Origin of the sequence: Archangium minus, from assembly GCF_044360475.1 — a bacterium.
In the GTDB taxonomy this organism is placed as follows: Bacteria; Myxococcota; Myxococcia; order Myxococcales; family Myxococcaceae; genus Archangium; species Archangium minus.
The window spans coordinates 169,167-225,157 of the sequence record NZ_CP043494.1 but is presented as its reverse complement, the minus strand read 5'-3'; the positions used below and the strand labels follow the sequence as shown (position 1 = coordinate 225,157).

At 68.2% G+C, this 55,991-nt stretch carries 47 protein-coding genes and 8 tRNA genes (1 of these 55 only partly in view); 22 read left to right on the top strand and 33 right to left on the bottom strand.

The annotated features are described in order from the left end of the window. Nucleotides 1-135: 135 nt before the first annotated feature. Nucleotides 136-1,053, bottom strand: a complete 918-nt coding sequence (locus F0U60_RS01035; protein ID WP_395812956.1) for a LysR family transcriptional regulator — start codon at nt 1,051-1,053, stop codon at nt 136-138. Nucleotides 1,054-1,164: 111 nt separating this feature from the next. Between F0U60_RS01035 and F0U60_RS01030 the strand changes: the two genes are divergently transcribed. From F0U60_RS01030 to F0U60_RS01020, 3 genes are all read left to right on the top strand, one after another. After that, entirely contained in the window at nt 1,165-2,163 is a 999-nt protein-coding gene (locus F0U60_RS01030; RefSeq protein WP_395812954.1) for an MBL fold metallo-hydrolase, read from the top strand. 81 nt (nt 2,164-2,244) lie between these two features. Continuing rightward, nucleotides 2,245-2,781 (top strand): GNAT family N-acetyltransferase, encoded by a 537-nt coding sequence (locus F0U60_RS01025; protein ID WP_395812952.1) that lies wholly within the window; start codon nt 2,245-2,247, stop codon nt 2,779-2,781. 47 nt (nt 2,782-2,828) lie between these two features. Continuing rightward, nucleotides 2,829-3,101 (top strand): DUF2277 domain-containing protein, encoded by a 273-nt coding sequence (locus F0U60_RS01020; protein WP_395812950.1) that lies wholly within the window; start codon nt 2,829-2,831, stop codon nt 3,099-3,101. A gap of 50 nt (nt 3,102-3,151) precedes the next feature. Here F0U60_RS01020 and F0U60_RS01015 read toward each other — a convergent pair whose 3' ends face one another. Next, entirely contained in the window at nt 3,152-3,757 is a 606-nt protein-coding gene (locus F0U60_RS01015; RefSeq protein ID WP_395812948.1) for a hypothetical protein, read from the bottom strand. Nucleotides 3,758-3,899: 142 nt separating this feature from the next. Beyond that, nucleotides 3,900-5,057, bottom strand: a complete 1,158-nt coding sequence (locus tag F0U60_RS01010) for a tetratricopeptide repeat protein (RefSeq protein ID WP_395812946.1) — start codon at nt 5,055-5,057, stop codon at nt 3,900-3,902. 193 nt (nt 5,058-5,250) lie between these two features. Here F0U60_RS01010 and F0U60_RS01005 point away from each other — a divergent pair, with 193 nt between their 5' ends. Beyond that, a complete protein-coding gene (locus F0U60_RS01005) occupies nt 5,251-6,579 on the top strand; it encodes an amidohydrolase family protein (RefSeq protein ID WP_395812944.1) in 1,329 nt (442 codons plus the stop codon). Nucleotides 6,580-6,788: 209 nt separating this feature from the next. Here F0U60_RS01005 and F0U60_RS01000 read toward each other — a convergent pair. From F0U60_RS01000 to F0U60_RS00950, 11 genes are all read right to left on the bottom strand, one after another. Continuing rightward, nucleotides 6,789-6,862: transfer RNA gene (locus F0U60_RS01000), tRNA-Arg, on the bottom strand. Nucleotides 6,863-6,874: 12 nt separating this feature from the next. Then, nucleotides 6,875-6,948: transfer RNA gene (locus F0U60_RS00995), tRNA-Arg, on the bottom strand. A 15-nt stretch (nt 6,949-6,963) separates the two neighbouring features. Continuing rightward, a tRNA-Ala gene (locus F0U60_RS00990) sits at nt 6,964-7,034 on the bottom strand. A gap of 9 nt (nt 7,035-7,043) precedes the next feature. Beyond that, nucleotides 7,044-7,115: transfer RNA gene (locus F0U60_RS00985), tRNA-Gly, on the bottom strand. 21 nt (nt 7,116-7,136) lie between these two features. After that, nucleotides 7,137-7,209: transfer RNA gene (locus tag F0U60_RS00980), tRNA-Thr, on the bottom strand. 1 nt (nt 7,210) lies between these two features. Beyond that, nucleotides 7,211-7,281, bottom strand: a tRNA-Trp gene (locus tag F0U60_RS00975). A gap of 43 nt (nt 7,282-7,324) precedes the next feature. Further along, nucleotides 7,325-7,394, bottom strand: a tRNA-Cys gene (locus tag F0U60_RS00970). Between the two features lie 12 nt (nt 7,395-7,406). Beyond that, a tRNA-Gln gene (locus F0U60_RS00965) sits at nt 7,407-7,479 on the bottom strand. Between the two features lie 330 nt (nt 7,480-7,809). After that, entirely contained in the window at nt 7,810-9,090 is a 1,281-nt protein-coding gene (locus tag F0U60_RS00960; RefSeq protein WP_395812942.1) for a carbamoyl-phosphate synthase, read from the bottom strand. Between the two features lie 31 nt (nt 9,091-9,121). Beyond that, nucleotides 9,122-10,243, bottom strand: a complete 1,122-nt coding sequence (locus F0U60_RS00955) for an acyltransferase family protein (protein ID WP_395812940.1) — start codon at nt 10,241-10,243, stop codon at nt 9,122-9,124. 71 nt (nt 10,244-10,314) lie between these two features. After that, nucleotides 10,315-11,103, bottom strand: coding sequence for a WecB/TagA/CpsF family glycosyltransferase (locus F0U60_RS00950; protein ID WP_395812938.1), 789 nt, complete (start codon nt 11,101-11,103; stop codon nt 10,315-10,317). Nucleotides 11,104-11,350: 247 nt separating this feature from the next. Between F0U60_RS00950 and F0U60_RS00945 the strand changes: the two genes are divergently transcribed. Continuing rightward, nucleotides 11,351-12,802 carry an amidase gene (locus tag F0U60_RS00945; RefSeq protein WP_395812936.1) on the top strand — a complete coding sequence of 484 codons (1,452 nt, stop codon included), beginning with the start codon at nt 11,351-11,353 and terminating at the stop codon, nt 12,800-12,802. Between the two features lie 111 nt (nt 12,803-12,913). Here F0U60_RS00945 and F0U60_RS00940 read toward each other — a convergent pair whose 3' ends face one another. Together F0U60_RS00940 and F0U60_RS00935 are read right to left on the bottom strand one after the other, a co-directional pair. Continuing rightward, nucleotides 12,914-14,377, bottom strand: a complete 1,464-nt coding sequence (locus F0U60_RS00940) for a M20/M25/M40 family metallo-hydrolase (RefSeq protein WP_395812934.1) — start codon at nt 14,375-14,377, stop codon at nt 12,914-12,916. 122 nt (nt 14,378-14,499) lie between these two features. Beyond that, a complete protein-coding gene (locus F0U60_RS00935; protein WP_395812932.1) occupies nt 14,500-14,949 on the bottom strand; it encodes a universal stress protein in 450 nt (149 codons plus the stop codon). 188 nt (nt 14,950-15,137) lie between these two features. Between F0U60_RS00935 and F0U60_RS00930 the strand changes: the two genes are divergently transcribed. After that, on the top strand, nt 15,138-16,022 hold the full coding sequence (locus F0U60_RS00930; RefSeq protein ID WP_395812930.1) for an oxygenase MpaB family protein: 885 nt from the start codon (nt 15,138-15,140) through the stop codon (nt 16,020-16,022). A gap of 46 nt (nt 16,023-16,068) precedes the next feature. After that, on the top strand, nt 16,069-17,211 hold the full coding sequence (locus F0U60_RS00925) for a GDSL-type esterase/lipase family protein (protein ID WP_395812928.1): 1,143 nt from the start codon (nt 16,069-16,071) through the stop codon (nt 17,209-17,211). A 60-nt stretch (nt 17,212-17,271) separates the two neighbouring features. Here the strand turns inward: F0U60_RS00925 and F0U60_RS00920 are convergent, their stop codons facing one another. From F0U60_RS00920 to F0U60_RS00910, 3 genes are all read right to left on the bottom strand, one after another. Then, nucleotides 17,272-18,795 carry a S8 family serine peptidase gene (locus F0U60_RS00920; RefSeq protein WP_395812926.1) on the bottom strand — a complete coding sequence of 508 codons (1,524 nt, stop codon included), beginning with the start codon at nt 18,793-18,795 and terminating at the stop codon, nt 17,272-17,274. 273 nt (nt 18,796-19,068) lie between these two features. Beyond that, nucleotides 19,069-22,392: an amidohydrolase family protein gene (locus tag F0U60_RS00915; protein WP_395812924.1), complete on the bottom strand. Its 3,324-nt coding sequence runs from the start codon at nt 22,390-22,392 to the stop codon at nt 19,069-19,071. 87 nt (nt 22,393-22,479) lie between these two features. Further along, nucleotides 22,480-23,133, bottom strand: coding sequence for a carbonic anhydrase (locus tag F0U60_RS00910; protein ID WP_395812922.1), 654 nt, complete (start codon nt 23,131-23,133; stop codon nt 22,480-22,482). A gap of 112 nt (nt 23,134-23,245) precedes the next feature. Between F0U60_RS00910 and F0U60_RS00905 the strand changes: the two genes are divergently transcribed. After that, nucleotides 23,246-24,211 (top strand): bestrophin family protein, encoded by a 966-nt coding sequence (locus F0U60_RS00905; protein ID WP_395812920.1) that lies wholly within the window; start codon nt 23,246-23,248, stop codon nt 24,209-24,211. Nucleotides 24,212-24,255: 44 nt separating this feature from the next. Here the strand turns inward: F0U60_RS00905 and F0U60_RS00900 are convergent, their stop codons facing one another. Continuing rightward, entirely contained in the window at nt 24,256-24,861 is a 606-nt protein-coding gene (locus F0U60_RS00900; protein WP_395812918.1) for a hypothetical protein, read from the bottom strand. A gap of 112 nt (nt 24,862-24,973) precedes the next feature. Next, nucleotides 24,974-25,615: a hypothetical protein gene (locus F0U60_RS00895; protein WP_395812916.1), complete on the bottom strand. Its 642-nt coding sequence runs from the start codon at nt 25,613-25,615 to the stop codon at nt 24,974-24,976. A 510-nt stretch (nt 25,616-26,125) separates the two neighbouring features. On the opposite strand from F0U60_RS00895, the gene F0U60_RS00890 reads away from it, so the two are divergent. From F0U60_RS00890 to F0U60_RS00870, 5 genes are all read left to right on the top strand, one after another. Next, nucleotides 26,126-29,041 carry a tetratricopeptide repeat protein gene (locus tag F0U60_RS00890; protein ID WP_395812914.1) on the top strand — a complete coding sequence of 972 codons (2,916 nt, stop codon included), beginning with the start codon at nt 26,126-26,128 and terminating at the stop codon, nt 29,039-29,041. Between the two features lie 9 nt (nt 29,042-29,050). Then, nucleotides 29,051-29,770, top strand: coding sequence for a tetratricopeptide repeat protein (locus tag F0U60_RS00885; protein ID WP_395812912.1), 720 nt, complete (start codon nt 29,051-29,053; stop codon nt 29,768-29,770). Between the two features lie 98 nt (nt 29,771-29,868). Continuing rightward, a complete protein-coding gene (locus tag F0U60_RS00880) occupies nt 29,869-31,218 on the top strand; it encodes an ATP-binding protein (RefSeq protein ID WP_395812910.1) in 1,350 nt (449 codons plus the stop codon). Nucleotides 31,219-31,220: 2 nt separating this feature from the next. After that, a complete protein-coding gene (locus F0U60_RS00875) occupies nt 31,221-31,697 on the top strand; it encodes a hypothetical protein (RefSeq protein WP_395812908.1) in 477 nt (158 codons plus the stop codon). 4 nt (nt 31,698-31,701) lie between these two features. After that, nucleotides 31,702-32,634, top strand: coding sequence for a tetratricopeptide repeat protein (locus tag F0U60_RS00870; RefSeq protein ID WP_395812906.1), 933 nt, complete (start codon nt 31,702-31,704; stop codon nt 32,632-32,634). Here F0U60_RS00870 and F0U60_RS00865 read toward each other — a convergent pair. Then, complete coding sequence (locus tag F0U60_RS00865) at nt 32,631-34,061, bottom strand: hypothetical protein (protein WP_395812904.1); 1,431 nt, start codon at nt 34,059-34,061, stop codon at nt 32,631-32,633. The genes F0U60_RS00870 and F0U60_RS00865 overlap by 4 nt on opposite strands. A gap of 336 nt (nt 34,062-34,397) precedes the next feature. Between F0U60_RS00865 and F0U60_RS00860 the strand changes: the two genes are divergently transcribed. The 3 genes from F0U60_RS00860 (at nt 34,398) to F0U60_RS00850 (ending at nt 36,834) form a co-directional block, all read left to right on the top strand. Further along, a complete protein-coding gene (locus F0U60_RS00860) occupies nt 34,398-35,837 on the top strand; it encodes an ArnT family glycosyltransferase (RefSeq protein WP_395812902.1) in 1,440 nt (479 codons plus the stop codon). 85 nt (nt 35,838-35,922) lie between these two features. Next, nucleotides 35,923-36,372: a PaaI family thioesterase gene (locus F0U60_RS00855; RefSeq protein ID WP_395812900.1), complete on the top strand. Its 450-nt coding sequence runs from the start codon at nt 35,923-35,925 to the stop codon at nt 36,370-36,372. A gap of 3 nt (nt 36,373-36,375) precedes the next feature. Further along, nucleotides 36,376-36,834, top strand: a complete 459-nt coding sequence (locus F0U60_RS00850; RefSeq protein WP_395812898.1) for a PaaI family thioesterase — start codon at nt 36,376-36,378, stop codon at nt 36,832-36,834. A gap of 10 nt (nt 36,835-36,844) precedes the next feature. Here the strand turns inward: F0U60_RS00850 and F0U60_RS00845 are convergent, their stop codons facing one another. Together F0U60_RS00845 and F0U60_RS00840 are read right to left on the bottom strand one after the other, a co-directional pair. Further along, the gene (locus tag F0U60_RS00845; protein ID WP_395812896.1) at nt 36,845-37,381 is read right to left on the bottom strand and encodes a DUF2059 domain-containing protein; all 537 of its coding nucleotides are present in this window, start codon (nt 37,379-37,381) and stop codon (nt 36,845-36,847) included. A 205-nt stretch (nt 37,382-37,586) separates the two neighbouring features. Beyond that, entirely contained in the window at nt 37,587-37,961 is a 375-nt protein-coding gene (locus F0U60_RS00840; RefSeq protein WP_395812894.1) for a sigma factor-like helix-turn-helix DNA-binding protein, read from the bottom strand. 279 nt (nt 37,962-38,240) lie between these two features. Between F0U60_RS00840 and F0U60_RS00835 the strand changes: the two genes are divergently transcribed. After that, a complete protein-coding gene (locus F0U60_RS00835; RefSeq protein ID WP_395825918.1) occupies nt 38,241-38,870 on the top strand; it encodes a tetratricopeptide repeat protein in 630 nt (209 codons plus the stop codon). A gap of 3 nt (nt 38,871-38,873) precedes the next feature. Here F0U60_RS00835 and F0U60_RS00830 read toward each other — a convergent pair whose 3' ends face one another. Together F0U60_RS00830 and F0U60_RS00825 are read right to left on the bottom strand one after the other, a co-directional pair. After that, complete coding sequence (locus F0U60_RS00830) at nt 38,874-41,201, bottom strand: PAS domain S-box protein (RefSeq protein WP_395812892.1); 2,328 nt, start codon at nt 41,199-41,201, stop codon at nt 38,874-38,876. A 124-nt stretch (nt 41,202-41,325) separates the two neighbouring features. Next, nucleotides 41,326-41,625 (bottom strand): hypothetical protein, encoded by a 300-nt coding sequence (locus F0U60_RS00825; RefSeq protein WP_395812890.1) that lies wholly within the window; start codon nt 41,623-41,625, stop codon nt 41,326-41,328. 196 nt (nt 41,626-41,821) lie between these two features. On the opposite strand from F0U60_RS00825, the gene F0U60_RS00820 reads away from it, so the two are divergent. Further along, nucleotides 41,822-43,174, top strand: a complete 1,353-nt coding sequence (locus F0U60_RS00820) for an RtcB family protein (RefSeq protein ID WP_395812888.1) — start codon at nt 41,822-41,824, stop codon at nt 43,172-43,174. 86 nt (nt 43,175-43,260) lie between these two features. Further along, on the top strand, nt 43,261-44,190 hold the full coding sequence (locus F0U60_RS00815; protein WP_395812886.1) for a TIGR02266 family protein: 930 nt from the start codon (nt 43,261-43,263) through the stop codon (nt 44,188-44,190). A 7-nt stretch (nt 44,191-44,197) separates the two neighbouring features. Here F0U60_RS00815 and F0U60_RS00810 read toward each other — a convergent pair whose 3' ends face one another. Genes F0U60_RS00810 through F0U60_RS00795 form a run of 4 tightly spaced genes read right to left on the bottom strand, consistent with a single transcriptional unit; the run spans nt 44,198 to nt 46,911 of the window. Further along, on the bottom strand, nt 44,198-44,779 hold the full coding sequence (locus tag F0U60_RS00810) for a Uma2 family endonuclease (RefSeq protein WP_395812884.1): 582 nt from the start codon (nt 44,777-44,779) through the stop codon (nt 44,198-44,200). Between the two features lie 58 nt (nt 44,780-44,837). After that, on the bottom strand, nt 44,838-45,371 hold the full coding sequence (locus F0U60_RS00805) for a hypothetical protein (protein ID WP_395812882.1): 534 nt from the start codon (nt 45,369-45,371) through the stop codon (nt 44,838-44,840). Next, nucleotides 45,368-46,378, bottom strand: a complete 1,011-nt coding sequence (locus tag F0U60_RS00800) for a M28 family peptidase (protein ID WP_395812880.1) — start codon at nt 46,376-46,378, stop codon at nt 45,368-45,370. Before F0U60_RS00800 ends, F0U60_RS00805 begins: the two co-directional genes overlap by 4 nt. Continuing rightward, nucleotides 46,375-46,911 carry a hypothetical protein gene (locus tag F0U60_RS00795; protein WP_395812878.1) on the bottom strand — a complete coding sequence of 179 codons (537 nt, stop codon included), beginning with the start codon at nt 46,909-46,911 and terminating at the stop codon, nt 46,375-46,377. Before F0U60_RS00795 ends, F0U60_RS00800 begins: the two co-directional genes overlap by 4 nt. Nucleotides 46,912-47,263: 352 nt before the next feature. On the opposite strand from F0U60_RS00795, the gene F0U60_RS00790 reads away from it, so the two are divergent. Next, nucleotides 47,264-48,784, top strand: a complete 1,521-nt coding sequence (locus F0U60_RS00790) for a Fic family protein (RefSeq protein WP_395812876.1) — start codon at nt 47,264-47,266, stop codon at nt 48,782-48,784. Here F0U60_RS00790 and F0U60_RS00785 read toward each other — a convergent pair. Further along, on the bottom strand, nt 48,781-49,437 hold the full coding sequence (locus F0U60_RS00785; RefSeq protein ID WP_395812874.1) for a site-2 protease family protein: 657 nt from the start codon (nt 49,435-49,437) through the stop codon (nt 48,781-48,783). The genes F0U60_RS00790 and F0U60_RS00785 overlap by 4 nt on opposite strands. 239 nt (nt 49,438-49,676) lie before the next feature. On the opposite strand from F0U60_RS00785, the gene F0U60_RS00780 reads away from it, so the two are divergent. Beyond that, nucleotides 49,677-50,618, top strand: a complete 942-nt coding sequence (locus tag F0U60_RS00780; RefSeq protein WP_395812872.1) for an MBL fold metallo-hydrolase — start codon at nt 49,677-49,679, stop codon at nt 50,616-50,618. Between the two features lie 10 nt (nt 50,619-50,628). On the opposite strand, the gene F0U60_RS00775 is transcribed toward F0U60_RS00780, so the two are convergent. Both F0U60_RS00775 and F0U60_RS00770 read right to left on the bottom strand, forming a co-directional pair. Beyond that, entirely contained in the window at nt 50,629-51,363 is a 735-nt protein-coding gene (locus F0U60_RS00775) for a hypothetical protein (RefSeq protein ID WP_395812870.1), read from the bottom strand. A gap of 57 nt (nt 51,364-51,420) precedes the next feature. Beyond that, on the bottom strand, nt 51,421-53,700 hold the full coding sequence (locus F0U60_RS00770) for an ATP-binding protein (RefSeq protein ID WP_395812868.1): 2,280 nt from the start codon (nt 53,698-53,700) through the stop codon (nt 51,421-51,423). Nucleotides 53,701-53,941: 241 nt separating this feature from the next. On the opposite strand from F0U60_RS00770, the gene F0U60_RS00765 reads away from it, so the two are divergent. Further along, on the top strand, nt 53,942-55,991 hold the 5' portion of the coding sequence (locus F0U60_RS00765; RefSeq protein ID WP_395812866.1) for a tryptophan synthase alpha chain. 155 nt of this gene lie beyond the right edge of the window; only the first 2,050 of its 2,205 coding nucleotides appear in the window; its start codon is at nt 53,942-53,944; its stop codon lies off the right edge, out of view.

Genomic DNA, 55,991 nt, shown 5'->3' with positions numbered 1-55,991 from the left:
TTTGAACAGCGCCGCACATAAGACACTCCGAACTGCTCGTCTACAATTCTCGAATTCAAGGCTTTCAAGGTTGTTGAACTCACATTATCCCTACCCTCCAAGAGAGTGAGAGGGTAAGAGAAAGCACACGGAAGACTAGGCTGACGTCTGGTGGGTCGCCGCGCGAACGAAGCGCTCCCTCAACCACTGATGCGCGGGATCGTGCTGTGCACGGGCATGCCAACCCATTGCGACATCAAATGATGGCATGGAGAAGGGCAGTTGCAGCAAGTCGAGTCCTGACGCATAGCGTCGCAGAAGCCTGCTGGGGAGTGTGGCGACACAGTCCGTATCGGTGAGGACAAGTGCGACCTGATTATAGTTCGGGACGGTGACGGCGACACGGCGCACCTTGCCATGCCGCGCGAGGGCGTCGTCGACCGCGCTATGAAAGCTACCCCCTTGGGAAACAATGACATGGCTGAGCTGGCAATAGTCTTCGAGCGTTGGAGCCTCTTTGCCTCTTGGATGCGCCTTGCGCTGCGCGAAGCAGAACTCGTCGGAGAGCAGGAGACGACTCTTGAGCGCCTCGGGAATCTTGGATGAAAGACCGACATAGAGGTCGATCTCGCCACGTTCCATTCGGTAGGTCAGGTTCTCCTCGGTCGGCGCAACGAAGCTGAGACGGATGCCGGGGCCGCCAAGCGCAAGGACGTCGCGAGCGACGGCGAGGCCGATGCTCGTGAAGATGTTGTCGTTGAGCGCGATCGTGAAATGACGCTGCGCTTCCTGGGGGTTGAACTCAACGCGGCGCACAACGGCGCTTTGCAGGTCGAGAAGCGCCTGGTGCAAGGCCGGCTGCAACTCGAGCGCCCTCGGCGTGGGGGTCATTCCGCGACCCGCCTCGGACGGAAGGAGCAAGGGATCTTTGAACAGCTCGCGCAAGCGCCCGAGCTGCGCGGAGAGCGCCGGCTGACTCACGTTCAGCCGACGGGCCGCACGTGTCACATTCAGCTCTTCGAGCAACACGTCCAATGAAATGAGCAAGGGCAGGTCCGACCGCCGGATATCCATCCCGTCTATACCTCCTATAAACGCGCCCAACTCACGCTGAGCGCTGCACAACCGTATGTATCCACCACCGTGGTTCGTACGAAACCCCACGGCCTTCCCATGGGAGAAGACATGCGATTCCATCGACTTTTTCTCGGCAGCGTGGTCGCGGCAGCAACCCTGTTCTCCGGCGCCTTTCCGCTCACCACCCAGGCGGCGCCGCCCGCCCACGGAACAAGCGTGGCCCAACGGCGAGCCCAGGTACCGGGGGTTTATCGCTACCGCGTCGGTGACTTCGAGGTGACCGCGCTGTCCGACGGCACCGTGCCGCAGGATCTGCACGCGCTCCTCAGGGGAACATCCCCAGCGGAGGTCGACCAGCTGCTCCACCATGCGTTCTTGAGCAATCCTGTCGAGACCTCCATCACAGCCTTCCTGATCGACACGGGGAGCCGGCTCATCCTGGTCGATACCGGCGCCGGCGGCTTGTTCGGGCCGGGCTATGGCGGCAAGCTCCTCAGCAGCCTCAAGCTGGCGGGATACGCGCCAGAGCAAATCGACGACATCCTGCTGACGCACATCCACACGGATCACAGCGGCGGGCTCGTCAGCGAAGGCAACAGGGTGTTCCCCCATGCCACCGTGCACGTCGGCAAGCCAGACCTGGACTTCTTCCTCAATCCCGCGAACCAGGGCGGCGTCAATGGCTATGACAAGAAGTACTTCGAGGAGGCGGTCAAGACGGTCGGGCCGTACATGAAGGCCGGGAAGGTTCACGCGTTCACCCGGGAGACCTGGCTCTTCCCCGGCATCAAGGCCATCCCGACGCCCGGCCACACCCCGGGGCATGGCTTCTACCGGGTAGAGAGTCGGGGCGAGTCAATCACGTTCATCGGCGACATCGTCCACGTGGCCGCAGTGCAGTTCCCGAAGACGGCGATCACGATTGTTTACGACGTCAGCCCCAGGGACGCCGCGGCTCAGCGGGAGACGCAGTTCGCCACGGCGGCGAGCCACCGCTCCCTGGTCGCAGCGCCGCATCTGCCCTACCCGGGGATTGGCCACATCCGCGAGGAGGAACGGGGTTACACGTTCGTGCCGGTGAACTATCGCGATCGCGATGAGCGCTAAACGCCCGGGCACGTCCCACAGAGTCCCCCATCTCTCCTGTGCGTCATCTACAGTGGCCGTGAACTGCACAGGAGAGAGCCCATGCCCGACATCATCCCCGCCATCGACACCGAGCGCCTCACGCTGCGCGGCCATCGACTCGAAGACTACGAGGACACCTTCGCGCTGTGGAGCAACCCGGAGGTCACCCGGTATATCGGTGGCAAGCCGTCCACCCGGGAGGAGGTGTGGGCCCGTCTGCTGCGCTACGTGGGCCACTGGAACCTGATGGGGTTCGGGTTCTGGGTGGTGCGCGAGAAGAGCACGGGCCGGTTCGTCGGCGAGGTGGGCTTCGCGGACTTCCGGCGTGACATCGAACCGTCACTCGGGGATGCCAAGGAGGCGGGATGGGTGCTGTCACCGTGGTCACACGGAAAGGGGTTCGCCACCGAGGCCGTGCGCGCGGCGCTGAAGTGGGCGGAAGGCCGGTTCGGTCCGGAGCGGATGGTGTGCATCATCGACCCGCCGAACGAGGCGTCCCTCAAGGTCGCGCACAAGTGCGGGTTCCACGAGTTCGCACGCGGCACGTACAAAGGCGGGCCCATGCTGATGCTCGAGAGGCTCCCGGACGTCAGGTGAGCAGCCAGGCGTGGATCTCCTGGAGTCGGGAAGGTTAACCTCCAGGCATGTGCCGAAGCATCAAACCCCTGTTCAACTTCGAGCCGCCCGCCACCGACGAGGACATCCGCGCGGCGGCGCTGCAGTTCGTCCGGAAGATCGCCGGCACGCGCAAGCCGTCGAAGCAGAACGCCGACGCCTTCGAGGTCGCCGTCGAGGAGATCTTCCAGAGCTCCAAGCGCATGCTTGAGGGGCTCGTGGCGACAACCCCTCCTCGGAGTCGAGCGCGCTTCGAGGAGATGAAGAAGCTGCGCTTCAAGAAGGCCGAGCCACGGGGCTGAGGTTCACCCCCTGCTCCCATGACCCGGCCACTGCGCTCGCCGGAGAAGCCCTACTTCGACTTCTCCTGCTCTCCCTGCGTGCCGGAGCCACCGACCGCGGTGGGCGGCATGTCGCCCCAGCCGGCCTCGAAGAACGCCTTCCACTTCCATTGGCCATCGCGCTTCACGAGGAGCCCGGCGTTCCTGCCGGAGTACTTCTGGCCACCCATGGTCATCGTGTAGTCATCCGTGAAGTTGACGAGCGAGTCGGATAGCACGGTGATGCCGAGCTTGTGGTTCACCTGCATGTCCGTGGGCATCTGCTCGAACATGGGCTTCATCATCTCCACGTATTTCTGACGGTCGTACGTCTCGGCCTTCGGGACGCCCTTGCTGTCATCGGTCGCCATGTAGACCGGGAAGTCGGCCCGAGCGAGCTCTGCCTCGAAGTCTCGCCGCTTCATGAGGGCATCGCCTTCCTTGACCCAGGCTTCAATCTCCTTTCGGGTCTTCGCTTCGTTGGTGGGCTTACGGCTCCACGGCCCCATCTTGGACATGTCCATGGGCGTGCCCGAGCCACCCGTGGCGGGAGGGGAGTGCTGGTGCTCCTGGTCCTGGGCCCAGGCAGGCGAGGTGAGCACGAGCGAGACAAGAGCGACTGCGATTCGACGCATCATGAGCAAGCGACCTCCTTCTCGCCCGAAGGTGGTGGCGCTCCAATTCAAGGACAAATCGGCCCGCTGAAGCCGCCCTGACCCGAAGGACGAGCCAGGTAGCCGAGCGGGCGCTCCCGGGTGTTGAACACCCGCCTCCCACCGCTCAGCGGGAGACAGTCTCGGAGCCGCTCCCGGCCTCGAGCGGAATCACGTAGCGCAGCACGTACTGGTGCAGCTTCTCGCGGTCCTTGGGCTCGAGGGTGAGCGCCACGTGGGGCGCCTGCCGTGCGAGCACCTCGTAGAGGATGAGCTCCGAACCGTAGCCCGCCTCCACGATGCTCAGGAAACGATCCAGGGCCGGGTCCCGCATCTTTCCTTCCTCGCGGAACTGTTCGTAGACGGCGCCGAGCAGGCTCAGGCACTCGAGCTCCTCGATGTTGGTGGGGTGGTATGTGCGCTCGCCCGTCATTTCCTCTCGGTGGCCTTCCTCTCCGAGCCAGAACGCCTTGCACAGCCCATAGACGAACCAGGCGGACTCTGCGTCCACATGAACGGAGACCCCATCGCTCTCTTGCCGCGCGAGGGCTCGGGGCCGCAGCACGCGGGGTTGTAGCTGGACGCCCAGCGTGTCGGCATTCGCGGTGATGGCCTCCGTCACGTACGGATGCTCGGGACGGAGCGTGAGGGCCCAGGCATACATGTCACGTGCCTCGCCGAACCGGCCCAGATGCCCGAGCGCCGTGGCCCGGAAGAAGTAGCTGCGATGGTCGTCGGGGTTGATGCGAGTGGCCTGCTCGTAGCGCGTGAGCGCCGTCTTTGGGTCACCCGTGAAGAGCGCCACGTCTCCCAGATTGAGTGTCGCGAGGTAGTTGTCCGGCTCCTTCGCGAGCGCCTGCACATATAGCTTCTCCGCCTCCGCGTAGCGTTTGGCTCGGTAGTGCGGCTCGGCTTGAGAGATGAGCGCCAACGCGCGGGGATCGAACTCCGCCGACCTCACGACCCGCGTGCCGTCCGCGGCCAGCGCGACCCTCGGAAAATCGAGAGGCTCGGGACCATGGGGCCAAACGAAGTCCACAAGTTGTTCGGGGGCAATGCCCTTCAGGGTCTCGAGCTCATGGATGCGGTACTGAACCGGAGAAGCCTCTATCCGCTTCATCAATTCCGAGGGCGAGAGGAAGCGGAGTGCTCGGGTATCCGGCACGGAGCGCACGTTCTGCGCGACGGCCTTGCCGGACCCCTCCCCGGACGCGGGTCTGGGCGAGGTGGCACAGGCAGACATGAGCAGCAGGACAGCACTCCAGCGGAAGTGACGACGCGACATGACTCCCCCCTTTCTGGGCAACAGCAGATGCCGGACGCTACCACTCTGGACAGAGTCGTGTTGTCCAGGGGGAAGACCCTCACCCTCGCCCACTCCCAGAGGGAGAGGGAATCTCCACGGGCTCTCGGACTCTGTCCAAGAGCTCTTACTTGTCGTGAGCTACGCTGCACCACGTTCCCTACCGGAGGTCTTCGTGCAGCGGCTTACCCGTGCGTTGTTCCTGCTCACATTCATCCTCATCGGCACCTCGGCCAGGGCCCAACCCGCCGCGCCCACCGCTACGCCCCGCCAGGTGGCCGTGCGTGCCGCGCGGATGCTCGATGTGAAGAGCGGCAAGTACGTGAGTCAGCCGGTCATCCTCATCGAGGGCGAGCGCATCGTGAAGGTGGGCCCCGGGCTCGAGATTCCAAAGGACACGGAGGTGGTGGACCTGGGGACGGCCACGGTGCTGCCGGGCCTCATCGACTGCCATACGCACCTGATGGCACGTCAGTCACAGGGGCCGAACAGCTACGAGATGGCCCTGCTCACCAAGTCCCAGGCCACCCGCGCACTGGAGGGCGCGGCCAATGCTCGGGCCGTGCTGCGCGCGGGCATCACCACCGTGCGCGACGTGGAGAACGAGGGCAGCGGCTTCGCCGACGTGGCCCTCCGCGATGCTATCCGACAGCGATTGGTCGAGGGACCCCGCATGCTGGTGGCGACCCGGGGCATTGCCGCCGTGGGTGCCTACCATCCCTTCGGCACCTCGCCCGATGTGAAGGACTTGCCCACTGGCGCGCAATTCATCAGCGGCGAGGAGGAGGCCCGCCGTGCCGCGCGCGAGCAACTGGGACAGGGCGCGGACCTGCTCAAAATCTACGCGGACTGGGACACCCCCACGCTGACCGTCGACGAGCTGCGAATCATTATCGAGGAGGCGCACAAGGCCCGCCGCAAGGCCGCCGTCCACGCCATGTCGAGCGAGGGCATCCGCAACGCGCTCGCGGCAGGCGCGGACTCCATCGAACATGGCCACAACGCGGACCGCGCCGCGCTGGAGCTCATTCAGAAGAAGGGCGCCTTCCTGGTGCCCACCGTCGGCGTCCTCGAAGTGCTGGCGGAGCATGCGCCCAACGAGGCCGCACGCCGTAACTTCGAGGAACGGCTCGCCAAGACACGAAAGATGGTGGCACTTGCCCACCAGCTCGGCGTGAAGATCGCCAGCGGCTCCGATGGGAGTACGGCCGGGGAGCACGGACGCAACGCACTGGAGATCGCCGCCCTCCACCGCGCCGGCCTGCCGCCCATCGAGGCCATCCGCTCGGCCACCTCGCGGGCCGCGGAGCTGTTGGGGCTCCAGCAACACGTTGGCACGCTGGAGCCGGGACGCTACGGCGACCTGGTGGCCGTCTCCGGAGACCCGCTGGCCGACCCCGGCGAGCTGCTTCGCGTCCGGTTCGTCATGAAGGGGGGAGAGGTCATCCTGAACACGTTGACCCCGACGGCCGGAAAGCCTCCGGAAGCACCCGCCGCGAAGTGAGCCATCGGAGTCATTCCAGCTCGAAGTGCACGCCCTGGGGATCGAACCCAGCGAAATCGGTGTGTGGAACCGACGCCGTCTCCAGCTGGCTCGGCGTGCATGAGAAGTTGCGGAGCAGGGAGTTGAACCCTGTCGCTCAGGCGTATGAGACCCGGTGGGGCATCCGGCCCCTCTCCGCAATAGACAGTACAACGACAGAAAACATCGAGTGCCTCTGGCAGGAATTGAACCTGCGGCCTCACGGTTCGGAGCCATGCGCTCTCATCCACTGAGCTACAGAGGCAGAAAGAAGAAGTGGTTCCGGCAGGACTCGAACCTGCGACCCCACGGTTCGCAACCGTGTGCTCTCATCCGCTGAGCTACGGAACCCGAAAGACAAAGGAGTGGACCCGCCGGGATTCGAACCCGGGTCTCTCGGGTGCAAACCGAGAATTCTCCCGCTGAACTACGAGCCCAAAAACAGAAGCTGTCGGCGGGACTCGAACCCGCATCGTCCTGAGTGGCGCTCAGGTGCCTCACCTCTCGGCCACGGCAGCAACACCCTGCTGTACTGCGAGAGCCCTTGGTCGGGTTCGAACCGACGGCCTCCGGTTTACGAAACCGGCGCTCCTCCAGCTGAGCTACAAGGGCATGGCAGGCCGCCAAGGAGTTGAACCCTGCACGCTCGGATTTGGAGTCCAAGCTGCTCCCGGAGCGCGGCCTATAAACACAGACAAACAACAACAGACACCAAGTGCGACGTGAGAGGCCCATGCAGGAGTCGAACCCGCCCCACGCGGTGTTGCAAACCGCTGCCGCCCCAGGCGGAACGGGCCATGTCCTGCGTGCACCGGGAGCAGGCTTCGAACCTGCACCTGCGGGGTCAGAGCCCGCCATCCTCGCCAGTTAGACGATCCCGGTATGAGAGAAGGTGAAGCGTGAAAACACGAGAGGCCGGGTTCCCCTTCGGGAGCCCGGCCTCTGGTCGACAGCGCCTCGGGAGGAGGCGTTGACGGTCAGAAACCGGGTGGATGGCCGCGAAACTGCCAGGGCCGGGCACAGAAAACCGGAGCGGCGACCACGTGGGTGCGCGGGAGCGAATCGATGCAACCGGCAAAGTTCTCAGTGTGCTTGGGGTTCATCGCGCTCTGCTTCGCCACCGTTGTCATGGTCACCGCTCCTTTCAGAGAGAAAAGACGCGGCCAGAAATCCTTCCTGACAAGCCGCGGATTTTCCTCCGGCGATGCGCCTCTACCGGTCCAACACCATGGTGCGGATGAACATCTTCGGGTAGCGCACGTACGTGCGCAGGTGCATGGCCGTGTCCACCATCCACGGCACCCAGTCTCCCGTGTCGATGACCGCGTCCACCGCACGCTCCCGGTTGCGCGCGTACCACTCGCGCCAGTGCTTCACCTCGTCCGAGGACAACTTCCCCGACAGGCTCTGCGCTCTCAGCAGCAGCTCGAAGATGCCCCGGTGGCAGTAGATGTACTGCCCGCCTCCCTTCCAGCCGAGCGCCTCCTTCGCCACCTCGCCCAGCCGCTCCTCGTGCCCGCACGCCGCCTCGTAGACGAACAGCGGCAGCGGGCTCCCCCGCGCGATGTCGAAGCCCATCTGGCTGTAGAAGCGCGGGTTGAAGTCGATGAGCAGCTGCTTGCCTCCCGCCCGGATGAACTCGACCTCGAACGTGCCGTGGTAGCCCAGCTTCTTGCACAGCGCTCGCACCTTCTCCGCGAGCCCTGCGTCCACTGGCACCTCTTCAAAGCACAGGCCGATGCCCAGCTTGCGCGGACGCTGCAACACCTTCACCGCCCCACGTGCCACGAACAGCTCGCCCGTCCGGTCCACGAAGCCGCTCAGGCTGAAGATGTTCTGCGCCGCCTCCGTGTAGAAGGACTGCACCATCGGCCGGTTCGCCCGCGCGTCGTAGTCCAGCAGCTTGCGCCCGTACTTGTTGCGCTCCAGGAACTCGCGGTAGCGCGGCAGCAGCTCGCTCGCGCGCTCCACCTGCGCGCCCTTCACGTGGCTCTCGAACAGAATCTGCGTCTGCGGCTTGAGCAGCACCGGGAAGCGCGCCTCGGCCGCCACCTTCTCCAGGTCCGCCTCGCCCTCCGGGAACCACGTGTCCGGCACGTCCAGCCCCACTTCCTTGCACAGGTCGTGGAGCTTCTTCTTGTTCAAGAGCCCGTAGATGACGTCCACGTCCGGCTGGTACATGAGGAAGTGCTTCGAGAGCTCCTCCCGGCGCAGGGCGAACAGCCACGCCATGTCATCGCTCGTGGGGTACAGCACGTGCCCCGGCTCGGCCTCACCGAAGCGCAGCAGCCACTCCAGGAAGGCCTCCGAGTCGCCTACGTCCGGGCACTCCACCCGCCGCGTCACGTACCGGCTCCAGCGCGCGGGCGCCAGCAGCTTGGACTCGGCCATGGTGATGGGAATGCCCAGCCGACCCAGGCACCGCACCGCGGCGAGCGTGCCGTAGTAGTCGGCCATCGTCAGCAGGATGGGAGGACGGGCCTGCGTGTTCATGTGTCGAATCCTCGTGGCTCTCCAGCCAGGGCTAGCTCGGGCTGACCGGGGTGCTCGCCACCGGCTCGGCGGCCGGCTGCGGCTTCTTGTCGCGCCAATCGAAGCGGTTCTTCAGCTTCAGGAAGGGCTTCTCGAAGTAGCGGTAGCTCAGCGTCGCCAGGCCGACGCTCAGCAGCATCGTCAGCACGTAGTAGAGAATCAGGTTGTGCGGCACCACCCGGCGCACGATGTTCAGTGAGATCATGTGCATCAGGTAGATGCCGTAGGTGATGGAGCCCACGTAGCGCAGCCACTTGTGGTCCACCAGCGGCGCGAGCACGTGGTTGGGCCGGATGCACATCGCAATCACCATCGCAGTGAGCAGCAGCGAGGAGATCCACAGCGGCGTGTTGTGGTTGTAGATGGCGAAGAACACCATCACGACAATCACCGGCACGCTCCACACCTGCCCCAGCACCTTCCACGTCCACTCGAAGGTCTTGGAGAAGTGCGTCAGGTATGCCGCCAGACAGCCCATGCAGACAGACACGGAGATGCTGGCGAGGATGCGCACCCACAGGAGTCGGGTGTCGAGGAAGCCCGTCTTCGTGGCCCAGTCCATGAAGATGGCCACCGCGAGCATGCCCGACATGAAGACCACCGGCCCCCACGTGGTCTTGAAGTAGCGCACCACGAAAGGCCACATCAGATAGAACTGCTCCTCGGTGGCCATGGACCACGCGAAGTAGAAGATGATGCGGCCCTCTTCCAGCTTGATGAACCAGTTCGACGTGTACGTGAGGTAGTACTTCAGGTTGTCGAAGAACGCTCCACGCACCACCATGTCGTGCTCGAAGAAGAACACGAGCACGATGTAGAGGAACGTCACCGCGTAATAGAGCGGGAAGATGCGCAGCGAGCGCCGGGCGTAGAAGCCCTTGAGGGAGATGGAGCCCGTCGTCGCGCGCTCGCGCAAGAGCAGCGTGGTGATGAGGAAGCCGCTGATGGCGAAGAAGAGCGAGACGCTCAGGTAGAAGCGCCCCACGAGCCCCTCTCGCGCCTCCAGCACGTGGTAGAGCACCACGGCGAAGATGGCGAGGGCTCGAAGCCCGTCGAGGGCTCCGAAGGTCTTGGTGCGAAGAAAGGCCTGATGGGCGGCTTGGGCGGATTCCATGTCCGCCCATTAGGAACGCAGAATTCCCGACGACTCACAAGAGGCCCAGGCCCGACCTCCGAGCAGACACGCTAGCGCACCGCCCGCCCGCCCGTCTGGTCCGCGCCGCCGCCGGACATGCGGACCTCCGCCACGTGCGAGAAATAGATGGGAATGCCAAGCACGTAACGGCTGAACAACCGCCGGGGCTCCACCGCCAGACGGAACAGCCACTCCATCCCCACCTTGCGCATGACGAGCGGCGCCCGCGGAACCTTGCCGCCGATGTAGTCCAGGATGGCGCCCCCATTCACGATGAGCACCGGGTGCGAGAGCGCCTCGCGCAGCTGCACCGAGACCGCCTCCTGCTTGGGCATGCCCATCGCCATGATGATGAGGTCCGGCTTCGTCTCGGTGGCCAGCCGGACGTACGTCTCCGGCGGGTCGAAGCCATCGTGGCAAGCCACGATGCTCAGCCCCCACTCCTCCAGCGTGCGCCGCGCGTTGTCCAACCACGGCGAGCGCGTGCCAAAGAGCGCCACCCGCCGGCCCTTGTACGCACGGGCGAGCTTGGGGATGAAGTCCGTGCCATTCATGTTCAGCCCATACGGCCGGCTGAATGCCTTCATGCCCAGCTTCACCCCAATGCCGTCGCGCAACAGCATGTCCGAGCGCAGCAGCCCGTCCAGCATTCCTGGCTGATTCCACCCCAGGTTCACCGCGTGCGCGTTGACGAAGGAGAGGATGAAGGGCTTCCCGGGTCGGGTGAGCTCGTCGAGCAGCGCCCGCTCCGCCGCCTCGTCGTCGATGACACGGATACGGTCCATCAACGCCATGAAGTTACGCGACCGCTCGGACTTCGTCTCCCCCGGGGTAGCCATGTGTCCTTCTCCTCCCGGCGTGGAAGATAGCGGAAACCGGACCGCCCGGGAGGGACTCGCGGAAGCCCGGAGGGGCGCGCGCCCTTCCCCTCCGGAATGTCCACCGCCGACATACCTCGCGGGCGCTCCGCTCGCTGGTGAACGCATGGGGGAGACTCCAGGACACTGGATGCCGGAGCCACCGTGGCCCGTGCCTAGTTTTTGGTGTCCACGACGCAGCGCACATCGCACGAAGGGCGGCGCTCTCATGCAGGAGCTCAACTTCCTTCCGGCCCACCGGCTCGCGGCCCTGGTACGCACCCACGAGGTGTCCGCCCGCGAACTGTTGGAAGCGCATCTGGCGCAGATCTCCCGACACAACTCCCGCCTCAACGCCATCGTCACGCTCGACGAGGAGCGGGCCCGCACCCGAGCCCGTGAGGCCGATGAGGCGCTCGCCCGCGGAGTGTCCTGGGGCCCGCTGCACGGGGTGCCCTTCACCATCAAGGACTCCTTCATGACGGCCGGGGTGCGCACCACCAGCAGCTACAAGCGGCTGAGCGCCTACGTGCCCACGCACGACGCGACCGTGGTGGCGCGGATGAAGCAGGCGGGAGCCATCCTCCTCGGCAAGACGAACCTGCCCACGCTCACGTTGGATCTCCAGACGAGCGGCCACCTCTTCGGGCGGGCCAGCAACCCCTGGGATGAGTCGCGCACCCCCGGGGGCAGCACCGGCGGAGGCGCCGCGGCGGTGGCCTCGGGGATGACGCCCCTCGAGGTGGGCAGCGACCTGGCCGGCTCCATCCGCGTCCCCTCCCACTACTGCGGCATCTTCGGCCTCAAGCCCACCGAGCACCGCGTCCCCATCTCCGGTCACATCCCCCCGCTCCCCGGCCGCCCCCGGGGGGTGCGCTACGAGGGCGCCGCCGGGCCGCTCGCGCGCTGCGTGGAGGATTTGAAGCTCGGACTCAAGCTGCTCGCGGGCCCGGATGATGAGGACTGGGATGTGCCGCCCGTGCCCATCCGCGACGTCCCGCCTCGCGAGCTGCGCTCCTACCGCGTCGCCTGGACGGATGACTTCGGCGGCCTGCCCGTGACCCGCGAGACGCGCAACGCGATGGACAAGCTGGCGCGCACCCTGGAAGCCCAGGGCTGCCACGTGGAGCGTTGTGGGCCCAAGGGGCTGGACTTCGAGGAGGTGTGGGAGGTGTGGGGCCGCGTGCTCGGCGCGGAGCTCGGCTCGGAGATGCAGGCCCTGGCACGCTTCATCTTCAGCATCCGCTTCAACGCCATGCCCGGCGACGCCATCCTCAACCGCGGCATCGTGCGCGGCGTGCAGAGCAGCATGTCCGATTATGCCGAGGCACTCGCCATCCACGACCGCATCACCGGGCAGGTGGAGGCGTTCCTATCCGACTGGGATGCCTGGCTGTGTCCCGTCACCGTGAGCCAGGCCTTCACCCACCGGCGCAGCGGTGAGTGGATCAACGTGGAGGGGAAGCAGGTGCCGTACATCACCGCCACCTGCGGCTTCACCACCCTGTTCAACCTCACGGGACACCCCGTGGTCGTGGTGCCCCTCCCGAAGCTGGCGGACTCGCCCCTGCCGCTGGGCGTCCAGCTCGTCGGCCGGCGGTGGCGCGATGAGGAGCTGCTCGCCTTCTCCGAGTCCCTCGTGGCGCTCACGGGCGACTTCCGCAAGCCGCCTGGGTATTGACGGCCCTCCAGGGGCCAACACATTGCGGGCCACGGGTTAGAAAAACGGGTTCGGATACCCTCACCCCAACCCTCTCCCAAGGGGAGAGGGAGCGTACTTCTCTGAAGGGGATTAAGGGGCCGATGGCTTCGGAGCTCCCACCGGCGCGGCAGGAGCCTTCGGGGCCTCGGCCGGCGGAGCCTCGGGGCGCGGCAGCACGCCCGGCACCTCGGCCAGCACGTAGCTCACCCACGCCAGCGCCGCCGTGCTCTGTGCCAGATCCTTTGGGTCCACCTTGTCCAGCGTGTCCGCGTGCGAGTGGTGCACGTCGAAGTAGCGGCTGCTGTCCACCCGCACGCCCACGAAGGGCACTCGCGCCGGAATCAGCGGCGAGATGTCCGCGCCTCCCGCCTCCCCCGGAAGCATCTTGCCCGCTCCCAGCGCCTCGAGCGGTCGCAGCCATGGACGCACCAGCTCCTCGCCTCCAGGGCCCGCCCGCAGCGCCACACCCAGCGGCTTGCCGCCGCCCGAGTCCATCTCCAATGCCGCCACGTGGTTGGCCAGCTCCGCCGCGTGCGCCTCGGCGTAGGCCTTGCCCCCGCGCAGGCCGTTCTCCTCGTTCATGAAGAGCACCACGCGCACCGTGCGCCTCGGCGCCGGCTTCAGCTTCGCGAGCAGCCGCGCCGTCTCCATCACCATCGTCACGCCCGCGCCATCATCGTGCGCGCCCGTGCCCACGTCCCACGAGTCCAGGTGCGCCCCCAGCAGCACCACCTCCTGCGGCTTCTCGCGGCCCTTCACCTCGGCCACCACATTGAAGGAGTCCGCGTCCGGCAGCGTCTTGCAGCCCAGCTTCAGCTCCACCTTCACCGGCCCGCCCGCCAGCAGCCGGTGCAGCAGCTCCGCGTCCTCCACCGACACCGACGCGGACGGCACCTGTGCCACGCCGTCCTCGTAGCGCATGGCCCCCGTGTGCGGCGAGCGCAGCGACGCCGTGGCCAGCGAGCGCACCAACACCCCCACCGCCCCCGCCTTCGCCGCCACCGACGCACCCCGCGTGCGCAGCCCGGCGTACTTGCCGTAGTCCGCGGCCTCCGCCATGGCGTGGTTGAAGAAGACAATCTTCCCCTTCACCTTGTCACCGAGCGACGCCACCTCATCCAGCGAGCGCACCTCAATGACCTCAGCGGTGAGGCCCCCCGCGGGCGTCCCCACGCTGCCGCCCAACGCCATGATGGACAGCGGGTGCTCGCGGAACCGGCCCGCCGAGGCGAGCACCCGGGCACTCTCCTCTCCTCGCACCCAGCGCGGCACCTTCACCGGCTCCAGCCACACCTTCACGCCGTCCGCCTCGAAGCTCCGCTTCGCCCACTGCACCGCGGCCTCGGCGCCCTCCGAGCCGGATAGGCGCGGGCCAATACCGTCGGTCAGCTCGGCGAGGCGCGCGTAGGCATGGCCTTCCGTGAGCGCCGCGCCGATGAGCCGCTCCGCTACCTGTGGCGAGGGGCCCACGTCCTTCGTCGCGGCCGCCGGGGCCTTCGGCGGAGCGGTGAGCAGGGAAAGCAGCACGGCAGACAGGGGAAGAGCCGAGGGCACGTCGGAACTCCGGGGAGAGAGGGCTGCGCGAACTCTCGTCCCACGAGCCCTTCCTCGCAAGCGCTTCGGTGGGTTGACGCGCCGTCACGCCCGCTTGCTTCCCCCATTCCTCCTCCGACTGCCTACTTCTCCGCCGGAGTGCGGTACGTGAGCACCGGGCAGGGCGCCAGCCGGACGACCTTCTCGGCCACGCTGCCCATCATCATGTGCGACAGTCCCGTGCGCCCGTGTGTGCCCATCACGATGAGGTCATACCCGCCCTCCGCCGCCACCTTCGCGATGACGTGTGCGGGCTCACCCGATTCCAGCATCTGCTTCGAGTGCGGCACGTTCTTCAGGAAGGCCGAGAGCTGCTGATCCGCGTGGTTGCGCAGGAAGGTGGACAGTGTGAGCTCGGGCTCGCTGCGCGTGAGCATCACCATCTCGTCTCCCGCGTACTCGGACGGTCTCCATACGTGCAGCACGTCCAACTTCGCGTCGAACCGGTTGGCGAAGAAGTACGCGTAGTCCAACGCCCGCTTCGAGGTCTCGGAGAAGTCGACTGGCACGAGGATTCGCTGGATCTTGCTCATGGTTCACTCCAGGGTCAGGTCCCTCCCTCCCGGTGCAATGGCCGTTCCCACCCGGGCTCCCTCGGAAGGCACCACCCGGGGAGCGCAAATGCTGCGTACCCGCGCACCTGACGCAATTCCTGCACTCGCCCCGGCGGAGTGGTGCGTGGTTCGACTCACTCCGTTAAGGTTTCCGGGGGGCCCCAGCCATGCTCTTCCGACGCACCATCCTCGAACGAATCCAACGGCTCGACCCGGAGAGGGATGCTCAGCGCATCCTCTTCCTGAGCTGGTACCACGACTTCCCCTGGGACAGCCGCAAGGCCCTGGAGTTCGCCCTCTTCCGCACCTTCGCCGTCCCCAGCATCAGCGGCCTGCTCGACTTCTCCGGTGAGTTCGTCCAGCGAGCCCAGAAGCGCTACGACGACACCGAGCTGCTCATCGCCGAGTTCGTCGAGCACGGCTACGACAACGAGCGCGGCCGGCGCGCCATCCGGCGGATGAATCAAATCCACCACCGCTTCCTCATCTCCAACGAGGACTACCTCTACGTCCTCTCCACCTTCGTCTTCGAGCCACGCCGGTGGATCGACCGCTTCGGCTGGCGCCCCTACAGCGAGCACGAGCGCCTGGCCAATTGGTTCTTCTGGCGCAACGTGGGGCGGATGATGAACATCCACGACATCCCCTCCACCTACGAGGCCTTCGAGCGCTTCAACGTGGAGTACGAGCGCGCTCACTTCCGCTACTCGGAGAGCAATCGCCACATCGGCGAGGCCACGCGCGAGCTGTTCCTCAGCTGGTACCTGCCCCGGCCGCTGCGCCAGCTCGGCCAGCCCGCTGTCCACGCGCTGCTGGATGAGCCGCTGCGCGAGGCCTTCGGCTTCCCTCCCGCTCCCCTCCCCGTGCAGCTCGCCGTGCACGGCCTGCTGCGCGCCCGGAGCCACGCGCTGCGCTACCTCCCCGAGCGCAAGCACCCCCGACTCATCACGCGGCTGCCACACCTGAGCTACCCGCACGGGTACGACATCGAGCAGCTCGGCCCCACGAGCTCGCCCCCCCAGGAGCCACCCAGCCGGGGACACGGCGGGTGACGCTCCCCTCACTCCGCGAGATACTCGCCGCCAGGAGGAATCACGGATGAGCCGCCCCCGCACTCCCTGGCTGTTACCGATCCTCGCCATGGCCGGCTGCGCGCCGTTCGAGTCCTGGTTCGACTACAACTCGAATGACGCGAAGCTGCAGCACATCGGGCGCATCGACTGGAGCACCCCTGACGGGCCCACGTATGCCCACTCGGGCGTCACCCACCGCTTCCGCTGCAACTGCACCGCCGTGGACGTGGCCTTCAAGGACCTGGGCGGGGGCGGAGAGTCGAACACCAACTGGGTCAACATCATCGTCGACGGTGAGACAAAGGCGAAGGTCGAGCTGAAGAAGGACGCGGAGCTGCTGACCGGCGTGCGCGACCTGAAGAAGGGCGAGCACACCATCGAGATCGTCAAGCGCACCGGGCCCCACGCCGGCCGCATCCAGTTCCTCGGCGTCAGCCTGCAGGGCATCCTCGTGGATCCCCCCAACTGGCGCCCGAAGAAGATCGAGGTCATCGGCGATTCCATCACCTGCGGCTACGGCAACGAGGCGCGCATCCCCGCCGGCCCCGACTACTCCGGGCCCAACACCGGCTACCACTCGAAGAACGAGGACGTCTCCCAGGCGTATGGAACCCTGCTCGGCCGCAGGTTCGACGCCGAGGTGATCACCACCTGCGTGCTGGGCGCTGGCGTCTACCGCAACATCGATGGCTCGCCGGACGGCAAGGCGTTCCCCGACATCTACGAGCGCATCTACCCCGACAGCGAGGAGCCGCGCTTCGACACGAAGTTGTTCCCCCCCGACCTCATCGTCATCAACCTGGGCAACAACGACTTCAACGTGCTCAACGAGAGCGGCACGCCGAGCGCTCCGCCCAAGGAGGCCTTCAAGAAGGCCTACACGAACTTCGTCCTGAAGCTGCGCAAGCAGTACCCCGCGGCGAAGATCGTCTGCGCCGTCGGCCCCATGGCCAATGACACCTACCCGGCCGGCGGCGAGCACTGGACCAAGATGCAGGAGTACGTCTCCGAGATGGTCAAGGAGCTGGGGGACACCAACGTCCTCTACTTCCCCCACACCCCCCTCGCGGTCGACCCGTACGGCGAGGACTGGCACCCTACCGCCGAAAACCACGCGGCCATGGCCAACGCGCTGTCCGACTTCATCGACCAGCACGGCGGCATCTGAAAAGAAAAAGGGCGGACCCCGTGAGGAGCCCGCCCGTGGGATGAGAGGGATTACGCCGCGTTACGGGTTGGCGATGGCGTAGTCCAGAGCGGCCTTCGCCTGCACCAGGCCGTTGCCGTAGTAGTTGTCACGGCCGGCCGTGCCCAGGTCCTGCGCGCTCTTCTCGAGCGCGGCGCGGACGCGGGTGTTGGTCCAGCTGGTGTTGTAGCTCCACACCAGGGCCGCCACCGCGGAGACGTGCGGGGTCGCCATGGACGTACCGTCGTAGGCCTCGTAGCCGCTGGCCGGCTGGGTGTACTGGCTGACCTCCGTGGCCGACTGGCCGATACCACCCGCGGCGATGATCGCGTTGCCGTCCTCCTGGCTCAGCGAGATGGCCGGGATGGTGCTCGAGACGCCCTCACCCAGCGTGCCGGCGAAACCGCCCGCGACATTGTTGTAGATGGCCGCGGCGATACCCCCACCGGCCTTCACGTTGTTCACCTTGTCCACGAAGCCGATGGTGCCGCGCTGGCAGAGCACCACCTTGCCGCTCCAGGCGCCCACGCTGTCGCACAGGCCGCCGTTCACCAGCGCGCCCGTCACGCCCGCGCTGCGCGCCCCGCCGGTGATGTAGCCACCCGTGTAGGTGGTGCCGGCGACGGTGAGGCTGTTGTTGTCCACCGCGCCTACCGTGGAGACCACGCCCACGCCCGGGGCCGCGATGTCCACCTCGGTGTTGTACTGCGAGAAGCTGGCGATCTGCTTGTTGGAGTCCACCGCGCCCACCGAGATGACGCTCGGGTAGGAGGCGGGATAGCTCATGCGGTTGTTGCCGTCGTTGCCCGCCGCGGCCACCGAGATGAGGCCGGCGCTCCACGCGTTGTTGAAGGCCGTCTCCTCCGTCCGGCTCTTGGTGGCTCCGCCGAGGCTCATGCTGATGACGTTGGCACCCGCGCTCACGCAGCGGTTGGCCGCGTCCGCCAGCGACGAGGCGTAGGTCCACGCGCAGTCATCCCCGAACACCTTGATGATGTGCAGGTTGACGCCGTTGGGCAGCACGCCCACCACGCCCGTGGTGTTGTTCACCGCGGCGATGCTTCCCGCCACGTGCGTGCCGTGGTGGCACTTGTCCGTGTTCCAGCCCGTGGGGTAGCCGGTGATCGTCTTGCCGCTCTGGTGATCCTCGTGGGCGGCGTACAGGCCGGAGTCGATGATGCAGATCTTCCGGTTGGCGCCCGTGGCCGACGGCCACACCAGCGGGGCCTGCACCTGGTCGATTCCGTACGGCGTGCTCTGGGACAGCAGCTTGCGGGGCGCGTCCTCCTCGACGAACTCCACGGCCGGGTTCTTGCTCAGTGCACTGAGGGCTTGCACGGGCAGCTCCACCGCCGACGCGTTCATCCCGTGGATGGCAAGCAGCTCCTTGCCGCCCGCAGCGGAGATCACCTTCGCCCGGTCCGCCCCCTTCCTGAAGCTCACGATGACACGCTGGGTCTCGGAGAGATTCGCCTTCTGCGAACCAAGCGCCTGCGCCTCCGTGGAGACCTCGGACGTGCACGCGGACAGAACAGCCAGCGCTCCCATCAAAGACAACTTCTTCATTGGGCTACTCCAGTCTGGGGGGATTTACCGGTTTGGCTTTATAGGCCCGTGTTACGGCGTTGCCTACGCATTCTCTTATAAAGTGAGATTCACAGAATTGCAATGTTCCGCTGAGGACGTTTTTATCCCGTGTCGGCTCCTGTGCGGGGAGCTGCGTTGGAACAGTGAGAGGTGGGTGGCTTGGGGTCGGGGTGGGGTTCAACCAGGGGTCTGGGTACCCTCACCCCCGCCCTCTCCCAGAGGGAGAGGGGGTTCCTGCGTGAGTGACGGCGATCAGTCCTCGTGCGTGCTGATCGTCGTCGTCGGGCCCCAGGCTTCCTGGCCCTCGCGCTCGAAGAAGAGCGGCTCACGCTTACGTGCGCGGCCACCCACCTCGTTCAGCGACATCGCGTCGAACAGCCTCCCGCCCACCATCGTGTACTGGATGGACGTGCTGTTCCTCAGGTCCTCCAGCGGGTTCTTGTCCAGCACCAGCAGGTCCGCCACCTTGCCCGCCTCCAGCGAGCCGATGTCCCCGTCCAGTCCGAGGTAGTGCGCCCCCGACAGCGTCGCCGCCTTCAGCGCCTGCAGCGGCTTCATCCCGCCCTGGCCGAACATCCACAGCTCCCAGTGCGCCCCCAGGCCCTCACGCTGGCCATGCGCGCCCAGCTGCACGCTCACGCCCCGGTCATTCAGTGCTCTCGTCACCTCGGCCACCCGGATGTGGTTGAACTCGTCCTCCGGCGCCATCACCGGCCGGCGGCTACGCGAATCCACCACCCGCCTCGGCACGAACGCCAGGAGCCGCTTGTCCTCCCACACGTTCGTCTTCTGGTACCAGTAGTTCTCTCCCCAGACGCCGCCGTACCCCACAATGATTGTCGGCGTGTAGCCCGTCCCGCTGCGCGACCAGAGCTGCAGCATGTCCTCGTATGCCTTCGCCACCGGCACCGAGTGCTCCACGCCCGTGTGCCCGTCCACCACCATCGTCATGTTGTGCTGGTAGAGCGAGCCACCCTCCGGCACCACCATCATCTGCAGCTCGCGCGCCGCCTGGAGCACCTTCTGCCGCTGGTCTCGCCGCGGCTGGTTGTAGCTCTTCACGCTGAAGGCCCCCATCGCCTTCATCCGCCGCAGGTGCGAGCGCGCGTCCTCCAGCGTCTCGATGGGCGCGCGGAAGGCCCCCGACGCGCCGTACAGGATGGTGCCCGTCGAGAAGACGTGCGGCCCCACCATGTCTCCCGACTTCACCTGCTCGCTCGTGGCGAAGATGGACTCCGAGTCGTTGGACGGGTCGTGCACCGTCGTCACGCCGAACGCCAGCGAGGACAGCAGCTTCCAGTTCTGCTCCGGGAGGATGCCCTCGTCCCCCATCGCCCCGTGCCAGTGCACGTCCACCAGGCCCGGCATCAGCGTCTTGCCCTTCACGTCCAGCACCTTCGCCCCCGCCGGCACCGCCACCTTCCCCCTGGGGCCCACCGCGGTGATGCGGTTGCCCTTCACCACCACCACGCCATCCTCGAGGACCTCGTCCCCCTTCATCGTGATGACGCGGCCTCCCACCAGCGCCAGCGTGCCCTCGGGCGCGTCCGTCTTCGCCTCGAAGCCGATGTTCACCCCCTTCTCCGGCGCGTCCGGCAGCTTCTCCGGCGCCCCCTCCTGGAAGCGGAAGCTGTCCTTCAGCTCGCGCGTGTACAGCTCGGGGCCCAGCGCCCAGTGCAGCCGCTTGCCGTCTCCCGACCAGTGCAGCCACTCACCCGCGTCGCGCGACACCTTCGACACCGGCAGCGCCTTCGTCTCGGGGCTCGCCACCGCGCCCTTCGCCCCGCGCGGCAGCGGCATCAGGAACGCATTGAAGTTCTCCCGGAACGCCACCCACCGCTCGTCCGGTGACACCCGGTACTCCGTCGCCTCGTCGCTCGTCACATGCGTGCGCTGCTCGCTCCCGTCCAGGCGGATGCTCTTGAGCGCGCGCTCGTCATCCTTCTCCCGGTAGTCCACCGTCAGGAAGAACACCCGCTCCGAGCCCACACCGAAGTGCGGCTGCTCGCCTTCCTTCGACAGCCGACGCGGCGTGCCTCCCGCGGTCGGAATCACGAACAGGCCCTGATCGCGGCTGTAGAGCCCGCTGCGCAGGTAGCCGCCACCGATGGCCCGGTAGACGATGGCCTTGCCGTCCGGAGAGAGCGCCGGCTCGATGTAGTGCCCCGGCCGCGAGGTCACCACCTTGCCCTCCCCTCCCGTCACCGGCACCACCCGGATGCTCCCGAGCTTCTCGTCGTCCCACGTCGTGTAGACGATGCTCTTGCCGTCTCGCGAGAACGACGGGTACAGCTCCGTGTGCTCCGTCTGCTTCGTCAGGCGCCGGGGCGTGCCGTTCGGCAGGTCGCGCACGTACAGATGCCCGAGCGCCTGGTACACCACCTTGTCTCCCTTCGGAGACACCTGCACCCAGCGCAGCATCTTCACCTGGAACTTGTCGGGCGCCACCGCCTGCGGGAAGCGCACCGCCTCGGCGATGGTGCGAGTGCTGCGCACGCGGAAGGGAATGGGCGTCACCTTCTTCGTCGCCACGTCGATGCGCTGCAGCTTGCCGCCCGCCCAGAACACGAGCGACTTGTTGTCCGGCGTCCACGCCATCGTCGGGTACACGCCGTGGATGGCCCACGTCTCCTGCATGTCGCGCTCGAGCCCGTCGTAGATCGGCCGCTCGGCGCCGCTCGCCAGGTCCGCCACATACAACGTGCTCTTGCCGCGCACCCGGCGCACGAACGCCAGCGACTTTCCATCCGGCGAGGGCGTCGGACGGATGGAGCCGCCCGGACCCGTCACGAAGCGCTCCGTCTCCCGCGTGTCCAGGTCCAGCCGCTGGATGACGTAGATTTCGGTGTTCGGGTCCTTGTTGTACTCGAACGTCTTCCCGGGCGTGACGTCCTGGCTGTAGTAGACATACCGGCCGTCCGGAGAGAACACGGGCTCGCCCACGTCCTTCTGATCATTAGGACGCTCGGTGAGCTGCACGCCGTCACCGCCCGAGCGGTGGTACATCCAGATTTCCCCCGCGCCCAGCGAGCGCCGCGAGGTGAAGTGCTTGCGCGCGATGAGGAACTGCCCGTCCGGAGACCACGCGGGGCTGTTGAGCAGGCGGAACTTCTCCTGCGTCACCGCCGTGGGTTCGCTCCCGTCCCGCTTCATCACCCAGATGTTGTCCCCGCCACCCCGGTCGCTCGTGAAGGCGATGGACTTGCCGTCCGGGCTGTAGCGCGGCTGCATGTCCCAGGCGATGCCGCTCGTGAGCGCCTTCGCCTCACCGCCGGTGATGGGGAGCGTGTAGAGGTCACCGAGTAGATCGAAGACGAGCTCATCGCCCTTGGGGCTCACGTCCAGGCTCATCCACGTGCCCTCGGTGACGTCGAGGTCCACCTGGGTGGTCGGGAAGCCGGGCGCGTTCACGTCCCACTTCTCCTCGGGCTTCTTCTCCTCGGGTTTGCCCGCGTCCTTCGCCGGCACGGGGACCGGGGGATTCACGGGGAGGGGGGCCGGCGCCTGCGCGCGGGCGGAGAGAGGCAACGCACTCGAGAGCACGAGCGCGAGGCACCGAAGGCTCAGTCGATTCACTGCGGATCCTCGTCGGTCTTGCGTGATGGGGAGCGCAGCCTACCCCGACGAGGGCGCATGTGGAGTACGGTGAAGAGGGCGAGCGGATTAGCGCTCCAGTCCCTCGAAGAAGTCGACCTGGCCGGTCTCCAGCGAGTACTCGGCGCCGACGATCCTCATCCCCCCTTCCTGGATGAGCCGCTCGAGCAGCCGGCTGCCGTGGCGCAGGTGGGCGCATGACTGACGGACGTTGGCGCGCACGGCCTCGTGCATGAGGCGCTCCCTGTCGGCATTCGCCCCCGCGGCGTGCACCACGCTCTCCACCGCGGGCCGGCACCGTTCCACGATGTCGTAGATGTTGTCCGAGGGCGCCCCCACCCGGTGCTGGATGAAGTCCAGCGTGGACTTGATGGCACCACAGTGCGAGTGGCCCATCACCACCGCCAGTCGCGTCCCGAAGGTGGCCGCCGCGAACTCCACGCTCCCCACCAGCGAAGGCGCCACGACGTTGCCCGCCACGCGGATGACGAAGAGGTCTCCCAACCCCTGGTCGAAGACGATCTCCGAGGGCACGCGCGAGTCGGAGCACGAGAGGATGACGGCGAAGGGATGCTGCCCCGCCACCAACGAGGCGCGCGCGGACTGCCCCACCGCGACATCCAGGCTGCGCACGTTCTGGCAGAAACGCCGGTTACCTTCTTGCAGGCGCACGATTGCCTGGTCGGCGGGAAGCGGGGCGGGAGGAACGCCAGCAACGGTCATATCCGGACTCCTTCTCACCATGAGTGGTGCTACCCAACGGGATTCGCACCCGACGCCCGCTAGCCCGCCACCTTCCTTGTCGCACCCCGGAGGGGTACCTAGCCTTTCCAGGATGGAGTGGAACTCGACTTCATCCAAGAGACGTCTGGAGAAGAAGCACTTCTGGAAGGACGCCTTCACCTGGCAGGGTGCGGTCACCCCGATCGTGATGCCGCAGGTGATTTTCTTCGGGCTCTACGGATTGCTCGTGGGGCTTGTGCACGAGGTGTACGACTGGAGCGCCCTGGACCGCGGGCCCGTGGAGTACACCGGCGCCTTCCTGGCGCTGCTGCTAGTCCTGCGCACCAACGGGGGCTACGAGCGCTGGTGGGAGGCACGCAAGCTGTGGGGCGGCATCGTCAACCAGTCGCGCAACCTGGCCATCGCGGGGCTGACCTACGGACCTAGAGACTCGGAGTGGCGCGAGCGCTTCGTGCGGTGGACGGCCACCTTCAGCCACGTGGCCCGGCGAAGCCTGCGCAACGAGCGGGAAATGCCAGAGCTGGCGCCCCTGCTCCAGGACGCGGGGGCGGCGGAGCACATCTCCCGAGCTCAACACATGCCCACATTCGTCGCCTATGTCCTCGGCAGCCAGCTGCGCGAGGCCGTCGAGCATGGCGGGATGGATCGCTTCGCCTTCCTCGCAGCCGACCGCGAGCGGGCCCAGCTCCTGGACCACCTGGGCGGGTGCGAACGCATCCTCAAGACGCCCCTGCCGCAGGTCCATACCGTCAAGCTGCGGCGCTTCATCGTCCTGTACCTCCTGGGGCTTCCCATCGCCGTCGTGGGGGACCTGTGGTGGGTCCCCGGGCTGGTCACCGCACTCGTGGCCTACCCGCTGCTGGGCATTGATCAGATCGCCGTCGAGTTGCAGAACCCCTTCTCCCCGAAGAACCTCAGCCACCTGCCGCTCGAGCCCATCTGCGACACCATCCAGGGCAACTTGCTCGCGCTGCTCGAGGCGGAGGATGCGCTCCCGCCGCCACGGACCTTTGGCTCCGGCCCCGCGTTTGCGCAGCCCTGGCACACGGATGGATGAGGACCCAGAACCGGCAACCCTGGTGACCCCCGGCGGTGCTCGGCTCAGTCCTCCGCCGAGTTCATCCGCGTCGCGGCATTACCGCTCACGGATGGAGTACCACCATCGGGAGCCGAAAGCGGTGCAAGCAACGGCATCGAACCTGCTGAACTCGTTCCCCCATCTTGCACCTCCAGTGATGAGCCCTCATCTCGTCGCTCCAGCGGCAGGGAGGGCGAAGCACTGGAACCTCCGTCTAGTTCGCGCTCGACGGGCTCATAGCCAGGGACGACCCCAGGCTTCGCCGGGACGCCCTGTGGTCCACCATCCGGGCTCACCCCTTCGAAAGGCCCCTCTGGCTGGCCATCGAAGACGCGCCGCAGGATGCGTCCGTCGGTGCCAATCGCGTACTTCGCGCCCGAATCCAGCGCCACGAACCCACCACCGCAATATTCTTCATCTTCGTAGATGTAGACGAAGATGATGTTGCCTCGGCGATTGACGTGATAGCGCTGCGCCTCGAGCTTGCTCCCGCACGGAATGCCGTGAGCGCGAGGCGGCAAGAAATCATGGGCGGCAATCAGCACGGCTCGAAGCAGCTCGCCATCCAACTCATAATATCCACCCTCCTCACCCACCTTGACGGAAGGATGCTCGTAGAACCGAGGCAATCCTATCGTTCTGTCATCCTCCACTGGCACTGGCGAGGGAAATGGGCTCCGCACACAACTGGAGAGAATGACGGTCAATGCAAAGGATAGAGTCCTCAGCCGCATGAAAACCTCAACGAGAGTTCCATCTAGAACCGCCCGTCCGCCCACTGACGTCATAGACCTCACCATTGAGGAGGTATGTCGTTGGATTGAGCCAGGAGACCTGGCCTATGTCCTTCCTGAGCCACCCGTCACGTGTCTTGGTGAACTCATACAGGGCTCGGGTCTCCGGCGTGTATTGATAGAAGCCGTCGCATGAGGGCTTCGGTCGATCCGGTTTGGAGAAGAACGCAACGATGGCGATGGGAACCTTTCCATCCTTCGTTTCAACAACCCATTCGTGAACGTTCGCAAGCGAGATGATCTGCCGCATGTCTCGCAAGGAAAGCGGACCCCCAAACGGATGGTTGTGAAGAGCGAAGACGTATTTGATGCTCCACGGCGGGTACCGTTCATCGTCCACGAACGTGGGCAGCCTGCAGGTCCTTTTCTTCTTCAGGAAATCATCCGCCTCGGACTGATCCGTCAGCATGCTCAGCTGGTATCTATCTTCAGGGGTGTAGTACAGCCAGGCGCAGTATTCGTTTGACACCCGCTGAGCCAACTCCAGGTCCTTGATGTGCCCCACGCTGGCGTTGGGTTTCGATAGAAACAACGAGCAGGCCTCGCTCAGCGCATCCGAGTAGTCGTCGAACGGCCCGAAGTCCATCATCGGAGGAAGGCTCTCCAAATAACCTTCCCCAGGCAGGGGCCGTACAACCCCTGGAATGGGACCAGGTGATGCACACCCCAGGCCGAACAGGCTCGGGCCCAGGAAGTACCACCGCGACAAGATGCTTCGGGGCATGGAGCGCCACCTAGCACGCGGTCCCCCGCACCCACGCCAATATTCTCAGCACCACGCACGGAGAGTACGCACCCACCCCTTCCCACCCCGTCACCTGCACGACGAACGAGCGCGCCCCACCACCTCCCGTTAAAAGTAGGGCGCGCCGAGTCCGGCTCCTCCTGGTACACCTCCGCGTCCTCCAGAGGCCCGCCCGCCCGGCTGCCGCAAGACACGTCTGTCCCTTTGGGTCATGATGCGGTGCGGTGTCGCACACCCGGTCCGAGTGGGCTTGGGAGGAACGGTCAGAAGCGAGGGCCTGACGTCATCAGGGGGATGTCTTTGGAGAGGCTGAAGCGGTCCCAACCGGAGCAGCAAACCGCCCTACCGGAAACGGTGGGAGAGCGGACTCCGAACGACCGCCCAGATAGCCCCGAGCCCGAGCTGGACGCACTCGAAGTCCTGGAGCAGGAGCTGGAGCGCGCTCGCTCCGTGCTGAGCCAGAGCGAGGCCGAGCCAACGCGTGTGGTCGGTCCCCCTCCGCCGCTCTCCCTCTTCTCCGACGACCCCCAGCCCCTGCCTCGGGGTACCTCCGTCGGACGCTACCTCGTGCTGGAGCGGCTGGGCACCGGCGGCATGGGCGAGGTGTATGCAGCATTCGATCCGCAGCTCAACCGCAAGGTCGCCATCAAGCTGCTGCTGCCCGGAGGCGAAGGGCTGGAGCGCAATGAGGCCCGCCCCCGGCTGATGCGCGAGGCGCAGGCCATGGCCCGCCTCTCCCACCCCAACGTGCTGCCCGTCTTCGACATCGGCGAGCACGGGGACCGCATCTTCATTGCCCTGGAGTTGGTGGAGGGCACCACCCTGCGGCAGTGGCTCAAGGAGCAGCCCCGGCACTGGCGCGAGGTGGTGCACGTGCTCACCCTCGCGGGCCGAGGGCTCGCCGCCGCCCATGCCGCGGGGCTCGTCCACCGCGACTTCAAGCCGGACAACGTGCTGGTGGGCCGCGACGGGCGCGTGCTCGTGTACGACTTCGGCCTCGCGTGTGAACAGGGCACCGGCGCCCCCGGCGCTCCCGTCCCCGTGGACCTCGCCGAGCTGCTGCGCGCCGAGCCCCCCATCCACCAGGACACCGGCCCCATCTCCGGCCTGCGCACCCGCGAGCCGCTCGAGACGCCGGTGACGCACCACGGCCTCGTCATGGGCACGCCGGGCTACATGGCCCCGGAGCAGTACCGCCAGGAGCCCGTCACCGACCGCGCGGACCAGTTCAGCTTCTGCGCCACGCTCTACTACGCCCTGTACCGGGAGCACGCCTTCGAGGGCACGGGCGCCGGCGCGCTCGCCCGCGCCACGCTGGAGGGCCATCTGCGTCCGCCGCCGCGCGACTCGCGCGTGCCGAGCTGGCTGCGCCGCGTCCTCCTCAAGGGCCTGAGCCTCCACCCCAGCGAGCGTCATGCCTCCATGGGGGTGCTGCTGGAGTTGCTCCACGATGACCCGCGCACGCGCCGCCTGCGTCAGGCGCTCGTCGCGGTGGCCGCGGCCTTCCTCGTGGCCGTGGTGGCCGGCGCCGTGGGCCAGTGGCACCAGCGCCAGAGCCTCTGCCAAGGCATGGCCGCGAGAATGGACGGCGTGTGGGACGCCCCGCGCCAGGAGGCCATCCGCAAAGCCTTCCTCGCCACCGGCGCTCCCTACGCGGCCGACGCCTGGAGTGGAGTGAAGGGCGCGCTCGACACCTATGCCTCCGCCTGGGTGGAGCGGCAGCGGCAGGCGTGCGAGGCGACGCGGACGCGAAGCCAGTCCTCCTCCGAGGCGCAGCTCTCCGCACGCACGGTCTGCCTGGAGCGCCGGCGCTCCGAGCTGAAGTCGCTCACCGGCGTGCTCGCCGAGGCCGATGCCAGCGTGGTGGAGCGCTCCGTCGAGGCGGTGCGCGGCCTGTCCGAGCTCAGCACGTGCGACGCGGAGGACGCGCTCGCCGCGAACGTGCTCGCTCCCGCGGACGCGACCGTGGCGGCCCGGGTGGAGGATCTGCGCGCCTCGCTCTCGCGCGCTCGCGCCCTGCGCATCTCCGGCCAGTACGCGGCCGGACTCTCCGTGGCCGCCCCCGTGGTCTCCGAGGCGCGCGCCCTGGGCTACCGCCCCCTGGTGGCTGAGGCCCTGTTGGAGCTGGGCCAGCAGCAGGCGGGCTTCGGCAACCCCGAGGCCGAGCACCTCCTCAAGGAGGCGATGTGGACGGCCGACGAGGTGCGGCTGGACGAGGTACGCGCCGAGGCGCTGGTGGCCCTCACCCAGTACGTCGCCTATGACGCCGCTCGCGTGCGCGACGGCCATGACTGGTACCAACAGGCCCGCGCCCTGCTGGTGCGCACCCGGCGAGAGGGCCGCCTCCTCGCCGAGCTCGAGAGCGCCCACGGACTGGTGTACGCCGCCCAGGGTGACGCCGCCGCCGCTGAGGCCTCGCAGCACAACGCGCTCGCCGCGCTGGCCAAGGTGTCCTCCCCGGAGAGCCCCGAGGCGGCCGTGGTGCTGCGCCGGCTGGGCACCACGCTCTCGGCACAGGGCCTCCACGAGGAGGCCCTCTCCGTGTACCAGCGCGCGCACACCGCCTTCCACAAGGCGCTCGGCGCCGAGCACCCACGCGTGGGGAGCTCGTTGGTGAACATCGGCACCACGCTGAGCGCGCTGGGCCGCCATGCCGAGGCGCTCGAGCCCCTGCGCCAGGGGGTGGCCATCGTGGAGCGCTCGCTGCCATCGCACCACCCGTTCCGCGCCAGCGCGCTGGATGCGCTGGGCGCCGCGCTGTGGCGGGATGGGAAGACGAGCGAGGCGCTGAAGGTGCTGCACCGGGCGGTGGAGGCGGCGGAGCAGGCACGCGGGCCCGAGCACCCGGACGTGGCGGGGCCGAGCACCACGCTGGGCCTGGTGCTGGTGGACGCTGGGAACTCCACTGAGGCGCTGAACTACTTCGAGCGCGCACTGCGCCTGCGTGAGAGCGCGCTGGGGGCCCACCATCCGGAGCTGGCCGCGCCGCTCACGGGCCGGGGTGAGGCACTGCTGAAGCTGGGCCGGGCCGCCGAGGCGCTCGCGCCGCTGGAGCGCGCCCTGTCGCTGCGTGAGTCCCATGCCGTCCCCCAGCAGGAGCTGGCCGAGACGCGCTTCGCGCTGGCCCGTGCACTCTGGGCGTCGCGCAAGGACACCACACGTGCCCGGGAGCTCGCGAAGCAGGCCGAGCGCACGCTGGAGCAGCCCGGCTCCGAGAGCCTGCGTGCCCGTGTCCAGGAGTGGCTTGCCCCCCGGATGCCGCACGGGTAGGTGGAGGCCATGACAGAGCGCAAGGGGCGCGAGGCCTGGCCGCCGGAGCTCACCGAGCTGCTGCGCAAGGTGGACAGGCTGCGGCGCAGCGGACGCTATGACGAGGCGCTCTCGCGCATGCGCCAGCTCGTCGACGCCTACCCGCGGCAGGCGCGCGTCCTGCTGGAGATGGGGCTGACGCTCGGCATCTGGGGCCGCGCCCCCGCCGAGGCCCTGCCCTGGTTCGAGCGCGTCCTGGAGATGGCGCCCGGCCATGCCTCCGCGCAGCTCCACCGCGCCCTCTCCTTGGCCCGGCTCGGCCGCCATGCCGAGGCCGTGGCCGACTTCGACGCGCTCGAGGCCGTGGGCTTCCGCAAGGCGCTCGTCCTCCACATGAAGCGCGCCGAGTCCCTGGAGGTGCTCGGCCGGCTCGCGGACGCGGAGCGCGACTGGACGCTCGCGCTCGACGAGGACCCCGGCAACCCCTGGCTGCTCCATCAGCGGGCCTCGGTGCGCGCGCGACTCGGCCGGTTGGAAGAGGCCGTGAAGGACCTCACCGAGGCACTCGTGTCACGGGATGGTGAACCGGTGGACGCGGAGCTGCTGCGCGACCGGGGCGTGCTGCGCGAGCGACTGGGCGATGCAGCCGGAGCCCGCGCGGACTTCGAGGCGGGGCTCTCCGCCCTGCGCGAGGGCGACCCACACGGGCTCGCGGAGGACCTGCGCCGCAGGCTCCAACAGCCCCCCTGACGCCCCTCTCACCCGCCGAGAGGAAACGGCCGCACCGTGTCCTCCCGCACGCCTTGCATTTGATGGGTCCCCAGGGCTGTGCGACCTTTCCCTCCGCCATGGATGACACCACGCTCGCCTCTCTCAAGGCCGCGCTCGCCGCGAGCCCAGATAACGGACCGCTGCGCGGGCTCGTGCTCAAGGCCCACCTGGATCGCAATGAAGTGAAGGAAGCGCGCGCTATCCTCGGTGACCTCGCTCCGGACCTCTTCTCCGAGTCGGACAGGCTCCACGCCGCCCGCGCCCTCCTTCAGTCCGGCGAGCCCGAGCGCGCCCTCCTCTTCTGCACCCACCACCCGGCCGCCGAGGCCGCCTTGCTGTCCGCCCGCGCCCTCGCCGCGCTCGGCCGCAAGGAGGAAGCCCGCACCGCCTACCAGCGCGCCGTGGCCCTCAACCCCACGTTGGAGGACCGGGACCTCCTGGCCCAGTTCACCTCCACCGTGCGCGACGTGCAGCCCGCCGCGTCCGGTGGCCCTCGCCTGCGCGTCATCTCCAACGATGACACCTCCGCCAACGAGGTGGACCGCGTCCTCGCGCCTCCGCAGAAGCCCCTCACCTTCGCCGACGTGGGCGGCCTGGAAGACATCAAGCAGCAGATTCGCAAGCGCATCATCCTGCCCTTCCAGAAGCCCAGCCTCTTCGAGCGCTTCCGGAAGAAGGCCGGCGGCGGCATCCTCCTCTACGGCCCGCCGGGCTGTGGCAAGACGCTGCTCGCGCGCGCCACCGCCGGCGAGTGCGGCGCCACCTTCTACAACATCGCCATCTCCGACATCCTCGACATGTACATCGGCGAGTCGGAGCGGAAGCTGCACGCCCTCTTCGAGAAGGCCCGCCAGACGACGCCCGCCGTCCTCTTCTTCGATGAGCTGGAGGCGCTCGCCGCCAAGCGCCAGTACAGCCGCGAGGGCACCAGCGCCAAGCTCGTCAGTCAGTTCCTCGCGGAGATGGATGGCTTCGCGCAGAACAACGGGGGTGTGCTGATTCTGGGCGCCACCAACACGCCCTGGGCCATCGACCCGGCCTTCCGCCGCCCCGGCCGCTTTGACCGCGTCCTCTTCGTCCCCCCGCCCGACGCCCCTGCCCGTGAGGAGATTCTCAAGCTCCTGCTCAAGGACCGGCCCCAGGAGGCGCAGCTCGACCTGGGCTTCGTGGTGAAGCACACCAGCACCTTCTCCGGCGCGGACCTGGCCAACGTGGTGGAGACGGCCAGTGACGCCGCCATCGAGCGCTCGCTCGAGCAGGGCAGCGAGGTGCCCATCTCCTCCGCGGACCTCAAGGCCGCCCTGAAGGAGGTCAAACCCACCGCGCTCGAGTGGCTCACCACCGCACGCAACTACGCGCGCTACGCCAACGACGCCGGCCAGTACGACGAGGTGTTGGCCTTCCTCCAGGCCCACGGAAAGTCCTGAGCATGAGCGCCACCTACCGCATCCAGGACGAGCCCCGCCCCGGCACCCTGGGACACCTCGTCGTCAACCCCGTGTTCCCCCTGCTGGCCACCATGATGGCCGGCGTGTGGCTCGGCCTGCCGTGGTTCGTCTTCAATGGCTTCGCCCTGGGCAGCACCTCGCGCATCAAGGAGCTGGTGCTCGCGCTGCTGGTGGTGCCGGGCACGCTGCTCCTCATCCTCCTGCTCAACACGCTGTTGGCACAGGGCGCGTTGACGGAGACGTCCAAGCCCTATGCCGCAGTGAGCATCACCGTCTGGAAGCTGGCCATGGGCTACGTCCTCTTCAACCTCCAACAGCGCAGCTTCGCGCTGCACGAGTACTACGGCGGCGTGGTGCGCAACGGGGTGCTCGTGCTGGTGGCCAGCATCGTCCTGGGCTCCTCCGTCCTCTTCTCGCTCACCGGCGGCAACAAGATACTTCTGGAGCTGCTCGGGTGACGCCATGAGTGACACGCCCTCCTACCAATGGCTTCACTACGCGCGAGTGCAGATCGCCCGCGGTGACAATCACGGCGCCGTGGAGACGCTGCGCCGCGCCCTCTCCACGGAGCCGGAAGACGCCGAGGCCCATGCCCTGCTCTCGCTGGTGCTGCTGTCCCTCAAGCGCCCGCACGCCGCCGAGCACGAGGCCAGCATCGCCCTCTCCCAGGAGCCCCTGCTCCCCCTGGCCCACGCCGCAGCGGCCTCCGTGGCCATGGCGCGCAGGCGCTTCAAGAATGCCGAGCGGCACCTCAACGACTTGCTGGAGCTGGACCCCAATGAGCCGAGCAACCTCCGCCTCCAGGCCCGCTTCTTCGACCTGACGGGCAAGAAGGAGCGCAAGCGCGAAGTGCTCCAGCGGGCCCTCTCCCTGGCGCCCGACGAGCCCGACACGCTGGTGGCGCTCGGCGAGGACGCGCTGGAGCGGGGAGACGTGAAGCGCGCCGAGCAGTGGGCCCGCGACGCCCTCACCGCGCGGCCCGAGTTCCAGGAGGCGCTCGTCCTCATGGGACAGGTGCACCTGCGCCAGGGCCGCGTCGAGGATGCGCGCGAGCATGCGCTGTGGGCCCTGCGTCAGGACGCCACCGACGAGGGCTCGCTGCGGCTGCTCGCCAGCATCAAGGCGCGCCAGAGTCTGCTGCTCGGCCTGTGGTGGCGCTACGCGATGTTCATGGGCTCGCTGGGCGACGGCAAGAGCACGCTCGTGCTGCTGGGCGCGTACGTGCTCTACCGCTTCGCCACGCTCGCCGCGAATGACCTGGAGCAGCCCGGTCTCGCCTCCATCATCCAGGTCGTGTGGCTGGGCCTCGCCATGTACACGTGGGTGGGCCCCGCCCTCTTCCAACGGATGGTGCGCCAGGAGCTCGCGACGGTGCGGTTGGATCCGCGCTTCTAGCGCTCGAAGCCGAGCAGGAAGAGATCCGAGCGCCCCTCGGCCGTCCACACCTCGGAGCCCACCGTGAGCGTGCTGGTGAACTGGCCCAACACAGCCGAGTGGCCCTCCTTCGTCACCGCGACGGAGGCGTCCTCGAGCCCGGGTGAGCCGAAGTCCTCACCACTCGCGGCGAAGCCTCGCGACCAGCGCGGCTCGCCCGTCACGCGGTCGAACTTCGCGACATAGACATTGGCGAGGGTCGCCGGATTGCCAGGCAGCGGCCCCAGTACGCCGAGATCGCTGCCCGCCTCGTAGCTGCCCGCCACCACCACGCCATCCTGCTCGTCCATGGCGACGTCGTCGGCGCTGAAGCCGAAGTTCGAGGCCCAGCGCTCCTCGCCATTCCGGGTGAAGGCGACGACGAAGGCGTCCTGAAGGATGCCGCCATTGGGGCTCGCGGTGTGGGTGCGCCCCGCGAAGGAGAAGGTGAGCGCGAACGTCCCCACAACGACAACGCGGTTGCCGTGCGTGGCCACGCTCCAGGCGAACCCGAGCGCCCCATCCAACCGCCGCACCCAGCGCACCTGGCCCTCCGGCGAGAGCATGAGAACGAAGGGCTCCGTCTGGTCGACGAAGACCGTGCCACACAGCAGGAGGTTGCCCTGGCTGTCCGCGGCGGCGCCGAAGCCCTGACTCTGGTTCTCCGAGTCGACGAACATCCACAGGGTCCGCCCCTCGGGGGAGAGCTTCGCGAGGTAGGCGCTCGAGGAGAAGCGGTCTTCCGGCAGCTGCTTGGAGGAGACGGGACCCAGTCCGAAGTCCACCACGCCCGCGAACTCACCCGCGACGGCGATGTTGTCCTCCCGGTCCGTGACGATGCGACTCACCCCGGCGAAGCCCCGCAGGGTGAGCGTGCGCATCCAGAGCAGGCCTCCGCGGGAGTCGAGCTTCACGAGGTACCGGCCCGCCACCGGTCCGCTCCCGAAGTCCACGCCGTAGGTATCGACCAACAGGATGATGTTCCGGTGCCGGTCCACCGTATGGCTGAAGCCCATGACACTGCCCGGCACGCCTGCCTCGGCGCCGAAGACCTTCACCCAGCGCAGGCGTCCATGGACGTCGTAGCGCACGAGCGCCATCGCGACACTGGACGCGCCACCCGGAGCCTGGAGGGTTTCCCCACCCAGGTCGATGCTCCCGGTGAAGTTCACCAGGGCGAGGAAGCCGCCCTCCCTGTCGCTGACGATGCTCCCGGTGTTGTCGTCGGGTCCGGAGAGCAGCTGGGCCCATCGCAATGCGCCAGTGGGACTCCCGGCCTCACGCGCCTGCTGCTCCACCCGCACGGGGGCCTCGGACTCCGGCACCTCCCACACCGTCCCGCCACACGCGGCCCCTCCCACCGCCAGCAGCAACGATAGGGCACACCCCTTCCAGGTTCCTCGCTTCATGTCTTCTCCCCCCTCCAGTGCGACGCACAGCGAGAGCCTCACGGCTTCCGCGCTGGCAAGCCTGTGCACGGGGCAAGCCCCCGGCACTCCCTGACGGGAAGACACCAGGGTTCACCAGGACACGGAGTCGCCCGCCTGGTCGGACAGCACCCGGAGGCACTCACCCCCGCATCCGTGGGTCCGCTCATGCGCTCACCCCAGAGAGGAGGGCCTCCCGGGCGCGTTTGGCGCGGACCTGTATCGCGCCCGGAGGGGTCCGCTCGCATATCCCTGGAGGAGGGAGGCGGCGCCGGAGGGGACAGTCCGGGCGCGCTGCGGTATGAGGGCTCCGCCCCGATGTCCTCCTCCGCCCCCTCGCGACTCCCGGGCCCCACCGCCTGGGCCGCGCTCATCTTCCTCGGTCTCACCACCGCTACCTGGTGGCCCCATACCGACCTCGGGGACTCGCAGCTCTACCAGGTCGTCTCCCGCCACATGGTCGAGGACGACTCCTGGCTCGCCCTCCGCTACCTCCCCGACGTCCACCCACGCTTCTTCGAGCACCTGCCCTTCGGCTTCTGGCCCTTCGCACTCGTCATCCGGCTCTTCGGCGAGCCCGCCCTGCGCCCGCTGTGCGCCGCCTTCTCCCTGGGCACCCTGCTCCTCACCGGCTTCGTCGCCCGTCGCGCCGCTGGGATTTGGGCCGGCGTCACCGCCATGCTGGTGCTCGCCTTCCCCGATGGCTTCTTCATCCGCGGCGGCCACCCCTTCCTCGAGCCCCTCCTCCTCCTGCTCGCCACCGCCTCCGCCGTGGCCCCGCTGCTCGGCGTGCCGCGTGCTCGGGACTGGCTCGTCTGTGGCGTGCTCGCCGCGGGCGCCTGCGCCGTGAAGGGCCCCTTCGGCCTGCTGCCCTTCGCTGGAGCCACCGTCGCCCGCGCCCTCGTCGAGCGCTCCTGGAAGGTGCTCGTCGTCGGCACGCTCGTGGGGATCGCCGCCACCGTGCCCACCGTGCTCTTCCTCTTCACCCACGCCGACTGGTGGGAGGGCTACGTTCGCCATCAGGTCCTCGCCTCCGCCGCGGGCGAGCGCACCGATGGGCAGCTCTCCTGGTACATCCCCTTCAGGACCCTCGTCAGCCGCTTCTGGCCCGGGTTGCCCCTGCTCGCCGCGGGTGGGGTGCTGGCGCTTGGCCGTCCCGCGCGAGCCTTCCGCGCGCTGCTTCCCGAGGGCACGCGTGATGCGGCCGGGGTCCGCCGCTCCGCCTGGGTACTGCTGCTCGCGAGCCTCTTCATCCTCACCGCGCTCTGCATCCCGGGACGCAAGGTGTGGAACCACTCGCTCGTCGCTTTCCCGCTGCTGGCCATGCTCGTGGGCGTGGGCGTGGGACCGTGGTTGGAGGCACGGCTCGCGGCCCCCGAGCGCGCATGCCGGGCCCAGCTCTGCCTCGCCGTGCTGGCGCTCGTTGTACTAGGGGCCTCGGCGGCGGGCGCGGGAAGGCTGCTCTTCCCCCGACCGTGCCCCGCGGCCTCGGAGGTGCTCGCCCCGGCGCTCGCGGACGTGCCCCCCGGAGCCTCCGTGCTCGTGGTGTCCCCGCGCGCTGAGTGGACCACCGTGGCCGCCTTCGCCGTGGAGCGGCGCTGGTCGCCGTGGCGCCTCACCGAGCTGGGTGCCCAACTCGCTCCGGGAGGCCCCTCGGAGGCCCGCGTGGCCTTCGTCGCGGACGGAGCGCCCGTGAGCGACCCGGCCTGGCGCGAGGTGGGCCGCGACGGCCGCTGGCGGCTGCTGCGCCGGCCCTGAGCCCCTCGTCCCCATGCCCTCCGGCCGACACCGGGGCACGATTCGCCCGGTGGCCAAAGGGTGAAGCTGTTATCCCTCTTGTCTCATGGCGAGCGACGACGCGTTCCACGACACGCAGCAGATGATGGAGAGCATCAACCGCTTCATGAGCGACTCCGTCCCGCACAACCGCGAGCTGGGCCTGCGCGTGGTGGAGCTCGGGGAAGAGGGGGCCACCGTGCGGCTGCCCTACTCGGAGAAGCTGGTGGGCAACCCCGAGACGGGCGTGCTGCATGGGGGCGCGGTGACGACGCTCATCGACGCCTCGTGCGGCATCGCCGTCTTCTCGAAGATGGCGCGCCTGGCCCGCATCGCCACCCTGGATTTGCGCATCGACTACCTGCACCCAGCCACGCCCGGGAAGGATCTGCTGGCGCGCGCCGAGTGCTACAAGCTCACCCGCGCGGTGGCCTTCGTGCGAGCGCTCGCGCACCACGGAGACGTGAACAACCCGGTGGCCTCGGCGCAGGGCACCTTCATCATCGTGGAGGACTGAGCCATGGAGAGCACTCCCCCGGGACAGCCGACCCGCATCGCCGACATCCTCCGCCAGGTGCGCCAGACGGGCGAGTACCGCCTGCTCACCGACGTCATCCCCTACACGCGCTTCCTGGGCATCGGCGTGGAGAACACCACGGGCGAGGTGCTGTGCCGCATGCGCTTCGCTCCCATGCTGATTGGCAACAGCTCCCTCCCCGCGCTGCACGGGGGCACGCTGGGCGCGCTGCTCGAGTCCGCCGCCATCTTCGAGCTGCTCCTGCGCACCCAAGAGGAGCGCGTGCCCAAAATCATCTCCATCACCGTGGACTTCCTGCGCTCGGGCAGGCCGCAGGACACGCTGGCCAAGGCCACGATTACCCGGCTCGGCCGGCGCGTGGCCAACCTCCAGGTGCAGGCCTGGCAGGAGGACCGTAGCAAGCCCATCGCCAGCGCCAACGCCCTCTTCCTGCTGTCGTGAGCCCGCGGGCCTACAGCTGCTGACCCTCGTGGCTCACGGCTTCGCTCTGCTGCTCGCGCGCCTCCTCCGCGAGCGCCTGCAGCGTCTTCTCCGCGAGTCGCACGCCCCACTGCTCACCCACCGCCTTCGCCTCCTGGAGCAGCACCGGCTGGGCCGCGAGGAAGCGCTTGCCGGCGGGGGAGCCATGGAAGGCGATGGCCGCGTCCAGGTCCTCCTCGGAGAAGTTCTTCATGTAGACGGGCACCAGCAGGTCCACGATGGACTCCTGCGCGGCCATCTCGCGGAACTTCTCCATGAAGCCCGGGGGAATCTTGGACATCTGCTGGAAGTGGCCGGTCATCATGTCGATCATCTGCCGGCCGGTGTCCTCCGCCCCCGTGAGCGCCATCAGCTGGCGCACCTTCTGCTCTTTGCGGAGTTTGGCCGCGGAGGACTCGGAGGCCGCGGCCGGAGCCTCGGTCGTGCCTGCCCCCGAGTGCGCGCAGCCCACCACGAGGACAGCCAGAAGACTCCACCGCCAGGACACCCGGGATTTGAAGGAGCGCAAGGAGCAGCCCTCCACAACGAGAGGACTTCCACGATAGCCTCCCCTCCTACGCACTCGTAAAGAGGGGGCTCCCGTCGGCTCAGCACGGGCGCACCATCACGATGTACGCTCGCGTGGGCAACGCGTGGGCCTTATTCCTCCCGCGTACCGCGCCCGTAGAAGGAGTCCTCCACTTGGGACAAAGAGGGCCCGTCCTGAAGTCCCGTCAGGGAGCCCGAATGAATCCAGAGCAGGAGACCCTCCGGGCTCGTTCTTCCACAACTTGTCTGACTGTTGGACAAGTGGGCGAAGCGAGCCGGGAGCGAGTGCCGGCGAGCACCTCCTCACGAGCCCGGGCAAGCCAGCGGGAGACGGTGGACTTGTGGGTCCGGTACACGGTGCCGATGCGCTCCAGGCTCAGCCCCTCCACCAGGTGGAGGCGCAGCACGGTGCGCTCGCGAGAGGGCAGCGCGGCGAGGGCCTCGGCGAGCACCTGCGTGAGCACCGTCTCCAGCGAGGGCAGCTCCGCGTAGGCCTGGGCCGCTGGCCGCAGATGAGGAACGAAGAGGCTGGCGAGCGAAGCGGAGGCGGAGTGGGACATGGGGAAGCCCTGACGGGATTACAGACTGGAACCAGGCTCTCGTCCTTTCTTACAGGGTCCAGGAATCCTGCGAGCGCAGGGAATCACTGGAATTCAATCTCCAAGGCACGGTCTTCCCGAGGAGTCTGCCAGGAGGAGAACACCCGAAGTGACGGGGCCCAAACGGAAGGCTCGTTCCAGGAGCGCAGGGTTTCAGCGGATCAGCGGCACAGCCCGTGCTTGTACTCGCAGGGCACAGGGCTGGCGAGCGTGGGACTCGGGGCGGTGTCGGGGGTGGTGATGGGCGTGAGGGAGCTGAAAGAGGAAGCGCTGGACCTGTACACGCGGCGGAGGTTCGCCGATTGCGCGCGCACCTACGGGAAGCTGCTCGAGCTGGAGCCCGGGGATCCCCACCTGTACGTGCGCCACGCCGAAGCCTGGCGGAGGGCGGGAGACAGACAGAAGGCCATCAGCTCGTACCGGACGGCGGCGGAGCTGTTGCTGCAGCTCGGGTGCGAGGCGCGGGCCCGGGCGGCGTTGAAGGTGGCGCTGGAGCTGGACCCGAGGGACACGGAGGTGGCGCAAGCGTTGGCGAGACTGTCACCCACCTACCCGCCGCCCGCGCCTTCCAGACCGCCCTCGCGCATCCCCGAGCAGAAGCGGGACATGGTGGAGCTGCACACGCGGCAGGCGAACGTGCCGGGACGGCTGGCCCTGCCACCGGCGCCGGCCACGCCCGCGGCGATACGGCCCTCACCGGCCGAGGTGCGAAGGCTCTCGGGGAACACGCTGGCCATGAGGGCCGAGCCGGGGACGCGCTGGGTGGTGGTGTCCTCGCGCACGCCGCTGACGGCCTATGAGGTGGATGACCTCGAGCGGGTGATGTCGAGGGAGTTCACGCTGGAAGTCACGGTCTCGCCCGAGGGGTAAACCTCAGTCGCCGCGCGGCAGCAGCACGGAGAAGGTGGTGCCCTCCCCGGCTGTCGAGTGCACACGGATGCGGCCCCCGTGGGCGCGCACGATGCTGTCCACGATGAAGAGGCCCAGGCCGATGCTGCGCGAGGCGTGAGCCGGCGATTGGGCTCCCCGCTCGAGCGGCTGAAACAGCCGCTCCAGCTTCTCGGGCGGAATGGGCTCGCCCCGGTTGTGCACCTCCAACACCACGTGGGCGCCCTCGTCACGCGTCGTCACGCACACGGGGCTGCCCGCGGCGCCGTAGGCCAGCGCGTTGGAGAGCAGGTTCCCCAGCAGCTGCGCGATGCGGTCCGCATCGAGAGCGGCCCGGGCCTCGCCTTCGGCCCTCACCTCCACCTCTCGCTCGGGGTAGGCCGCCAACACCTCGTCCACCACCTTGTGGACAAGGGCGTGCAGGTCCAGGGGCTCACGCTTCACCGGCAGGCCCTGCCCCATCCGCACCTGGGTAAAGTCGAGCAGGTCGCGCACCAGGCGCCGCATGCGCTCGGCTGCGTCGAACACGCACCGCAAGGCCCCCTCCTTGCGTGCATCCACCCCCGAGCGGCGCATCAACATCGTCGCCGACAGGAGGATGGCATTGAGGGGGTTGCGCAAGTCGTGAGACACGATGCCGATGAGCTGGCGCTCGAAATCAACGCGCTCGCGCAACATCCGCTCGGCCTGCTTGCGCGCCGTGACGTCGGTGAAGAGGACCGCCACCTTGCACTCGTGTGGCTCGCCAATCCGGAAGGCATACACGTCGAACCACCGGCTCATGGACAAGGCAAGGCCCTCGAAGCGCGTCGGCTCGCCCGTCAGCGCGACCCTGCCGTAGGTGTCGATCCAGGAGGGCTCAATGCCCGGCACGAGCTCACGGAACGTCTTTCCGAGCACGTCGCGCATGCCGGAGTGCCGCTCGAAGGCGGGGTTGACCTCGAGGTACCGGCAGTCGAGCGGCCGCTGCTCCGCGTCGAAGAGAACTTGCAGGATGCAGAAGCCCTCGTCGATGGAGTCGAACAACGTCCGGTAGCGCGCCTCGCTCTCACGCAGCGCCTCCTCGACCTGCTTGCGCTGGGTGACGTCCACCGTGATGCCCGCGATGCGCAAGGGCCTGCCATCGGGGGCGAAGTAGGCTTGGCCCCATCCCTCCAGCCAGCGCACCGGCGTCCCCTGAACGCCGCCCGTGCGCAGCACGATGACGTAGCGACCCTCGTTCTCGCCGGCGAGGGCCGCGGCGATGGCGCGCTGGGTCTTCTCGCGGTCCTCGGGGTGGATGGCTGCCATGATGGCCTCCAGGGTGAGCGGAACGTCCGCCGGCAGACCCAGGAAGGCGGAGTGACGCGCATCCGACGTCACGCGATGGGTGACGACATCCAGCTCCCACGTGGCCGCCTCCGCGGCCTCCACCACCACGCGCAGGCGCTCCTCGCTCTCACGCTGTGCCGCCTCGGCCTGCTTGCGCGCCGTGATGTCGACGTTCATCCCAACCCACTTGCGCACCGACCCATCCGCGTTTCGCAGCGGCGCGGTCCGCACGTGTGTCCAGCGCCAACCCCCGTCAGGGCCCCGCAGGCGGAACTCGGCCGTCATCGGAGAGGCGGTCCGCACCGCCTCTCGCCACATCCGCAGGGTGTCCTCCCGATCGTCGGGGTGGATCGCCTCCCTCCACTCGTTGCCTAGATACTCGTCCACCGTCTGCCCGGTGTACGCACGCCAGCTCGGCGAGTCCGCGACCACTCGGCCCTGAGTATCGCTCTCCCACACTGCCTGCGCGAAGGGCTCCACCAGGCAGCGAAAGCGCGCTTCACTCTCCCGAAGTGCCACCTCGGCCAGGTGCCGCTCGGTCGTCTCCAGGGCGGTCACCAGCACGCCCGCGACGTGGCCAGACTCGTCTCGGAGTGGGCTGAAGGAGAGGGTGAACCAGGCGTCCTCCAGCCTGCCCGAGCGCATGAGGGGGATGAGCGCGTCCTCGAGGGTGCTCGTCTCGCCCGCGAACACCCGCTCGTAGATGGGCGCGGTGATGTGCCGCGTCTCGGGCCAGCACTGGTGAGTGGGCTGCCCGAGGCCCTTCGGATGCTTGAGGCCCATGAGCGCCCGGTAGCTGTCGTTATAGATTTGGACGAGCTGCGGGCCCCAGAGCACCACCATGGGAAAGCCGTTGGGCAGCACCATGTCCACGATGGCCCGGAGGCTGAGCGGCCAATGCTCCACGGGCCCCAGTGGCGTCGCCGCCCAGTCGTGGGTGCGGATGCGCTCGGCCATCTCGCCCCGGCCCGCGGGCCACCCCCCCCGTGCTTCGCTGGTCACCGAGTCGAACCTCCACCGGGACGCTGACACGCGTTGAGTTTTCCCCGGAAGTGGCCTGATGCAGACCCTGTGGACGGAGCGAAGCGCCCGGAAGACATCAGGACCCTCAGGTCCTGAACTGCGCTCAGAGGGCCGCGAAGTCCTGCGGCTCCTGCTCGGAGGCAGCGGTCTCCACCTCGGTGGGGAAGAAGTCACGCACCCGGGTGGCCTTCTTCTCGGACGGCTCGTTCACCTGAGCCATGGACTCACAGTGCTCGCTCTTGCGCTTGGGGTGGCAGTGGCGGACACCGTAGACATGGTGGCAGCCACAGGCATCCACGCGCTTCTTGGCGCAGATAGAGGGGTTGAACACCGGCGCCGTCTTCACATCCACAGGCCCCGCGTTCACAGTCACAGCCACCAGCAACGCTCCGAGAATCCCCATCTCCCTACCCCCTTGAAGCTCCGAGGAAAGGAATGGGAATTCTTCAGTAAAGGGGCAACTGCGGGTGCCCGGGGCTCAACATTCACCAGGGAGCAGGCGTTGACCGGTTGCAAGCCGGGCCCCCCGCTCTGTTCGTCAGCTTCCAGAGGAAGCTTTCGTCGCTGCCTGCGGTTGAACCCATCCAGGGGGAGAGGTCATGAGCTGGACGCAAAGGTTGGAGAAGGTCGCGGAGGGGCACTACGTCCTGCCGAAGACCAAGACGATGAAGGTGGACGCCCACCTGTTTCTCTCGGACAAGCTGCTGTGGGGCGAGGGCCCCGAGCTGCCGGGTCTGGAAGAGGGGGTGTTTGATCAGGTTGTCAACGCAGCCTCGTTCCCGGGAGTGACGCGGGTGGCGGTGACGCCGGACTGCCACGTGGGCTACGGCGTGCCCATCGGCACGGTGGTGGAGACGGAGGGCATCCTGCTCCCCACGGCGGCGGGGTACGACATCGGCTGTGGCATGGTGCAGCTCAAGACGACGCTCACCGTCGAGGACGTGGCGGACAAGGCCAAGCGCCGCCAGTGGATTGACGAGGTAACGAAGCGCATCGCCGTGGGCGTGGGGGCGTCGCGGGTGCAGAAGCAGAGGCGCATCGACACGCGCACCTTCGCCGAGGTGGTGCGTCACGGGGCCAAGGCGCTGGGCCGCGGCGCCTCCACCACGGAGCGCGACTTCATCCCGGTGGAGGACGACCGGGTGGACATCCCCGAGCGCGCGTACGAGAAGAGAGATCAACTGGGGAGCCTCGGCGGGGGCAACCACTTCACCGAGATGCAGGTGGACGAGGACGGCCGCGTGTGGGTGATGTTGCACACGGGGAGCCGGGGCTTCGGGTGGAACATCGCGAAGCACTACTTCGTCGAGGGCGCGGCGGAGCTCGGGCTGGGCAAGCGCAGCGAGGACTTCATCTGGCTGGACGCGTCGAGCCGGCTGGGGCGCGAGTACTGGAACCTGCACAACATGGCGGCCAACTTCGCGGTGGCCAACCGGCTCATCATCGGCGAGGCGGTGTGCGCGGCGCTCGAGGAGGTGTTCGGCGGGACGGCGGACATCTACTACGAGATTTCGCACAACCTCATCCAGAAGGAGGCGGGGAAGTTCGTGGCGCGCAAGGGGGCGACACGCGCATTCCCAGGCGGGCACCCCGCGCTGCGCAAGACACAGTGGGAGAAGACGGGGCACCCCATCCTCATCCCAGGCTCCATGGAGACGGGCAGCGCCATCCTCTTCGCGGAGCATGGGGCCGAGCAGTCCATCTACTCGGTGAACCATGGAGCGGGGCGGCGGCTGTCGCGAGGCGAGGCGCGGCGGGTGCTCAACCAGTCCGAGACGGACCGGCGCATGACAGAGGCGGGCATCCTGCTCAACACGCGGACGACGCCGCTGGACGAGTCGGGGCCTTGCTACAAGAACCTCGACGACGTGCTGGAGACGGTGGAGATGGCAGGCCTGGCGAAGGTCGCCAAGCGCCTCAAGCCCATCGCCTGCATCAAGGGCGCCGACTGATCTCCCTCTCCCCCTGGGAGAGGGCTGGGGTGAGGGTCTTCCCCACTCGTCGCCCCCGCGGGAGCGCGCTAGAGTAGACGGCCAAGATGACCGTGCCGTCCCCTGTCCCGCCTCCGCCACCCAACCGAGAAGCCGAGCTCGCCCGCTCAGAGGCCGAGCTAGCAACCCAGGAGGCGCGGCTCGCGGATCAGCTCAACCGAGCGGCCATGGAAGCGGGGTCCCTCTCCCGCCGTCTCGAGGAGCTGCGGCAGCAGGTGTCGCGGGTGCCCGCCGAGCGCCAGGCGGACGAGCACGTGCGCGGAGCGAGCGCGCGGCTCGAATCCGCCTCCGTGCACACCAGCTCCGCGGAGGACGCTCGGGAGCGAGCCCTGACGGCGCGCCACGAGGCCTTGGAGGCCCGGCGACGAGCCGCGCAGGATGCCCAGAAGGCGCTCCAAGCGCTGCAGCTGCTCAACACGCGGGCCCAGCAGGACCTGAGCGAGGCGGAAGCGGGGCTGAAGCGCTCGGCGGAGGCGGCAGCCCGAGCCCAGCGCGAGCGCGAGGCGGCGGCCCGGGCGGCAGCGGCGGCACAGGCGGCCCAGACGATTCCCGCGACGCAGTCCCATCGGACGACTCCGACGCGCCAGGCGGCCTTGCCGAAGCAGGAAAACCTCACCATTCCCGATCCACGCCCGCTGGGCTCCCGCTCGTCGCGCGTGCACCTGCAGGCGACGATCAACCTGAACAGCGACTCGAACTTCTTCACGGGCTTCACCACGAACATCAGCGAGGGCGGCATCTTCGTGGCGACTGTCCAGACGGTGCCGCGCGGGACGACGGTGGACCTGGACTTCACGCTGCCGGGAGGCCGGCCGATGAAGGTGACAGGGGTGGTGCGCTGGACGCGCGAGGCGAACGACAAGACGCCCGAGCTGATGCCAGGAATGGGCGTGCAGTTCACCCACCTGCCGCCGGAGCTGGCCGCGGCCATCTCCGACTTCGTGGCCACACGCGAGCCCCTGTTCTTCCCGGACTGAGCGGCTCTCAGGCGAACAGCTCGGCCACGGGCAGGGACAGCCCGGGCAGCGTCGTGCAGGAGAGCATCTCCCCCACTCCGAGGGTGCGCATCGTCCGATAGCGGCCCGCGTCCACGTCCGGGTCGGAGTACACCTCGATGGCGCGGCCGGTCACATCCACCACCCAGTACTCGGGCACGCGGGCGCGCGCGTAGATGCGGCCCTTGAGCAACCGGTCCCTGCGCAGCGAGTCGTCAGCCACCTCCACCACGAGCAGCGCGGAGCGGGGGTGCGCCTGAGCCGTCTCCTCCTCGTGGCGGGTAACGACGGCCAGGTCCGGCTCCGGCTCACTGTCGTCACCGAGCGAGAGCGGGAGCTGCGGGCGGACGCTGTAGGCCTCCCCGAGCACTCGGCTCATGAAACGGTTGAGCCGGGAAATCACCAGCGCATGAGGTCGGCCCTGTGGCGTCATCTCGACGATTACCCCCTCCAGCAACTCCACGCGCTCATCCTCGCCGAGCACTCCGACATCAATGAGTCGGTGGTACTCGTCGAGGCGGAAGCGGCGCGGAGCCACGAGCCCGCTCTCGAGAATGTCCGGGGAGTGCATGGCCGAGCCTCCTTGCTTCTTCAAGGTAGTGCCGACCGTGCGAGGGCGTCCACCCCACTCACAGCGCCACGCCCACCTCGAGCAGGGTGAGCCCGTAGAGCAGGCCGAGCCCGGACCTGTCCGTGCCCACGCCCACGCCGAGCTCGAGGACGGACACCTGCGCGCCCCCCAGCGAGAAGCGCGCGGGCGCCAGCGTCAGCCCCAGTCCCAGCGAGGGCCCCCCGACAGGTGCCGGGTGCTCGGGCTTGAGGAATTCCATCCTGTCCCCAAAGAGGCCCGTGAGGCTCACCAGCGCCGCGGGAGCCCAGCCCTCCGGGTGCCGCCACTGCAGGCCCGCGCCCACCCGCACCGCGAGCACCGAGCCCAGGCCCGTGAGGCCGCTCGCATCCACCTGGAGCAACCACCGCCCGTCCACCGTGTCGCGCAGGCCGAAGCCGCCGCCCAGTCCCCCTTGGGTGCGCACCGGCGACAGGTACGCCGACGCCCCCGAGCGGGCGTACAGCGAGAGCTGGTGCCGCGAGGGTACGGGCACCTCGGACGGAGCCGGTGAGGTGGCCAGCGCGGAGAGCACGAGAAGCGCCGTGGGTGTCATGGCAGGGGACCTCCCGCCCAGAAGGAGAGCCCGGCGGCGGACAGCCGGGTGACGTCGGTGAGGAAGTCCGGGTCGAGCGTGGAGGGCACGTCGGTGGCGCGGTGGTAGTGCGGGTTGCGGAAGTTGGCGGTGTCGGTGAGGAAGAGCGCGCTCTGCCCCATCAGCCAGAAGGGAGCATGGTCACTGCGCATGAGGTTGCCCGAGGCGGGGCCAGAGCCCTCGTTCGGCAACACCACGCCCTGCACGAACCCGTACCCCATCCGGGTGGCCAGCGTGTACAGCTCCTCCAGGCGCGGGCGCGACGGCTCGTTGGAGATGGCGGCGAGGAAGTCCCCCGTGGAGGGCACGGGGAAGCCGGGCAAGCTCTGCTGAGCGCCGGGACGTGGATCCTTATAGCCGATGCAGTCAAAGACGATGGAGGCGATGATCCGCTCCTCCGGGTGCGTCTGCACATAGCGCGTGCTGCCCACCAGGCCGAGCTCCTCGAGGTCAAAGCCCACGAAGCGTACGGTGCGCGCGAAGCGCTTGCCCGCGGCCAGCCGCGCCATCTCCATCATGGCGGCCACGCCCGAGCTGTTGTCGTCCGCCCCCGAGTAGTAGGCGTCGTAGTGGGCGCCAATCACCACCACCTCCTCGGGGTGCTCGGTGCCGCGCAGCTCGGCGATGAGGTTGGTGGTGGGAAAGCGCGCATCCTCGGTGTCATGCGTGGTGACGGTGTACCCGAGCGACTCGAAGCGCTCGCGCACCCACTGGCGGGCCTTGTCGCGAGTGAGGTGGCACACGGGCCGGCGCTCCGTGTCGATCTCCGAGGGATCGAAGAGCGCACAGTCAAGCGGGGTGTCCGTGAGGTGGGCTTCAACCAACGCGTCCACGTCAGAGAGCAGGCGAGACTTCTCCACGCCCGCGGCGAAGTCTCCGGCACGCGCGGCGGCGGACTCGTCCACGGAGGGCCGCGAGGAGCAGGAGCTCACGGCGAGAAACAGGAGCGCAGCGGACAGGGCTCTCACAGCGACACCCCCAGGTGGACGAGGCCGAGCTGCAGACGAAGGGAGGCGCCGGGCGCCGAGAGGCTGGTGCCCCACTGGAGTGCGAGCGCGCTCACGGTGAAGCGGCGGAAGGCGAAGCGCAGGGGCTCCGCGTGGAGGGCGAGGTAGGCGGGCCCCAACTGCTCGGTCTGCTGCTGCGAGTGGTCCTCGGGGAAGCCACCTCGGGGCGGGATGACAACAGGGGCACCGCTCAGACCCAGCTCGGGGCCCACGGCGGGTCGCCAGACGCCGAGGCGCGTGGAGAGCAGGGCGCGGGCGTAGACCTCGAGCGGCAGTGAGCCAGGCCCCGCGGGGAGCCAGCGCAGACCGCCGCCCAGACGCCAGGGGCCGAGCTCGTACGCATAGGCGGCCTCGAGACCCAAGCGGGGATCCGCGACGTTATAGGCACCACCGTTGGTGAGGATGACAGCGGTGGCGCCGAGGGACACATCCTGTCCGGCAGCCGCGGCTCCGGGGAGAAGGAGCGCAGTGGCAAGGAACAACCAGGGTCGCATGAGGAGGGGCACGCTCTCAGCCAGTTGGAGTAAGTCCTGTCGCGTACCACAGCTCGAACCTTGCCTGGGCGCACGGCGGCCTTCTTTCGGAGAGCGCAGGTGCTCTCCGCGCACCTTCGGGTCCCCTCCAGCCGGGGGACACTCAGGCGGTCTTCCGCCGCTCTGGTGACTCCCAAGCCGTAACGGTTTTGAAGAGACAGACCCCGTTTCTAACGGTTTTTACACGCGTTTAAACGCAAACTGAGTAGAACGCCTCCAGCTATCGACTTCTACAGGGAGCTACAGGGCCTGCACTTGGTTGCAGGTCCATGCGTGTAGGTTCTACACACACATGAAATCAAGGGGTTCAAGAGTGAGCTCGTCCGGGAGCACTCCCATCGGGTACGCGAAAGTCATCGAGGACTACCGCCTCGGTGTCATCCCTCCGCACCAGCTCTCCTCCTGGGCACAGGTGTCGGGCAAGCGCGTGCACCTCAGCGAGGGACGCGAAATCGCCGTCTATCCAAGCGCCTACGACCCGGGCCCTTCGCTCTTCTCCCACCTGGAATTCGCCCTCAAACACGAGGGGGTCTCGCTGGAAGTGCTCGCCGCGTTGTTCCGCGCAACGGAGGGTACGTCTTTCGTGAACGACTTGTGCCGCCATATCCAGGAGCGGCCCACGGGGCAGTACACACGCCGACTGTGGTTTCTCTACGAGTTCCTCATGGGGCGCCAGTTGCCCCTGGAGGACGCGACCCAGGGCAACTACATCGAGTTGCTCGACCCCGAGCGCTACTACACGGCAACCCCCGAGCGAAGCCGGAGACACCGGGTGCTCGACAATCTCCTGGGCAACGTGGATTTCTGTCCCATGGTGCGCCGGACGCCCACGCTCCTGGCGTTCGAGGCGAAACGGCTCGCCGAGGAGGCGAAGCAAATCGTGGCGTCCTACGACGAGGATGCCTTACGCCGCGCCGTCAGCTACCTCTACACGAAGGAGACACGCTCCTCGTTCGACATCGAGAGGGAGAAGCCCAGCGTGGAGCGAGCCGCGCGCTTCGTTTCCCTCTTGGGAGAGCTACCCGACAGGACCTCCCTCGACAAGGCCGCCCTGCTCCAGATGCAGAACGTAATCGTGGAGCCGCGCTTTGGGGAGCATGACTATCGCGAGGAGCAGAACTACGTCGGTGAATCCGTGGGAATGCGTCAGCGGATCCACTTCGTTCCGCCGCGTCCCGAGGACGTTCCCCGCTTGATGAGCGGACTGCTGTCCTGCCTGGAGCGGATGACGGCGTCCCAGGTGGAGCCCATCGTCCATGCGGCCGCCATCTCCTTTGGTTTCGTCTTCATCCACCCCTTCGAGGATGGAAATGGACGGCTCCACCGGATGCTCATCCATTACATCCTGTCGCGTGCCGGTTTCACTCCCAAGGGGCTCATCTTTCCCATCTCCGCCGTCATGCTGCAGAAACGGGGGGAGTACGATGCCTGCCTCGAGTCGTTCTCCAAGCCACTGATGACCCGGCTGAAGTACGAAACGAACGAGGCGTGGAGCCTCTCGGTGAAGGAAGAAACGGGCGGCTTCTACCGCTACATCGACTTCACGCGGATGGCCGAGGATCTCTACCGCTGGACCGAGGAAACCATCCGCACGGAGTTTCGCGAGGAGTTGGACTTCGTCGTCCGCTATCGCGAAGCCCGAGAGAAGATGGAGAACGTCGTCGAGATGTCGGACACGATGCGCAACCGCTTCGTCCAGTTCTGTCTCCAGAACGGAGGCCGGTTGTCGCCAACCAAGCGGGACAAGTACTTCAGCACCCTCACCGAGGACGAGCTGCAAGCCCTGGAGCAGCTCGTCCAGGAGTACCTGCTGCCCTTTGGGGGCCCTCGCTAAATGCCGATGGTGGCGATGCCGAAGATGAGCCGCTCCATGAGCCCGACGACATAGTCCTTAGGCCCTTGGATGAGCCGGCCGCCGAAGAACAGGATGCCGATCAGCAGCACCGGTCCGAGCGCGAGGACCCGCTGCCAGGCGCCGAGCAGCCGCTGGGGCAGGAGCCCCTCGACGACGCGGCTGCCATCAAGCGGAGGCACCGGCAGCAGGTTGAAGAGGGCCAAGACGACGTTGATGACCACCATGATGCCGAGCAGCGAGCGCAGACCCGGGTTGGCGAGGAGGAAGTCCGGGGCCCAGCGCATCGTCAGACCGAAGGCGAGCGCGCTCACGGCAGCCAGGAACAGGTTGGAGAGCGGCCCGGCGGCAGCGGTGATCATCCACCCGGTGCGCATGGGGATGTCCCGCCGGAAGCGGGTGGCATCTACGGGCACGGGACGGGCCCAGCCGAAAGGGATGCCGAGCAGCGGCAGCAGCAGCGTGCCGATGGGATGGATGTGCGCGAGAGGGTTGAGGGTCAGACGGCCCATGCGCTCGGCGGTGTCGTCTCCGAGGAGCCTCGCACTCCAGGCGTGGGCGAACTCATGGACGGAGAGGGAGAGAACGAGCGGAATCAGCATCATCGCCCGTTCAAGGAGGAGCTGGGATTGCATCGGGCTCTCACATAAAGCAGGAAAGAGGGCTGCGCCACGCAACCGGCAAACAAGCCGCCAGGCGACCTCCCTCTCCCTCTGGGAGAGGGCCGGGGTGAGGGTATAGATCCCCTGCGCCAGGCGACCGAGCATCCCAGAGCCAGTGCCATCTGGCCCACCCTCGCACCCCACCCCACCTTTGCGACGAACGAAGGCCCAGGGCCCCGCGAGGCCCGGCAGGGACGGAAGGGAGCAGCGGGATGCGCGTCCACCACTTGAACTGCGTGACAATGTGCCCACCCGGTGGGCGGCTGATGGATGGGAGAGAGCGGCCGAAGGGAGTACCCGCGGCCCTGGTCTGCCACTGCCTGTTGCTGGAGACGGATCAAGGTCTGGTGCTGGTGGACACGGGCTTTGGGCTCGAGGACGTGCGCAACCCGAGGCCGCGGCTGAGCCCCTTCTTCCTGAACCTCAACCGGCCGCAGCTCAACGAGGAAATGACGGCGGTGCGGCAGATTGAACGCCTGGGCTTCAAAGCGTCGGACGTGAGGCACATCGTGCTGACGCACCTGGACTTCGATCACGCGGGCGGGCTGGACGACTTCCCGGCGGCGCGGGTGCACGTGATGGCGGCGGAGGTGGACGCGGCGATGACCCAGGTGACGTGGCTGGATCGCCGGCGCTTCCGTCCGAGGCAGTGGAGCACGCAGCCGCACTGGGTGACGTACCCGATGCCGCGCGGGGGCGAGCGCTGGTTCGGCTTCGAGTGCGTGCGCGAGCTGGAGGGCCTGCCGCCAGACATCCTGCTGGTGCCGCTGGTGGGGCACACGCTGGGGCACGCGGGTGTGGCGATGCAGCTGTCGGATGGGTGGCTGCTGCACGCGGGCGACGCGTACTTCTACCACGAGGAGATGAACCCGGACCGGCCGCGGTGCACGCCAGGCCTGTGGGCGTACCAGGAGCTGATGCAGAAGGATGGGCGAATGCGGAAGCTCAACCAGGAGCGACTGCGCGAGCTGGTGCGCCGCCATGACCGGGACGTGCGCGTCTTCTGCGCCCACGACGCCGTGGAGTTCGAGCGCCTGGAGGAGGACGAGCGCGCCCACGAGCCGCACGCCCTGCGCGGCCTGGCCTCGGTGGAGCAGACCGCCGACACGAGGGAGCCGCCACTGCCCCCGGTGCCGCCCCTGCCGACGGTGTGAGGCTGGGCGGCTAGAGCTGGATGTTCTCGTGCTTCACCAGCGCGGTGAGGGCCTCTTCCATCACCGCGCGCGCCGCCGCCGTGTACCGGTAGAGCAGCGCGTGCACCTGCCGATCCGCCTCGTTCCGGTTCTCACAGTGCTTCGAGTACTCCTCGAAGGCCTGCAGGCTGCTGACAATCTGGGACAGGTGGTTGGGGCACTCGCACTGCACCGCGCTGGAGACCTCCAGCAACACCCCCAGCTGCTCGGCCGAGTAACGGGGCGGCTTTGGCACAGCGGGCACCGTCACCGTGGACACCGCGCCTGGTGCGCCCAGTTGAAGCGCCGGAGCCGAGGCCAGCGGAGCCGGCGCCACCGGGGCCGGCTTCGCGGATTGCGGCTGCAGCATGGCGTCCAACACGGCCAGGTGCACGTGCGCCCGCAGCAGCGACAGGGAGATGGGCCCTTGCAGCAGCCGCACCTTGCCCGCCGGGTACTGCTGGAGCACCCCGCGCCGCGCGAACCGGTAGGTGACGATGGCGTGCCGCGCCCCCGAGTCCTCCATGAGCCCCGGCACCGCACCCGTCTCCACCCCGTTGAGCTCCAGGAAGTCCAAGGCCAACACATCCGGCCGCTTCGCCGGCACCTGCGCCCGGAAGGACTCCAGCGACGACCCCGACCACACCACTTCCACGTCTCGGAGCGCCTGCGGATTCTCCCGGAGCTGCGCCGGGTAGGACTCTCCCAGAAGGGCCAGCTTCACCATGACTCACCTCAATGAATGCCCTCAGCGTGTCGCCACGGTCTACCCGGTTCAATCTGACTAATGCACCAACCCCGGAGGCGGTTCACTGGCACCCACTTCCTGGTGCGCCGGGGCCAACGGAAGTTCAACGGTGAACGTCGCGCCCTCCCCCTCCCGGCTCTCCACGCGGATGGTGCCCCCATGCGCCTCCACCAGCTGCCGGACGATGTAGAGGCCCAGCCCGAAGCCCTCCCGCTTCTCGCCCTGAGCGGGGGCCTTCTTGAAGCGCTCGAAAATCTGATGCTGCTGCTCCAGGGGGATGCCCGGCCCGTGGTCCCTCACCGCCAACAGCCCGTGACCATCCGTGCGCGCCACGCGCAGCTCAATGGGCTGGCCCTTGCCGTACTTGAAGGCATTGGACAGCAGGTTTGTCAGCACCCGCTCCAGCCGCAGCCGATCCCACCGCCCCACCACCCCCAGCTCCACGTCCAACACCAGACGACTGCCCGCCTCCGCCGCCTGCTCCGCGTGCCGCTCCACCGCCTCGTGGACCAGCTCGGCCAGGTCCACCTCTCCCACCTCCAAATCCAGCCTCCCCGAGGACAGTCGCGAGAGGTCCAACAAGTTGTGCAAGAGCCGCCCCAACCGCTGGGTGTGACGCACGGCCGTGGTGAGCACCTCGCGCAGCTTGTCCGGATCCGACGGAGGCGCGCGCCGCAGCTTGCCCAACATCAGTTGTAGCGCCTGGAGCGGGTTGCCCAGGTCATGCGCCGCCACGCCGATGAGATCCAACGCCGCCTGCGCCTCCCGCAGCAGCCGCGCGTTGTCCAGCGCGAGCGCCGCGCGGCTGGCCAGCTCCTCAACGAACACCCGATCCGTCTCCGTGAAGCGGCGCTCCGGCCGCTGCGACATCAGCACCAGCACGCCCAGCGTCCGGCCTCCCGCCCGCAGCGGCACGGTGAGCGCGGAGGAAACACCCATCCGCCGGATGAGCTCCAGGTGCCCGGCATCGGTGGACACCTGCTCCATCACCTCCGGCGTCACCTCGGTGAGCAGCTCGGACTTCCCCGTGCGCAGGACGTGCCACACGCCCACCGCCCCCTCCCGGAATACGGGGCGGCGGTGGGCAATGATCTCCCACAGCAGGGCCTCCTTCTCCATGGAGACGTGGGCCACCGCGTGAGGCAACAGCTCGCCCTCCGGAGACAGGTGGAGCAGGAGGCAGCCATCGGCCAGCTCCGGCACGAGCAGCCGCGCCAGCTCGGCCACCGCCAGGTCCGGATCCTGCGTGGCGAGGAAGAGACGCTCGGCCTCGGCGAAGAGACGCTGGGCGCGCTCCATGCGCTTGCGCTCGGAGCTGTCGCGGGTGAGCACCGCGTAGCCCTCGAGCTGTCCGTCCGCGCCGCGCAGCGCGGTGATCAACGACTCGGCCCAGAAGCGCGCGCCGTCCTTGCGCAACCGCACGCCCTCCGACTCCACGCGCCCCTCGCGCGCCGCCCGCTCCAGCTCCCGCTGCGGCCCCCCCTCCCCCATCGCCTCCGGCGGGTAGAGGAGCGCTCCGGGCCTGCCGATGATCTCCTCCGCGTGCCAGCCCTGGATGCGTTCGGCCCCCGGATTCCAGCTGGCCACCCGCCCCTCCGGGTCCAACAGATAGAGGGCATAGTCCTTCACCCCCTCCACCAGCAGCCGGAAGCGCTCCTCGGAGGCCTGGGCCTCGTGGTGCAGGGGCCACAACGCGCGGGTGAGGACCCAGGCCAGCCCCATCACCACCAGCAGCCCCAGGGTCGCCACCGCGAGGATGAGCCAGAGCGCCTGCCGGTCGGAGAGCAGGGCGAGCGCGGCGTTCTCCCGGAACGCGGCCTCGGTGTACCGGGCCAGCCCGTTCAGCGCCGCGTACGTCTGGCGACGCGCCTCGTCCCTCCTCTTCACGTACGCCGCCAGCTCCTCCGGGGAGGCGCCTCGCACCAGGGCCTCTCGCATGGCCAGGGCGGCGTCCTCATGCGCCTGTTCAGCCTGGGCCAGCCCCTCCAGCAGATCCCGCTCTTCAGGGCCCTCCTGGTGCGAGCGCAGGGCGCCCAGCGACTCCCTGAACAGCTCCCGGGCCCGCACCGCCTCTTCACGGAAGGACATGTCGCCGGTCAACTCATAGCCATGCAGGCTGGCGAGCTTCTCACTGAAGGCCCGCCGCAACCGCTCCACCTCCACGAGGTGCATGACCCGGTTTTCGGTGAGGTACTCGCTGCTGGACAGGAGCGAGCGCAGGGCGAGCGCAGTGCCACCAGCAATGGCCAAGGCCACCACCAGCGAGGCGGTGAGTCCCACCGCGATGCGCTCGGCGAACGTCCAAGGACGTCGCATCACCTCCCCTCCCCCCCTCGAAGCAGCCAGCCCCACTCACACAAGGTGACGACCTGGCACGTGTCCAGGAATCGGTGCTCCCGGGCAACACTCTGTCGGAAACCTGTCGCCGCGGGGCCCTCGGGGACGGCGTCCTCCGTTCACCACCGCGAGCCACACGCCAAGGCCCCTTCCACTGACGAGGAAGCCGCCCCAGGTTGCGCCTTCGTGGACCACTCGCAGGCCGAGTGGAGGGCGGGGCATGGGCGGGCGGTGGAGTGGGCTCGGGTGGGCGGCCCTTGTCATGGTGTGGGTGGCATGTGGCGGGACGGAGACGCCGGATCCGTTCGCGGAGACGGGAGGGCTCTCCCGGTGCCAACCCCAGTCATGCGAGGACCAGGGACTGAACTGCGGGACAACCATTGACGGGTGCGGCGGAGTGCTGCGCTGCGGCACGTGCCCCGAGGGCGAGATGTGCGGCGGAGGTGGCGAGCCCAACGTCTGTGGCCCGATGCGGTGTACCCCGGGCACCTGTGAGTCCCTGGGCAAGAACTGTGGGCTTGCGCCGGATGGCTGCGGCGGGCAGCTCGACTGCGGCGTCTGCCAGGCGCCCGACACCTGTGGGGGCGGCGGCGAGCCCAACGTCTGCGGCAGCGCGCCCTGCACCCCCACCACGTGCGAGGCCCTGGGAAAGAACTGCGGCACCGTCTCCAACGGCTGCGGGGGGACACTCGACTGCGGCACCTGCCCCGAGGGCGAGACGTGCGGCGGCGGCGGCGCGCCCAACGTCTGCGGCCGAGCGCCCTGCACCCCCACCACGTGCGAGTCCCTGGGAAAGAACTGCGGCACCGTCTCCAACGGCTGCGGGGAGACCCTCCACTGCGGCACCTGCCCCTGCGGGACAACGTGCGGGGGCGACGGCGTCCCCAATGTCTGTGGCATCCCGCCCTGCGTGCCCGCCACCTGCTCGGGGCTGGGGAAGGACTGCGGCCTGGTGGCGGACGGGTGCGGGGGAGTCCTCTCCTGTGGCACCTGCGGCGAGGGCGAGACGTGTGGCGGCGGCGGTGAGCCCAACGTGTGTGGCCCAGCCTCGTGCATTCCCACCACGTGTGCGGCGCAGGGGAAGAACTGCGGCACCATCTCGAATGGATGCGGGGGGACGCTCGACTGTGGCCAGTGCTTCGGGGGCGAGACCTGCGGAGGCGGCGGTGTCCCCAACGTCTGCGGCAGCGCGCGCTGCGCACCGGCCACCTGCGCCGAGCTGGGGAAGAACTGTGGCTTCGTGCCGGACGCGGGAGGGGTAATCGACTGTGGCCTCTGCCCCGAGGGCGAGACGTGCGGCGGCGGCGGCGTCCCCAACGTCTGCGCCAAACCAGCCTGCCAGCCCAACACGTGCGCCCTGCTGGGCAAGGACTGCGGCACGGTGGAGGACGGGTGCGGAGGGATGCTCGACTGCGGCACCTGCGCGGCGGAGGAGCTGTGTGGCGGCGCGGGCGTGGCCAACGTGTGCTACCGCGCCTCGCCCGTGTGCGCGGACCAGGACCTGGGCAGCACGTTGCCGGTGCGAGTGAAGGGCAACACCACCTGGGCCAACGATGATCACCGCTCCTCGTGCGGCGGCTGGGGCCCGCCGGACCGGGGCTTCCTGTGGACGGCGCCAAGGAGTGGCACCTTCACCTTCGACACAACGCGCTCGGCGATGGACACGCTGCTGAGCCTGCGAAGAGACGGCTGCGGAGGCGAGGAGCTCGCATGCGCCACGGATGGCATCAGCTACGGCGGAGGCGCGCGGGTGTCGGCGACGCTGACGGCGGGCCAACGCGTGCTGGTGGTGGTGGATGGAGCCACCGGGGGGAGCTTCAGCGCGGGGGACTTCGAGCTGCACATTCAAGAGCAGGCAGCCACCGAGGCGGGGCGCTGCTTCGACGGAGCGGACAACGACGGGGACCGGTGGGTGGACTGTGCGGACACGGACTGCCAGGGCGATCCCCTGTGCGACGGACGCGGGTGCATGGACACGGACCTGGGCAGCGCGCTCCCGGTGACGTTCCACGGGGACACGGCGCAAGCAGGAGACGACTTCCAGGGCACGTGCGGAGCGCTGCTGCGGCAGGACCGGGCACACCTGTGGACGGCGCCCCTGAGCGGCACCTTCGTCTTCGACACGGTGGGCGGAGGCCACGGCAACGCGCTGTACGTACTGACGGGGTGCCGGGGTCGGGAGCTGGCGTGCTCGGCGAGCCGGACGGCGGGGAAGAAGGGCGCGCCGGTGGTGAAGCTGCCGCTGGAGAAGGGGCAGACAGTGCTGGTGG

What these genes read in the sequence shown, in the direction of transcription:
- F0U60_RS00920 (WP_395812926.1), bottom strand. Translation starts at nt 18,795, where the DNA reads ATGAAGAAGTTGTCTTTGATGGGAGCGCTGGCTGTTCTGTCCGCGTGC.
- F0U60_RS00860 (WP_395812902.1), top strand. Translation starts at nt 34,398, where the DNA reads ATGTCCTCCTCCGCCCCCTCGCGACTCCCGGGCCCCACCGCCTGGGCC.
- F0U60_RS00955 (WP_395812940.1), bottom strand. Translation starts at nt 10,243, where the DNA reads ATGGAATCCGCCCAAGCCGCCCATCAGGCCTTTCTTCGCACCAAGACC.
- F0U60_RS00895 (WP_395812916.1), bottom strand. Translation starts at nt 25,615, where the DNA reads ATGATGGACTTCGGGCCGTTCGACGACTACTCGGATGCGCTGAGCGAG.
- F0U60_RS00825 (WP_395812890.1), bottom strand. Translation starts at nt 41,625, where the DNA reads ATGGGGATTCTCGGAGCGTTGCTGGTGGCTGTGACTGTGAACGCGGGG.
- F0U60_RS00885 (WP_395812912.1), top strand. Translation starts at nt 29,051, where the DNA reads ATGACAGAGCGCAAGGGGCGCGAGGCCTGGCCGCCGGAGCTCACCGAG.
- F0U60_RS00770 (WP_395812868.1), bottom strand. Translation starts at nt 53,700, where the DNA reads ATGCGACGTCCTTGGACGTTCGCCGAGCGCATCGCGGTGGGACTCACC.
- F0U60_RS00935 (WP_395812932.1), bottom strand. Translation starts at nt 14,949, where the DNA reads ATGAGCAAGATCCAGCGAATCCTCGTGCCAGTCGACTTCTCCGAGACC.
- F0U60_RS00905 (WP_395812920.1), top strand. Translation starts at nt 23,246, where the DNA reads ATGGAGTGGAACTCGACTTCATCCAAGAGACGTCTGGAGAAGAAGCAC.
- F0U60_RS00810 (WP_395812884.1), bottom strand. Translation starts at nt 44,779, where the DNA reads ATGCACTCCCCGGACATTCTCGAGAGCGGGCTCGTGGCTCCGCGCCGC.
- F0U60_RS00775 (WP_395812870.1), bottom strand. Translation starts at nt 51,363, where the DNA reads ATGGTGAAGCTGGCCCTTCTGGGAGAGTCCTACCCGGCGCAGCTCCGG.
- F0U60_RS00870 (WP_395812906.1), top strand. Translation starts at nt 31,702, where the DNA reads ATGAGTGACACGCCCTCCTACCAATGGCTTCACTACGCGCGAGTGCAG.
- F0U60_RS01025 (WP_395812952.1), top strand. Translation starts at nt 2,245, where the DNA reads ATGCCCGACATCATCCCCGCCATCGACACCGAGCGCCTCACGCTGCGC.
- F0U60_RS00795 (WP_395812878.1), bottom strand. Translation starts at nt 46,911, where the DNA reads ATGCGACCCTGGTTGTTCCTTGCCACTGCGCTCCTTCTCCCCGGAGCC.
- F0U60_RS00930 (WP_395812930.1), top strand. Translation starts at nt 15,138, where the DNA reads ATGCTCTTCCGACGCACCATCCTCGAACGAATCCAACGGCTCGACCCG.
- F0U60_RS00805 (WP_395812882.1), bottom strand. Translation starts at nt 45,371, where the DNA reads ATGACACCCACGGCGCTTCTCGTGCTCTCCGCGCTGGCCACCTCACCG.
- F0U60_RS00880 (WP_395812910.1), top strand. Translation starts at nt 29,869, where the DNA reads ATGGATGACACCACGCTCGCCTCTCTCAAGGCCGCGCTCGCCGCGAGC.
- F0U60_RS00785 (WP_395812874.1), bottom strand. Translation starts at nt 49,437, where the DNA reads ATGCAATCCCAGCTCCTCCTTGAACGGGCGATGATGCTGATTCCGCTC.
- F0U60_RS00820 (WP_395812888.1), top strand. Translation starts at nt 41,822, where the DNA reads ATGAGCTGGACGCAAAGGTTGGAGAAGGTCGCGGAGGGGCACTACGTC.
- F0U60_RS00835 (WP_395825918.1), top strand. Translation starts at nt 38,241, where the DNA reads ATGGGCGTGAGGGAGCTGAAAGAGGAAGCGCTGGACCTGTACACGCGG.
- F0U60_RS01030 (WP_395812954.1), top strand. Translation starts at nt 1,165, where the DNA reads ATGCGATTCCATCGACTTTTTCTCGGCAGCGTGGTCGCGGCAGCAACC.
- F0U60_RS00855 (WP_395812900.1), top strand. Translation starts at nt 35,923, where the DNA reads ATGGCGAGCGACGACGCGTTCCACGACACGCAGCAGATGATGGAGAGC.
- F0U60_RS00815 (WP_395812886.1), top strand. Translation starts at nt 43,261, where the DNA reads ATGACCGTGCCGTCCCCTGTCCCGCCTCCGCCACCCAACCGAGAAGCC.
- F0U60_RS00925 (WP_395812928.1), top strand. Translation starts at nt 16,069, where the DNA reads ATGAGCCGCCCCCGCACTCCCTGGCTGTTACCGATCCTCGCCATGGCC.
- F0U60_RS01035 (WP_395812956.1), bottom strand. Translation starts at nt 1,053, where the DNA reads ATGGATATCCGGCGGTCGGACCTGCCCTTGCTCATTTCATTGGACGTG.
- F0U60_RS01020 (WP_395812950.1), top strand. Translation starts at nt 2,829, where the DNA reads ATGTGCCGAAGCATCAAACCCCTGTTCAACTTCGAGCCGCCCGCCACC.
- F0U60_RS00850 (WP_395812898.1), top strand. Translation starts at nt 36,376, where the DNA reads ATGGAGAGCACTCCCCCGGGACAGCCGACCCGCATCGCCGACATCCTC.
- F0U60_RS01010 (WP_395812946.1), bottom strand. Translation starts at nt 5,057, where the DNA reads ATGTCGCGTCGTCACTTCCGCTGGAGTGCTGTCCTGCTGCTCATGTCT.
- F0U60_RS00950 (WP_395812938.1), bottom strand. Translation starts at nt 11,103, where the DNA reads ATGGCTACCCCGGGGGAGACGAAGTCCGAGCGGTCGCGTAACTTCATG.
- F0U60_RS00780 (WP_395812872.1), top strand. Translation starts at nt 49,677, where the DNA reads ATGCGCGTCCACCACTTGAACTGCGTGACAATGTGCCCACCCGGTGGG.
- F0U60_RS00865 (WP_395812904.1), bottom strand. Translation starts at nt 34,061, where the DNA reads ATGAAGCGAGGAACCTGGAAGGGGTGTGCCCTATCGTTGCTGCTGGCG.
- F0U60_RS00840 (WP_395812894.1), bottom strand. Translation starts at nt 37,961, where the DNA reads ATGTCCCACTCCGCCTCCGCTTCGCTCGCCAGCCTCTTCGTTCCTCAT.
- F0U60_RS01015 (WP_395812948.1), bottom strand. Translation starts at nt 3,757, where the DNA reads ATGATGCGTCGAATCGCAGTCGCTCTTGTCTCGCTCGTGCTCACCTCG.
- F0U60_RS00960 (WP_395812942.1), bottom strand. Translation starts at nt 9,090, where the DNA reads ATGAACACGCAGGCCCGTCCTCCCATCCTGCTGACGATGGCCGACTAC.
- F0U60_RS00945 (WP_395812936.1), top strand. Translation starts at nt 11,351, where the DNA reads ATGCAGGAGCTCAACTTCCTTCCGGCCCACCGGCTCGCGGCCCTGGTA.
- F0U60_RS00910 (WP_395812922.1), bottom strand. Translation starts at nt 23,133, where the DNA reads ATGACCGTTGCTGGCGTTCCTCCCGCCCCGCTTCCCGCCGACCAGGCA.
- F0U60_RS00875 (WP_395812908.1), top strand. Translation starts at nt 31,221, where the DNA reads ATGAGCGCCACCTACCGCATCCAGGACGAGCCCCGCCCCGGCACCCTG.